The sequence below is a fragment of the Clostridium grantii DSM 8605 genome, assembly GCF_900129965.1.
Classification (GTDB): Bacteria; Bacillota; Clostridia; order Clostridiales; family Clostridiaceae; genus Clostridium_AF; species Clostridium_AF grantii.
Genome location: NZ_FQXM01000004.1, coordinates 230,685 through 288,355, shown reverse-complemented (window position 1 = coordinate 288,355; position 57,671 = coordinate 230,685). Strand labels below are relative to the sequence as shown.

Sequence of the window (57,671 nt, the reverse complement as noted above, 5' to 3'; positions counted from 1 at the left end):
ATAAATGCAGAAGGGTATTATTCTTATTTTTCCTTTGCAGAAAAAAAAGGATATAGTGGGGTTGGCGTTTATACAAAAATCAAACCCATTTCTGTATCACATGGTATAGGAATACAAGAATTTGATAGTGAAGGTAGAATTTTAGTTTTGGAGTTTGAAGAGTTTACTCTTTTAAATATTTATTTTCCAAATGGACAAATGAGCGATGAAAGATTGCAGTACAAATTAAACTTTTATAAAGCATTATTTGAGTATTGCGATGATTTAAAAAACCAAGGTATAAAACTTTTGATATTTGGTGACTACAATACTGCACATAACGAAATAGATTTAAAACATCCCAAACCCAATAGTAAAAGATCGGGATTTCTTTCTATTGAAAGAGAATGGATGGATGATATAATATCAAAAGGATATTTAGATACATTTAGATATTTACATCCTGAAACTGTGGAGTATTCATGGTGGAGTTATAGGTTTAAGGCAAGAGAAAATAATGCTGGATGGAGAATCGATTATCATTTTATCTCTGAAAATTTAAAAGAAAATCTTAAGGATGCTTATATTTTGGGAGATGTGTTAGGATCAGACCATTGCCCAGTGGTTGTGGATTTAGAAATATAATAGAACCACTGAATATAGACCAGAGTTTCAAAGAATGCTTGAACTTTGTAGGTCAGGAAATATAGATTTAAATACATTATCAGGGGACGGAGAGCTTATGCTTTCTGTCCTTTCTTCTTTTGCTCAAGAAGAGAGCAAGAATGTAAGTGACAATATTAAATGGAGAATTAAAAAGGAATTTGAAAGAGGAATCTATCATTTAAACACCAACAAATTTCTAGGATATGATAAAGATGAATTTGGCACTCTTGTGATTGTATGGCAATGCAGTAATTTTGTTTATAAAAAAACGCGTACTTGCACAGGAACTAAAATAGATGAAAGAGATCTTGAGAAAGTTAATATAAAAGGACCAACAATCATAAAGGAGGAATTGAGGGATGGCAAGAAGCATTACAGTTATACCAGCAAGAACTAATGGAACTAATTTAGCACATACTATAGAACCACAGAAAAAGAAGATGGCTGCATATTGCAGAGTTTCAACAGATCAATTAGAACAGTTATCAAGTTATGAGGCTCAAGTTAATTATTACACTAATTATATAAATAGTAGTGAAGAATATGAATTCGCTGGAATCTTTGCAGATGAAGGGATATCAGGTACTAACACTAAAAAGCGAGAACAGTTCAATAAAATGATTGAAGATTGTAATGCTGGAAAGATTGATATGATAATAACCAAGTCCATATCAAGATTTGCAAGGAATACATTAGATTGTTTGAATTTTGTGAGACAACTTAAGGAACTTGGAGTGGGAATAATTTTCGAAAAAGAAAATATCAATACTTTAGATGCAAAAGGAGAGGTTTTGCTTACCATATTAAGTTCTTTGGCCCAAGATGAATCCAGAAGTATCAGTGAAAATTCTACTTGGGGAATAAGAAGAAGATTTGAACAAGGTAAACTTCATATCAATCATAAAAAGTTTTTAGGCTATGATAAAGATGAAGAATGCAACTTAATAATAAATGAAAAACAAGCCAAGATAGTAAGAAGAATTTATAAAGAGTATCTTGATGGAAAAGGTACAAATAGAATAGCTAAAGAGTTTGAAGCAGAAGGAATTCCAAAATGGGACGGTAATACTAATTGGTATGAGGGCAGCATAAGAAAAATGCTATCCAATGAAAAATATAAAGGAGACGCTCTTCTTCAAAAGACTTATACGGTAGATTTCCTCACAAAGAAAAGAACTAAAAACAATGGAGAAGTTCCTAAGTATTATGTAGAAGAAAGCCATCCTGCAATTATTGATAAAGATATGTGGGAAGCAGTGCAGCTTGAAATGGAAAGAAGAAAAGCTTTCACTGAAAGGTACGGAATTAGTAAAATTGATTATGCTACAGTAACTAATCCTTTTGCTGGGAGAGTTATTTGCGGATGTTGTGGAAGTGTTTTAGGCAGAAAAGTTTGGAATTCTACAGATGAAAAATTTAGAAAAAAGGTGTGGGTATGCAGTAAAAAGTATGCTGTTAAAGGAAAAAAGGGCTGTGAGAGTAAACATACAGAAGATAAGGTTTTGTATCAAGCTTTTGTAAATACTTTTAATGCCATGGTTGAAAATAAGGAATTCTTTATGGAAAAGTGGAAGGCTGTACTCAATAGTGAGAATGTATTGGTTAAGTATAAAGCTAAACAGTTTATAAGAATTATGGAGAAGTCTAAAGAGATAAAAGGGTTTGATGTGGATTTGTTTTTTAAGATTATAGAGAAGATGACTGTGTTTGATGGGAAGAAGGTAATTGTAACTTTGCTTGATGGAACTGAGATTGAGTGTGAAATTGAATAGGAAATTATTAAAGCCAGTTAAAGAGATGCGTGAATTTCTTTAACTGGCTTTTTTGTTTTGTCGAAAAACAACTAGTTTTGTAGAAGGTATAGAAAAACAGATTTTAATTATGTACAATTATACTATTTAATAGATTTTATTGTTAAAGATAGTATAAAAAAGAATAATAATTTAAATATGGACATTATGTGTCTATCTAAATACTTATAATAAAGATAGATAGTGGTGATAAAGATGATTATTGATAAGGATACAAAAGTTAACCGTGTATTAACAATATACTCAAAATTAGTTAGAGGAGATGTTGTTAAGAAAAAAGAGATGAGTGAATTATTTAAGGTGAATAAGAAAACCATTCAGAGGGATTTAGAAGATATAAGAGCTTATTTTAGTGAGAACAGAGAACGCTTTGGGACTATGGAAGTTGTATATAGGCATGATAGGAAGGGTTATAGCCTCAATAATAGGGAAGATGTTCTTTCTAAAGAAAGTATTCTTGCTATAACAAAAATATTACTTGAGAGTAGAGCCTTTTGTAAGGAAGAAATAAATAGTCTAGCTAACTCCATATTAAGACAAGCCGGTACTAAGCAAAGAAAGTATGTTCAAGAGATAATCGGTAATGAACTATTAAATTATGTCCCTTTGGAGCATAATGAATTACTCTTATCAAAAATATGGGATTTAAGCGAATTAATAAGGAATAAAGAAGTAACGCAAATAATCTATAATAAAATTAGTGGTGTGGAAGTGAAAAGAATAGTTAAACCAGTAGCAATTATTTTTTCGGAATACTATTTTTATTTAATTGCCTATTTTAAAGATTTTGATTCACCAACTGTATTTAGAATTGATAGGATTAAAGAATATAAAGAATTAGGAGAAAAATTCTTTATACCAAGCGTAGGAAGATTTGAAGATGGGGAATTTAGAAAAAGAGTTCAATTTATGTATGCAGGTAAACTTATGAAAATAAAATTTGAGTATACGGGTGCTTCAATAGATGCAGTATTGGATAGGTTGCCTACAGCAAGGATTATAGAATCGGTAGAAGGGAAATTTACTATAGAAGCTGAGGTTTATGGTAAGGGAATAAAAATGTGGTTATTAAGTCAGGGGAAGAATATCAGAGTAATCTCACCAGTTGAACTATACGAGGAGATATTAAATGAAATTGATCAAATCAAAAGATTGTATGAGATAAATTATGGATTGTGAATGAAAGGGATTATCAATGAGTGATAAAGATAAGAAAAATGAACACAGTGGATTTATTGATTCTGTTATAGGGGCAACAACAACTGAAAATGTCGGGAGATATGGCAGAGCATCAGCTGAGTATATTAAGGGTTACAACGGAACTATTTCTAATGAAGGGGATATAATTAAGAAGGGTCTTAAACAAGTAGCAGAATCTAAAGTCAATCCTAATTTTGAATATCAAAATCTTAAACAACAAGCAGGATTTGCTGCAGAAATTAACTATGTTGATAAAATTAATGCAGATAATATAATAAACAGAACGAATATTCGAGTAAGTAGATCGAATGATGTTGGACTTGGAAATCACACTCAGTTTGACATTTTAGCGGTTGATATAGAAGGAAATCCTATATTGAATTCAGATCAACCTCTTTGGAGTGCACAAATGAAATTTTGTGGAGGTTATCAAACTCAAGAACAAATACAAAATAGTTCAGAAAAACTTGTTGGAAAGTTAGCAAGTGAAGAGTGGGATAGATATAGAGGTAATAAAGTACTTGTTCCTTCTGAACAATGTGAATTAGCAAAAAAATATGCACAAGAAGAATCAGAAAAATTACTTTCTAAAGCTAATGAATTTCATGCAAATGGAAATATAGAAAAAGCTAAAATACTTGAGGATAAAGCACAAAAATATAGTCAAGCAGCAAAAGACATTACAGATAGTGGGATAACTTCTCAAGAAGCAATGTTTTTAAGAGAAAACCCTAAATTGGCTACTGCTAAATATGTTGCTAAAACAGCACATCATTCTGGTGTAGAGCAAGCTAAAGCGGCTGCGGTTATGTCATCAGCAATTTCTACTTCAAGAAATATTGTTTGCATAATGAGAGGAGAAAAAGAAGTTAAGGATGCATTAAAAGATGTTGCTGTAGATACAGCAGCAGGAAGTTCAACAGCTTATATTATTGGTGCAAGTGATACAGCAATAAGGGGATTTATGGCTTCAAGTAAGAATAGTGTTTTTGTGAATTTATCAAAGACTAATTTGCCCGCAACAATTGCTACAGTAGGAGTTCAAGTAGGAAAATCTTTAATAAGATATGCAAATGGAGAGATAGATGGGGTTCAATTAGTTGAAGAGTTGGGTGAAAAAGGAACAGGAATGTTTGCAGCAAGTTGGGGGGCTGCAATAGGTACGGCTATATTTCCAGGAGTAGGAACAGCTATTGGAGGTATGATTGGATATATGACTAGTTCAGCAATATATGGGACATCTATGCGAGTCTTAAAGGAAGAACATTTATCAGCAGAACGTACAGAAAAAATACATGCGATTACATTAGCAGCTATTGAATCAATGAATGCTCAACGAAATGAACTTATAGTGAGTATTAATAAATTTTATACTAACAGAAAACGTGTATTTAAAGAAAGTTTTGATGCTATAGATTTAGCTATAGAATCTAATGACCTAGATAAATTTACAGAGGGATTAAATAATATTACATTAGAGATGGGAAAAATATTACAATTTAAAAACTTTGATGAGTTTAATAATTTTATGTTAGATAAAAATATGGTACTAGAATTTTAGAAAAATATGCAGAGGGAGAGATGATATTTATGCCAATACCATTTATTATAGGAGGAATTGCAGCAGCAGTTGCTGCAAAAGGAGTTAAAGATGGAGTTGAAGCAAAACAAAATATGAACGAAGCTAAAGAGATAAATGAAGCTGCAAATGCTATGGCTAAGGAAGCAGAAGAATTTATAGAAATGGCTAAAAATAAAACCAAAGGTGCTATAGAAACCTTAGGATATGAAAAAGTAAGAATACTAACCACATCTATAAGTGACTTTGTAACTAATTTTGAAAGGATAAAAAATATTAATCTTAAAAACAGTGAAGGAATTAATGAATTGAAAAATTTCAATCCATCAAGTGATAGCTTTAAGCAGTTGAAGGAGGCTGCTTTTGAAGCAAAAAAGATTGCTGTTAATGGACTTGCAGCAGTTGGATCGGGGGCATTACTTGCATATGGGACATATAGCGTTGTAATGAGTGGATTAGGAGGATTAATTGTAACTGCTACAACAGGAACTGCACTAGGAGCACTTTCAGGAGCAGCAGCTGTTAATGCTACACTTGCTTGGTTAGGTGGAGGTGCTTTGGCAGCTGGTGGGTATGGAATGATGGGAGGTATGATTGTTCTAGGTGGTCTAGTTGTAGGTCCGGCACTAGCAATTGGTGGCAGCATATTTGCGAGTCAATCGAGAAAAGCCTTGAATGATTCTTATGGCAATTATGATAAGGCAAAGGCATTCAAAGTTCAAGCAAAAAATATTGGAGTAGCATTAAAGTCAATTTTTACGCGCTCAAACCAACTAACGGAGGTTTTGCAAAAACTGGATTCATATTTTGTTGATTATGTATCTAAACTAATAATCATATTGAATCATAGTGGTATTAATTGGAACAATTACAGCTTAGCTGAGCAGCAAGACATATATAAATGTGTACAAATAGCTCAGACTATAAAAGCTATCCTAGACACCTCATTATTAAAAGAAAATGGAGAGTTGGATGAAGCAACAAATAGTATGTTAGACAATGGAAATAAATATTTACAAATGCTTAAGCAAATCTAGGCTTCATGTTTAAATGCATAAAGTGTGGTGCGTGTTGTAGAGTTGTAGGGAAAAATGAAATGTATAGACAATTAGACAGAGGTGATGGTTGTTGTAAATACATTAACTTAGATACGAATGAATGTAGTATATATAGTAAAAGACCTTTACTTTGCAGAGTTGATGAGGCTTATAAAGTAATATTTTCGACGGAGTTAAGTTTAGAAGAATATTATAGACTGAATTATGAAGCTTGTAAATTATTAAGAAATGGAGTTGAAAGCAATGGATGATAAAAAACAAAAAATGATACAAAAGGAAGAAGAAATAACAAATGGTTCTGGTATTTGGAGAGGATATTTGATTGGTAATGATCCAAGTAATGAATATTCAGTTAAATACCTAGGGAGAGCAGCTGAAAAAATATGTGATAATAGAGTAAAATGGAGAGACATAATAATTTTATATAGTGATAGTTCTTTTGGGGAAGGTAAATCAGGATTTGTTCTATCTACTGATGGTATATACGTAAAATCTTTATTAAACAAAAATTCTAAGTTCAGTATTCCATATTCTGATATTGATTTTGTATATCATGATACATCAGAGAGTAAGCCTATACTTAAAATATATCCTAAATATGATGATTGTAAAATTATTGACCATCCATGGTTTAATTTAGAGGTTCTATGTGAATTGATTGATGCAATTAAAGAAATAGCAGATGAACACGATGATATCAAATTAGAGTGGTAAAATTGAAAGGTGGATAAGTGTATGGCTAATATTACATACATTGGATTTGATGATTACTCGCAAAGATATAGTTATGAAATCACATTTAATAGTGAATTTGATAGAATTAAATTTCAAAATAAATTCAATATGAATTTTAGAGGAAGTGAAGTTCAAGCAGAAATAGATAAATTTCAAGTATGTACGGAGAAGGTTGTATTTACTGATGAGAGTTATAAAGATAAAATCAGGTCGATTATAGAAAGGATGTTAATATGAGGAGATGCTCAATCTAATTGGTATAATGTTAGCATTATTATTTAAGATAATTGCACTTCCTTTTAAATTGATTCGAATATTGTTTTCGAGTGCATTAAATGGATTTGGTAAAGTATTTATGGTAGCATTAACGCTAATTGTTTGTTTTAATATATCTCTAATAGGAATACCAGTAGCAATATCTTTATTTAATAGGGAATGAAATAAAAATATTAAAAAAGTAATATTAAAAATTGAAATAGTAAGTTGTAAATATTGCGTAAAAGTATAAACTTATACAATCCCACGACCCCCCTAAGCTAAGGAGGTCGTTTTTTTGCTCAAACCCAATTCTAACGCGTATTAGTATCATGATTTTATCAGAACACACGTGGAGTTTATTATGGGGATATAAATAAAACTGGATAGAAGAAACTGATTTAAATCTTTTGAGAGGCATTCATGATAATGTTATAAATTTTATATTATTGATTACTAACAGATATAAATTGTGTCTACAAAGATGGTTTATAATAAGAAAATAGGCTATAATTAAATATAAGTAGCATTATAAATAACACCACATTATATAGTTGAACTGGGATACCTATAATAAGATTTTAATTATGATTCTTTTCGAAGTTTTAATTTTGTATTTATTTCTTCCACATCTTTTTTCCATTGAAAATAACATATTAACCAAATGGTTGAATATATACTAATAAAAATAACCATGGTAGATATAATTACAGTTATATCACTTCTGAACCAACCAGCCCAATTTGCGCAGGGGATATAAACAAGTAACAATACAAGAAAGTGTATTATTGTAGCTTTAAATATTCCCAATTTTTCGTATTGAAATAAAATGTTTAATGCACCAAAAACAAATCCAATAATAGTAGCGGCAACATACTGAGATATAAGAAATTCTTTACTGAAAGAAACAACTTCCTTTGAAAAAAACATCATTATAACGCCCAAGGATTCTATAATAAAAACACCTATAACTGAGCCTTGAAAACCTCTTTTTATTATTTCTTTAATTAACATAATTAACACTCCTTTTTTATAGATTTAAAAATTCCTTTATCTTTTTAACATATCGCCTAGAGGAATATTGTATATCTCCATTAATAAATTTAATGCAAAATGTACCATTAAAAGACATTTCTAGATTATTTATTTTATCAATATTAGCAATAATTGAATTAGAGATTCTTATTAAATTTGTACCATCCATTTGTTCCTCAATTTCATATAACTTTAATTTGACTTGCAAAACCTGGTTCTTAGTTTTTACCATTACTCTTTGCCCTTCTGTATAGAAATAGAAAATATCATCTGGATTTAATAAGTAAATTTGTTGGTCTTTTGTACCTTTGTAGGTAACATGCTTATTTGAATTTATAAAATTGATTATTTTTTCCACTTCCCTAGTAATTCTATTTGTAATTATGATAAATTTAGATTCTGTTGAATTTTTATCTATTTGTAGCTCAACTTTCAACTTAATAACCTCCAAAAATAGATTTTTTAATGATTGAAGTACTTGTATATATTTAGTATAAAATAATTTATCTTTAAAGGCCAGTGGTTATACACAGATGGTAGTAATTCATATATAAGTGGATTTTTTTTATAGATATCTGATATAATAAAAGGAAAGAAGAAAATTTACGTAAGTGGAAAAGTTAATTTAAGGAGAAATATATGAAAAAAATCGAATTACTAGCGCCGGCAGGTAGCTTAGAGAGTTTATATGCCGCTGTTTCAAATGGTGCGGATGCTGTTTATTTGGGCGGAGACAAGTTTTCAGCTAGAGCATACGCAACAAATTTTAATGAAGAAAAACTAAAAGAAGCTGTTGAATATTGTCATTTATATAATGTGAAAATTTATGTAACTGTTAATACATTAATCAAAGATAAAGAAATTGAGGAGTCCCTTGAATTTATTCATTTCCTTCATAGCATTAATGTGGATGCAATAATAATACAAGATACAGGACTTGCTTTTTTGAGTAGAAATTTATTTCCTGATTTAGAAATTCATGCTTCTACTCAAATGACAATTCATAATGTAGAGGGTGCAAGATTACTGAAGGAAAAAGGTTTTTCAAGAGTTGTTCTTGCAAGAGAATTATCAGTAGAAGAAATTGAAGAAATTTCAACAAAAGCAGAAGTAGAGACGGAAGTATTTATCCATGGAGCCCTTTGCATAAGTTACTCTGGTCAATGCTTAATGAGTTCTTTAATAGGTGGAAGAAGTGGGAATCGTGGAACTTGTGCGCAACCTTGCAGGCTACCTTATGAATTGATTAATAAAGATAAAAATATATCTAAAAAAGGGTATTTGCTAAGTCCTAAAGATGTTTGTACTCTTTCAAATATTGATGAAATAATAAAAACTGGTACAGCTTCCTTGAAAATTGAAGGAAGAATGAAAAGACCAGAATATGTAGCAGGGGTAGTTTCAGCATATAGGAAAGCTATTGATAGTTACTATGATAATGAAACCTTTGATTTAAAGGATGAAAAAGAAAGATTAAATCAATTATTCAATAGAGAAGGTTTTTCACAGGCTTTTTTATTTGGCAACAAAGGTAAAGAAATGATGGCTTTAAATTATCCTAAAAATACAGGAGTTTTTATTGGAAAGACCAATGAGGATTATACATTGACTTTAACTGAAAATCTAAATAGATTAGATGGAGTTAGGACAAATAAAAAAGGATTTATCGTTGAGAAAATCTTCAAGAATGGAATAGAGGTAGAAGAAGCTAAAAAAGGGGAAACTGTTGTTATTAGACCTAGTAATTACTCGAAAAATGAAAATATATTTAAAACATTTGATACAATTTTAATGGCTGAATTACAACAATCTTTTAATGATAAATTTATAAGAAAAATTCCAGTAAAGTTAGAAGTGGAATTTAAAGTAGGAGAACCTATTAAAGTTAGCTGTGTTTATGAAGGAAAAACTATTTCTGTTTATGGAGAAAAGGTACAATGCCCTATTAACAAGCCTTTAGATAAAAGTAGAATAGAGAAAAGTTTATCTAAAGCGGGAAATACACCTTTTGTAATTAAAGAAATTTATTTTGCTCAATACGAAGAAGGGTTTTCACCAGTTTCTTTGATTAATGAGCTTAGAAGAAATTTATTAGATAAATTAATTGATAATACTAATAGTAGTGAAACTATATATGATATAAAAGAAAAATTAAAACAATTTAAAGAATTAGACCTGGAAGTGAAGAATAGTTCTTTAAACAATACAACTTTTATCACTGTGATTAACAAAGAACAGTTGAAAGCTGCTGAGAATAATGGATTTGATAATATTGTTGTTGACTATTTTATGAGGGACTGCGATTTGAACCTAACTGATTTAGGTGATATTAATTTCTATTTGAGAGTTCCATCAATAGTTAAACAAGAATTCAATCATATATGTAAGATTATTGATAATAATTTGAAACATCTTAAAGGTATAGTTACTAGTAATTTGGGTATTATCAAGAAATATGGTAAAGAAATTACTATATTAGGGGATTATAAGTTAAATTGTTTTAATGGCTATTCTCCTGCTTTTTATAAGGACTATTTAGAAACATCTTTTATAAGTTTGGAATTAAATAAAAGTGAAATTAGTGAGTTCACTAAAAAGAATCCTAATACTATGGGCATGATAGTTTATGGTAAAAGTGAAATGATGATAAAGGAATATTGTCCTGTAGGTAGCTTATTTGGACAGAAAAAGGATAACTATTGTACAAATGCTTGTAGTGAAGGAAAGTATGTTTTAAAAGATAGAAAAGATAATGAATTCCCTATTGTTATGGATAAGTTTTGTAGAAGTCATATTTTAAATGTAAGTGCCACAAATCTTATACCTAATTTAGAAGAAATCAAAAGAATTAATATTTCAATTCTAAGATTAGATTTTACAGATGAAAGCTTTGAAGAAACTAATAAAATTTTACAAGCGTATAAAGAGAAAAGTTTCCAAAGTGAATTTGGTAATTATACAAGGGGTCATTTCAAAAGAGGTGTAGAATAAAGAAAGTTAGAAGGTGAATAGATATGAATGAAAGAGCTTTAAGAGTTTTAGAATTTGACAAAATAAAAGAACATATGAAAAAATATGCAGTATCAAAAGCAGGTAAAGATTATATTGGGGAATTAAAACCCTATGAAAATTCATATTTGGTAAAAGAACATTTAGATGAAACAGAGGAAGCTTATAATATTTTATTTAAAAAAGGAGCACCTCCTTTTAGTGGGTTATATGATGTAAGAGAAACTTTGGTGAAAGCTTCCAAAGGAATGACTTTACTTCCAGGGGAATTATTAAGATCTGCCAATTTATTAAGATGTGCAAGAAATATAAAATCCTTTATCTTTTCTAAAGAAGAAGGGGAGAAATATAGAATATTAGAAAATCTTACAATGGGCATTGTTAGTTTAAAACATATAGAAGATGAAATTTATAATGCTATCATTGGGGAAGATGAGATTTCTGATAAAGCAAGTAAAGATTTATTTTTAATTAGAAGAAGTATAAAAGAAAAAAATGCCTCAATTAAAGGTAAGATTAATTCATTAATAAAATCCTATTCTCAATATCTTCAAGAAGATATATACACTGTAAGAGGTGATAGATATGTGCTTCCTGTCAAGATAGAGTATAAAGGTCAAGTACAAGGATTAGTACATGACCAAAGTTCTTCAGGAGCTACTTTGTTTATAGAGCCTATAAGTTTAGTTACATTAAATAATGAAATAAGAGAAATGAAATTAAAAGAAAAAGCTGAAATTGAAAAAATATTAAGTGTTTTATCTTTAAAAATTCAGGATAATATTGATTTGATAAAAGTTAATGCAAAAATAATATGGGAAGTGGACTTTATTTTTGCAAAAGGAAAATATGCATATGATTTAAATGCATTTAAACCACAAGTTAGAATGGATGGGCGATTTAATTTAATAAGTGCTAAACACCCACTTATAGATCCTAAGGAAGTTGTGGCAAATAACATTTATATTGAGGATGATATCAATGGTGTAATTATTACCGGTCCAAATACAGGAGGTAAAACTGTTACTTTAAAAACTGTTGGACTTCTTCATTTAATGGCTTTAAGTGGGCTTATGATACCAGTTTCTGATGAATCTTCAGTGTCTTTTTATAAAGAAATCTTTGCTGATATTGGTGACGAACAAAGTATAGAGCAAAGTTTATCAACCTTCTCTTCTCATATGACTAATATAGTTAAAATAATTGATGAAGCAGATAAAGATTCTTTGGTATTATTTGATGAGCTTGGAGCTGGAACAGACCCCACAGAGGGAGCTGCCTTAGCCGTATCAATTTTAGAAAATTTAAAGAAAAGAAATTGCAAAATATTTGCTACTACCCATTATAGTGAATTAAAAGCTTATGCAATAAAAATGGATGGTATTGTAAATGCATCTGTGGAATTTAATGTAGAAAGCTTGAGACCAACTTATAAGTTGCTTATAGGAATTCCAGGTAAATCAAATGCTTTTGAAATTTCTAAGAAATTAGGATTGCCAGATTATATTATTGAAGAAGCAAGAAAAGGTATTTCAGAAGAAACATTAAAATTTGAGGATTTAATTCAGGACCTTCAAAGCCAAAGTATTAAATCACAACGAGATGCCATATTTGCGGAGAAAGCAAAAAGAGAGGCTTTAGCTTTAAAAGATAAATATGAAGATAAGCTTAATAATCTTCAAAATGTAAGAGATAGAGAACAAATGAAAGCAAATGAAGAAGCTAAAGAAATAATATTAAAAGCTAAAGAAGAAGCGGACTCAATTCTAAAAGAAATTAGAAAACTTGAGAAAATGGGATATAGCAATGATGTTAGACAAAAGCTAGAAGAAGAAAGATTAAAGCTTAAAAATGAATTAAATAAAAAAGAAAAAGATTTATTAAAAGTAGATGAAGATGGTGAAATTTTAGAAAAGGTGAGAGAAGGAGAAGAAGCATTTCTTCCAAAATTCAATACTAATGTTGTAATTTTATCTAAGCCAGATAACAAAGGTGACTTACAAGTTCAAGCAGGAATAATGAAGATTTCTGTTAATATAAAAGATTTAAGAAAAAACAAATCTAACAAAAAACAAAAGAAAGCTAATGCAAAACGTGAAGCAAAATTAAATATAAGTTCAATTTCCTCTTCAATTGATTTAAGAGGAATGGACTCAGAAGAAGCTTTATACAATTTAGATAAATATTTAGATGATGCTTACTTAGGGGGGCTAGGAGAGGTAACTATAATTCATGGTAAAGGAACAGGTGTTTTGAAAAATGCTGTAACCTTAATGATGAGAAAACACCCTCATGTGAAGAAATCTAGATTAGGTGAATTTGGCGAAGGTGGAGATGGAGTTACGGTAGTGGAGTTTAAGTAATTACTGGTAAATAATAAAGTTAAAAGACGAAGAAACTATTTGTAGGGGCGGGTTTCCATGCCCGCCTTCTGTTTCCCAATAAAATTACAATTACAGTAAAATCGTAATGAAAATATTATACTACCTTCTGTATTTTGTATTTTTTATCAATATTAAATATGTAATTTATAGGCATAGCGGAGCGGCGTGGAAACCGCTCCCTACGAGTTAGTTCATCTTTTTTCTCAATGATGATCAAATATATTTTTAGGGAGTTGATTACTCTGTACTTAATAAGCGCATGTCTCTGCGGTATCGATTGCAAATACAGCGGCGGAAATAATTATAATGATGAAATTTTTCGTATTTTCTCTAGGGGAGAAGGGATTTTAGTTTGTCCAGAAGAATTAGGGGGACTTGCTACTCCAAGAATACCATGTGAAATTGTTGGGGGATCTGGGGAAGAGGTTTTACAAGGAAAGGCTAGGGTTTTGAATTCTGACGGAGTAGATTTAACAAAAGAATTCATTAAGGGAGCAGAAGAAACTTTAAAAATAGCAAAATCTATAGATTGCAAAAAAGTTATTTTAAAAGCTAACAGTCCTTCTTGTGGATTCGGAAGGATTTATTCTGGAAATTTTAATGGTGAGTTGGTTGAAGGTGAAGGAGTAACATCAGCTTTACTTAGAAAAAATGGAGTTATTATTGAGAGTGATAAAAATTATATATAAAAATTAAATAGCTTATAAAAAAAATAAGGGGGTATTAATAATGGATTATAAAGAAATTTTAAAAAATGCTAGAGAAAATTTAAACAACAGTTGTAAAGTATGTCCAGTTTGTAATGGGGTAGCTTGTGCAGGTCAGGTACCTGGTATGGGCGGTAAGGGGAATGCATCTTCTTTTAAAGAAAATATCAATGCTTTAAATGCATACAAATTAAATATGAAAACCATACATAGTGCAAAAGATCCTGATATTTCTGTTGAGTTATTTGGCAAGAAAATGAGTTTGCCGGTTTTTGCCGCACCGGTTTCTGGTACAACCCTTAATATGGGTGGAAAATTTACAGAAGAAGAATATATATCATGGGTTATTAATGGATGTTTAGATGCTGGTATTTACCCTATGGTAGGGGATACTGCTGTAGATTCCTTCTTGATTACTAACCTTGAACAATTAGAAAAATCCGGAGGAAATGGAATAGCTTTTATAAAACCTTGGAAAAATGAAAGTGTAATTGAAAAAATAAAATTATCTGAAAAAGCTGGAGCTTACGCAGTTGGTATGGATATAGATGCTTGTGGGTTAATTACTTTAGCACTTCATGGAAAACCGGTAATGCCTAAAACAGTAGAAGAAATAAAAGAAATTGTTCATAGCACCAACCTACCATTTATTCTTAAAGGAGTTATGACTGTTGAAGATGCAGAATTTGCTGTAGAAGCAGGGGTTTCAGCTATAGTTGTATCTAATCATGGGGGAAGGGTTTTAGAAGAAACGCCAGGAGTAGCACAAGTATTGCCAGAAATTGCTCAAAAAGTTAAAGGAAAAGTAACTATTTTAGCAGATGGTGGAGTTAGAACAGGAGTAGACGTTTTGAAAATGATAGCTCTTGGTGCTGATGGAGTTTTAATTGGAAGACCCTTTGTAACAGCTTCCTTCGGAGGAGAAAGAGAAGGAGTTAAAACTTATATAGAAAAACTTAAAGGGGAATTAAAATCAGCAATGGTTCTTACTGGATGTAATTCTATTGATGAAATAAACTCAAATATATTATATAAATTTTAAAAAGTGTATATTTTCTTTATTTTTGTTAATAATAACAAAAGTAAAGGAGGGTTTATATGGAAACTATTAAATGCGAACAAAGAACTAAAACTGCACATCATAGTGCAAAAAGAGAAAGAAATGATGGTAAGTTACCTGGTATTATATATGGACATGGAAATAAAGGCGTTTTAATTTCTATGGATAAGCAAGAAATTAGTAAAGAAATAGCAACTCAAGGACAGCATGCATTTCTTAAAGTTGATATAAGCGGTGATATTCATACTGCATTCATTAAAGAAATTCAGAAAGAACCTGTTACTCATCAGCTTATACATATAGATTTACAGGAAGTAAGTTCAAAAGATAAAATTCAAACTGAAGTACCTATAGTGATTTCGGGTGAAGGATCTGTAGTAAGTAAAGGTGGAATTCTTCAAAGGGAGCGAGATTCAGTTAAAATAAAATGTACTGCTGATAATATTCCTAAGTCATTTAATGTTGATGCCTCAACATTAAATGTTGGAGATGTTTTTAGGGTGGCTGATTTAGAAGTTGCTGAGGAAATTTCATTTAATTTAGATTTGGATTCTGTTCTTTTTTCTGTTAATTATATCAATAACAAAGTTGAAGAGGAAGTTAATGATACTTCAAAGGAAATAAAAAGTATTGTGAAAGATGAAGAAAAAGCAGTAAAAAAAGAAGAAATGGCTTAAAAATAGCCATTTTTTTCTTTGCTAGAAAATGAATTTTAGAAAAACATTGTATCGTATTACCAATTTATAGTATAATAACTCTATAAAATTTAGATAGGGGGAGAAAAAATGAATTACAAAATGAAATATGAAGAGTGGATTAATTCAAGTTTAATTGATGAGGGTACTAAAAATGAGCTTAAAGCTATTAAGGATGAAAAAGAATTAGAAGATAGATTCTACAAAGATCTTGATTTTGGAACTGGTGGATTAAGAGGGGTTATAGGGGCAGGATCTAATAGGTTGAATATTTATACTGTAAACAAAGCTACACAAGGATTAGCAAATTATTTGTTGGATACATATAAAGATGAAGAAATCTCAGTAAGCATTGCATGCGACTCTAGAAATATGTCAGATGAATTTGCTAAAAGTGCTGCTTTGACTTTATGTGCTAATGGAATAAAAGTAAATTTATTTGAGAGTTTGAGACCAACCCCAGTTTTATCTTATACAGTTAGAGAACTTAAATCTCATGCAGGAATTGTTGTAACAGCATCTCATAACCCTAAACAATATAATGGATATAAAGTTTATGGGAATGATGGCGGACAAGTTACAGATGAAGCGGCTGAAAAAATCATAGGATTTGTAAATGATATAAAAGATTTTTCGGAAATTAAAACAATAGAAGAAAGTGAAGCAAAAGAAAAATCTTTACTTAATATTATTGGAGAAGAAGTAGATAAATTATATATAGATAAAGTAAAAAAACTTTCCATAAGAAAAGATTTAATTGAAAAATCAGCAAAAGATTTAAAAATTATTTATACTCCAATTCATGGTTCAGGTAATGTTCCGGTTAGAAGAGTTTTAAGTGAATTAGGATACGAAAATGTTATAGTAGTAAAGGAACAAGAAATGCCAGATGGTAATTTCCCAACTGCGTCATATCCTAATCCAGAAGAACCACAGGTTTTTAGCATTGCAATGGAAATGGCAAAAGAAATAAAACCTGATATTATATTTGGAACAGATCCGGATTGTGATAGAATTGGTGCAGTTGTACTTGACAGTGCTGGTGAATATAGAGTTTTATCTGGTAACCAAATGGGAGCTTTGCTTACTAACTATATTTTATCTTCATTAACTGAACTTGAAATACTTCCTGAAAACCCAGCAGTTATAAAAACTATTGTAACAACTGAATTAGCTGCAAAGGTTGCTGAAAAGTTTAATGTTGAATTAATTAATGTTCTTACTGGATTTAAATATATAGGTGAGAAGATAAAAGAATTTGAAACTAATAAGGATAAAACTTTCTTATTTGGATTTGAAGAAAGTTATGGATACTTATCCGGAGATTTTGTTAGAGATAAAGATGCAGTTATAGCAGCTATGCTTATTTCTGAAATGACTTTATATTATAAATCTATTGGATTAAGTCTTTATGATGCTTTAATGGATATGTATAAAGAATATGGTTACTATAAAGAAAGCTTAGTTTCAATAAGCCTTGAAGGTAAAGAAGGTCAAGAAAAAATTGCAAATGCACTTCAAAGTTTAAGACACTCAATGAAAGCTAATGTAAACGGAGTAAAAATCACACAAAAAATGGATTATCAAATTTCAGTTGAAAAAGATTTAATTGCAATGACAGAGAATGTAATTAATCTTCCGAAATCTAACGTGTTAAAATTTATTTTAGAGGATGGATCTTGGTTTGTTGTTAGACCTTCTGGTACAGAACCTAAAATGAAAATTTATTTGTCAGTTGTTGGTAAAAGTGAGGAAGATGCTAAAATTAAGACAGAAGAATTCAAAACAAATGTTATGAAAATAATTGAGGAAGCGTTGAATTAATAATTAAATACTATAAATCATTATAGCCGCAAATTTTGCGGCTATAAACTTTTTGTAAAAACTTATTCAATAAACAGACTTTTTGAAGTGAATAAACTATAATGATAAAGAAAAATAAAAGATTTACATTTAGGAGGAAAAATGAGTTTAAAAGCTAAGTTGAAAGAAAAATTAAAAAATGTTTTATTTATTACTTTAGATAATGAAAGAGTAAAATCACTTTTTAATATAGATTTAAAAGAGAATATTTATATGCCCATAGGGACAGAATCCTTAGTAGAAGATATAAATAAAGGAAAGAATATAGATAGAATACCAGTTGGTATTTTCATAGAAGGAATGTTTAAAGTTATAGGTATTGATGAAGAATTTAAATATAATGAAGATTATATTCGATTAATAAGTGCTACACCTAAAAGTATTCCTTTCATTAAGGGTAAAATTGCAGAGTCAGTTAAATTAAACAATCTTGAAGAAGCCTATATATTATTAAATGGATTAATAAAGATTGAAGATTCTAAAGAAAATTATGAAAAGTTATTATCTTTATTAAATACATTAACCATGGAAGACAAAGATTATAAAGAAGAGTTACTAAAATCAATTGAATTGTCAAAACAACATGAAAATTTCTCTATTCCTTATTTATACGAAGCTCAAATAAAAAAAGAAGATAAAAAATACGAAGAAGCTTTATTTTCAATAAACCAATACTTATCTTTGGGTGGAGAAGAAACAAATGAAATATCAGATGTGAAGAATTCATTGAAAAGAATTGTAGAGTATGAAGAAGGAAAACAATTAATTTATGAAGCTCCTAGTGAAGCTTTAAATAAGTTATTAGCTTTAGTCAATGAAATGGCAGATAATGCAAGTATTTTTTATTATATAGCGGTTGCTTATAGAAATTTAGAAAATTATGAAAAAGCTATTTTTTATTTAAATGAAAGTGTGAATTTAGATAGTAATTTTCCAGAAGTATTTAATGAACTAGGTATAAATTATGCAGCAATTTTAGATTATGAAAAAGCTATATATTATTTAAGAAAAGCCTTTGAAGTAACTGGATCTATTGAAATATGTACCAATCTGATTATGTGCTACATAAATTCAGGAGATATGGAAAATGCAAATATTCATTTAAAAATGGCTAAAAAAATTGATTCTAAGGATGAGATTTTAGTTCAAATAGAAAATTATATGAAAAGTTTATAGTATTAAGTTTTAAGAAAGGGAAGATGATTAAAATTATGAAAGTGGATTTATTAGATTTAAAAGCTCAGTACCAAACAATAGAAGAGGAAGTTGATAAAGCAATAAAGGATGTATTAGTGTCTACTCATTTCGTTATGGGACCTAATGTTAAAAAACTAGAAGAAGAGATTGCAGAATTTACTGGAGTTAAATACGGAATAGGCGTAGCAAACGGCACAGATGCTCTTATGTTAACTTTAAAAGCTTATGGAATAAAAGAAAATGATGAAGTTATAACTACTCCATTTACTTTTTTCGCTTCAGCGGAAACAACTTCAGTTGTGGGTGCAACACCTGTTTTTGCAGATATAGATGAAAAAACATTATGTATAGATCCGGATAAAATAGAAGAGAAAATAACTTCAAGAACAAAAGCTATTATACCAGTACATATTTTTGGCCAAATGTGTGATATGGATAGAATAATGGAAATTGCGGAAAAACATAATTTGATTGTTATTGAAGATGCTTGTCAAGCCATAGGAGCAGAATATAAAGGTAAAAAAGCAGGGTCTATAGGTCATGTAGGATGCTATTCCTTTTTCCCAACAAAAAATTTGGGGGGATATGGCGATGGTGGTATGATTGTAACTAATGATTCTGAAATAAATGAAAAACTTAAGCTATTAAGAGTTCATGGAAGTGCTAAAAAGTATGTTCATAGCTTAATAGGACACAACAGCAGGCTTGATGAAATACAAGCGGCAGTATTGAGAGTTAAATTAAAATACATAACAAAATGGAATGACTTAAGAAATGAGAAAGCACAAATATATAATGATTTATTAAAAGAGCAACAGATTCAATTACCTTTTATGAATGAAGATTGTAAACATGTTTATCATATGTATTCAATTCAACATTATGATAGAGATAAAATTATAGAGGAATTAAAGCAAAAAGGTATTTCAACTGGGGTTTATTATCCTATACCAGTTCATTTTCAAGAAGTTTATGAACATTTAAATCATAAAGTGGGCGATTTTCCTGTTGCAGAGGATGCTTGCAAAAAAACTTTTGCTTTACCATTATATCCAGAAATATCCCTTGAACAACAAAAATATGTTGTAGAAGCAATTAAGGAATATTTTAATTAGAAAATAGAAGGGGTCTTTTAATGAAAGTATTAGTTATATCTCATATGTACCCATCTAATTTTAATGAAATAAATGGAATTTTTGTTCATAAATCTGTGCAGGAATTAAAAAAAAATGGATGTGAAATAGTGGTGGTGTCGCCAGTTCCTTTATCTATTTTTCCTTTAAATAAGCTGAGTAAAAAGTGGAATAAATATTCCCTTATCCCTAAAAAAATTATTATGGATGATATAGAAGTTTATTATCCCAGATATGTTACTTTTCCAAAAGGAATTTTATTTGATAAATCTGGTTATTTTATGTATAAAGGCATTCATGGACTTGTGAATAAATTAAATAATAAACATAAATTTGATTTAATTCACTCACATGTGGCGTTACCAGATGGATTTGCTTCTATGATTATTAATAAAAAACTTAAGTTACCTCATGTAGTTACCATTCATGGTCAAGACTTGCAGGTGACTTTAAATAGAGGAAAAAAATATAAAGATAATATTTTTAGAGTATTTAGAAATGTAGATAAAATATTATTAGTTAGTGAAAAACTTAGAAAAGTGATTATAAATGAAGATTTTATTTGCAAAGCTACAGTTATACATAATGGAATTGATATGAAGCAATGTGAATATAAAGGAGAATCCCTTATTCAAAAGCCTAAAAATTCAATTCTTATATTAAGTGTATGTAATTTATATAAATCAAAAGGGACTCATTTAAATATTGAATCTATAGCAAAATTAAAAGATAAGTTCCCGAATATAATATATTGGATTATTGGTGACGGACCAGAGAAAGAAAATTTGAAAAAATTAGTTGCTAGTTTAGGCGTTGATAATCAAGTTAGATTTTTAGGTAAATTAGAGAATAATCAGGTTATGGGTTATTTGGAGATTTGCGATATATTTTCTTTGCCAAGTTGGAAAGAAGGTTTTGGAATAGCTTATTTAGAAGCTATGTATCATGGAAAACCTTCCATTGGAGTTAAGGGGGAAGGCATAGAAGATGCAATTAAACATAAAGAGAATGGAATGCTAGTTTTACCTAGTGATGCTGAAGATTTAAGAGAACAAATAGAATTTTTAATTGAGAATAAAGATGAAGCAGTAAAGATAGGTAATAAAGGCAAAACAACTGTGGAAGAAAATTTCAGTTGGAAAAATAGTGCTGATAAAGTTAAGAATGTTTATGAGCAAATGATGAAAAAAACATCTTAGTAAAAAATGGAATTATATTAGATTAATTGGAGAAAATAATATTACAACAGTGTGAAATTAAATGAGGAGTTGTTTATAATGTTTGATAAAAATATATTATTAAAAAAGATTGAGGATAGAACTGCTGTATTGGGAGTTGTTGGATTAGGTTATGTGGGATTACCTTTATCAGTAGAAAAAGCTAAGGCAGGATATAATGTAATTGGATTTGATATACAAGAAGAAAAAGTTAATATGGTAAATGAAGGCCATAATTATATAGGGGATATTATTGATAAAGATTTAGAAGACTTAGTTAAACAAGGATTATTGAAAGCAACTACGGATTTTTCTTTTGTAAAAGATGTGGATGCAATAGCTATAGCAGTACCTACACCACTTGATAAATTTAAACAACCCGATGTTTCTTATGTAGTTGATTCTACTCGTGAGATTGCTAAATACCTTCATGAAGGCATGTTAGTAGTTTTAGAAAGCACAACTTATCCTGGAACAACTGAAGAGATAATTAAGCCTATATTAGAAGAAACAGGTTTAAAATGTGGAGTTGATTTTTATTTAGCATTTTCTCCAGAGAGAGTAGACCCAGGTAATAAGCAATTTAAAACAAAGAATACCCCTAAAGTAGTGGGTGGATGTACAGAAGAGTGTACTGAAATTGCAGCTGCTTTATATAGAAATGTTTTAGAAGGTGAGATTCATTGTGTATCATCACCAGCGGTAGCTGAAATGGAAAAAATTCTTGAAAATACTTTTAGACATATTAATATAGGTTTAGCTAATGAAATGGCTATTTTATGTAAAAAAATGGGTATAGATATTTGGGAAGTTATTGATGCAGCTAAAACTAAGCCTTATGGCTATATGGCCTTTTATCCAGGTCCTGGACTAGGTGGACATTGCATTCCTTTAGATCCATTTTACTTAACTTATAAAGCTAGAGAATATGATTATCATACAAGACTTATAGAAACAGCAGGCGAAATTAATGATTCAATGCCGCAATTTGTTGTTGATACTATGATGAAATTATTAAATGGGGATAAAAAGGCTTTAAATGGAGCAAAGGTTTTATTGGTTGGTATTGCCTATAAGAAAGATATAGATGATATGAGGGAATCGCCAGCTTTGAAAATTCTTGAGTTATTAGAAGACAGTGGAGCAAGTGTATCATATAATGATCCTTTTGTGCCTAAGTTTAATCATAAAGGAAAAGAATATATATCTGTAGAATGGGAAAATGAGATTGAATCATCAGATATAGTTGTAATAACAACAGATCACTCTCAATATGATTATGAGACAATAGTTGAAAAATCTAAGATTTTTTATGACACAAGAAATGCATCAAAAGATGTTAAAAATAATAGAAGTAAAATTGTTAAATTATAATGAGGTGCTAATATGAATAAATTGAATTTTGCTATTATTGGGTGTGGCAGAATATCTTATAAACACATCGAAGGAATTTTAAAAAACAATCATGACTGCAAGCTTGTTGCTGTATGTGATGTGGATTTGAATAAAGCTACAGATAAGAAAAAGGAATATTGTTCTAAATCTTTAGAAAATCATGAAGTTAATGTTTATGAAGATTACAAAGAAATGCTAGCTAATGAAGACATTCATATTGTAACTATTGCCACAGAAAGCGGATATCACACTGAAATAGCAATAAACTGTATGAATGAAGGAAAGCATGTAATAGTTGAGAAACCAATGGCATTATCTATAGAAGATGCAGATAAAATGATAGCTAAAGCAAAGAAAATGAATGTGAAGTTATGTGTATGCCATCAAAATAGATTTAATAAGCCAATACAAAAACTTAGAAAAGCTATTGAAGAAGAAAGATTTGGAAAATTGATTAATGGAACTGCACGAATTTTATGGAATAGAAATGAGAATTATTATATTCAAGCTCCTTGGAGAGGAACTTGGGAATTAGATGGCGGAACTTTAATGAACCAATGTATCCATGATATTGATTTACTTCAATGGATGATGGCTGGAGAAATTGAAACTGTATTTTCTATGAGTGATACTTATATGAGAAATATTGAAGCAGAAGATTTTGGAGCTATAATGGTAAAGTTTAAGAATGGATCTATTGGAATAATTGAGGGTTCAGCTTGTGTATATCCTAAAAATCTAGAAGAAACATTAAGTATTTTTGGTGAAAAAGGAACAGTAGTTATTGGTGGTTTAGCTGTAAATAGAATTGAAAACTGGAGATTTGCTGATAAATTAGATTCTGAAGAAGAAGTAACAAGTGATTTAGAAGCAGATCCAGACTCTGTTTACGGGGATGGACATAGTCCTTTATTTAAAGATATGATAGAAGCTATAAAAGATAACAGAAGTCCTCTTGTATCAGGTGAAGAAGGAAAGAAAGCAATGTCTATAATTCTTGCGGCTTATAAATCAAGGGTAACAGGAATGCCAGTACAATTTCCTTTTAATGAATTTTCAACCGAAGAAATGAAAAAAGCAATATCTATAGGGATCCCACTGTGAAACTTAGTTTAAATAAAATTATTAAGTATACTATTATGGAGGTTACAAATGAATTATATTTCTGAAAAAGCTGTTTTAGGTAGTAATGTCAGTGTAGGCAAATTTGCAGTAATAGAAGATAATGTGCAAATAGGAGAAAATTGTTTGATTGGAAACAATGTAGTGATTCATTCTGGAAGCAACATTGGCAATAATGTGCGTATAGATGATAATTCAGTAATAGGCAAAAAGCCTATGAGAGCTGTAACCTCAATTTTTAAAGATGATAAAGAGTATGAAGGAGCTTTAATTAAAGACCAGTGTCTTATAGGAGCAGGAGTAATTATTTATTGTGGATGTACTATAGGTAATAATACTTTGGTAGCGGATCAAGCAGTTATAAGAGAAGATGTTTCTATTAAAGAAAAAACTATTATAGGTAAGGGAGCAACCATAGAGAATTTTTGCACAGTTGGTATGAATTGCAAGATACAAACAAATGTATACCTAACAGCTTACTCTGTTGTGGAGGATTATGTATTTATAGGACCTTGTGTGGTTACATCAAATGATAATTATGCAGCAAGATCTAAAGAACGATTCAAGCATTTTAAAGGAGTAACAATAAAAAAAGGTGCAAGAATAGGCGCAGGAGCTGTTATTCTGCCAGGTGTTACTATAAATGAAGATGGTTTTGCAGCAGCTGGAAGTATAGTTACTAAAGATGTGGCAAAAGCTAAAATAGTTAAAGGATCACCGGCAAAATATTTTAGAGATGTACCTGTAGATCAATTATTAGAAAATCAATAGAAAATAGATTCTTATTGAGTTTATTAAAGGAGTAAAGATGAAAATATGTATTTTAACATCTGGACATGATGTTTTTGATAATAGAATTTATTTTAAAGAAATTTTATCTCTTAAAAAAATATATAGTGAGATATATATGGTGGCTCCAGGTGAAAAAGATTTTATCACAGAGCAAGGAATAATTGTTAAATGCTTTAAGAAAAGAAAAGCTTGGTATGATAGATTTAGACCCATGAAAGAAATGTTTGATTTAGCTTTTAATATCAATGCTGATGTATATCATGCACATGAACCAGATTCTTTTCAAGTTGCATTAAAGTTAAAGAAAAGATTAAATTCAAAAGCGATTTTTGATTCTCATGAATATCATCCAGAAGCTTTTGCAGAGCACTTTCCAGTTGGTAAAACATTTGTGACAAAAACAATTTATTTGTATGAAAAAATTATGTGCAAGAAAGCGGATTATATAATTTCGGTAAATGATATTTTGGTGGATAAATTTAAAAGATATAATAAAAATGTTGCTTTAATTCCTAACTATCCTAATATGGAGTCTGTATCAAAAGAATACAGTGAAAAGCCTACATTTATTTATGTGGGTGGTATAAGAGAAGATAGAGGAATTTTGAAAATATTAGAGGCCATAGAGTTGGTTGATAAAGATTATAAATTTGTTTTTGTGGGTGCTTTTGAAACAGAAGAAGTTAAAGTGAAAATAGAAAGTTATTTAAAGAAAAATTTAAATGACAAAGATATTGTTTTTACTGGTAAAGTTCCGCATTTAAAAGTTTTTAGTTACTTAAAAAAATCCGATGTAGGATTTGTGATTCTTCAACCTAACAATTGGAGATACATAAATTCTGAACCTATCAAGTTATTTGAATATATGATTTCGACAACGGCTATTATCGCTAGTGATTTTCCAATGATGAGAAAAATTGTAGAAGATGCACAATGTGGTGTCTTAGTTAATCCCATAGATGAAAAAAGTATTGCTGATGCAATAATATCCTTAGGTGAAAAAAGAGAAAAAACTAAGGAAATGGCTTTTAAAGGCAATGAAGTAGTTGTAAAAAAATATAGTTGGAGTATTGTTGAAAAAACTCTACTAGATGCTTATAGTGAACTGGAAAAAAATATTTAAAAACAAGTTTGGAGTTGTAGTTTCATGAAAAAAACTTATATAAAAAACCTGGTTTGGTTTTTTATAATTGCTGCTGTTTTAATGGCATCAGCTTTTTATAAAATTAAATTAAATAATGAAAAGGTATCTTCAGAAAAAGATTTTGAAGAGAGTGTATTAAATAATAAAAGTATCGTTAGAGTTTGGCTACCAGGTGACAATACTACGTCCACTAGAAGATATCAAATTCAAAAATTCAATCAAAATCATGATGATATATATATTATGTTTAATACCTATGGAAATGATTATAATAATTTATTGGAGTTATCATTAGCCGCCGATAAAGGCCCAGATATAATGGCTTATACATCTTTAGGATTAATAAATAAAGGTCAAATAATGAACTTGGAGAAATCCGGTATAAATCTTGACAATTTCGATCCAGAGAATTTTATATACTTTATAGACACACCTATTGGAGTAAGGATTTTTGAAAACAATGTAAAGTTTATTTGGAATAAAGAGATATTTAAAAAAGCTGGATTAAATCCAGAAAGAGGGCCTAGAACTTGGGATGAAGTAATGTCTTATAGTGAGAAAATAAAAGAATACGATGAAGATATTGTTCCTTTCGCCTTTCCATTTTCAAATTATGAAGACTTTAAGTTATCAGTAGGGGAACCTAGTGTAAGTGCAGGAAGTATATACACTTCCTTTTGGGATTATGAGGACCAAAAGTATGAATTTGAAAATTCAAATAGAATTCTTTCTTTATACAATGAAATGTATTCTTCTAATTTTATAGATGAAGAATTTTTTACTAAAGGAAGAAAAGATTTAAGAAAAGATTTTTATTTTGGTAACACAGCAATGATGATAAGTTCATTTGAAGATAAATGGTATTTCTCTAATGAGATTCCTTTAACTTTTGATTTGGGTATAAGTAATCTTCCGGTTTTTAATTATTATGATGAAGTTAAATATTATTATATGACGGGATCAAATTTTTTATGTATTAATAATGCTATGGTAAGTAAAACAGAAAAAGAACAAAATGCTATAAGAGAAGTATATAATTGGTTTATTTCAGAAGAGGTAAATAGAGAACTTTTATCGAAAAACTTAATTAATTCACCTCTTATCAGTGATACCAGTTTTAAAAATTATGAATATGAAGAATACAATGATAATTATAAATTTAAAGTAGAAACTAAAGATCCATCGATTTTTGTCACAAGTGTAAATAATTCTAAAACACTTGAATTGGCTTCAGAAGCAATTATTGGTGAAAAAACAATTGAAGAGGTCATAGGGATATTAAATGAAAACTTTAAAGAATATTATAATAATATAAGATATGATAAAAATATATTTTCAGAATCTGAGAAATAGAGGGAACAAGCAAGGAGAATTAAATTATAATGATCATTAAAATTAAGAATTTTGTGTTTAAAAATAAACCAATATTTATAATGAGTTTTATTTTTACAATAGCTTTACTTATTATAAATTATAAAAACCTAGGTTCAATGGATTTGGCAATGCTTTGTGGGTCAACTTTTTTACTTCTCATTGCTTTAGGTTTGATATACCATAACGAAAAAATTTCGCTACTTCTTTTTATTCTATCACTACCAGTCCTTGTGACAGCAAGAAAGTTTTGCTATGTAGATTTTGGAATTTTTAAAATAACTTTCGAAGCAATATATATTACAATTTTCTTTTTATTTAAATTTAAAAAAATATTATTAACTTTGAAAAAAGATTATTATAAGAAAGAAAATAAAATAGTTTACTTAGTTATATCTTTTGGAGTGGTAGCTTTTAGTAGCGTTATATTTTCTCCAGATGTTGAAGAAAGCATAAGACTGACTTTTTTAAGCGTAGCGGTTCCAATTATGTTTTTTTTAATATGCTTAACTGTCATTAATAGAGATGATATAAAGAAAATATACTATATTTTAATACTGAATTTAAACTTTAGTTGTATTTATGGTATGTTTCAAGTATTTAAAGGCGGAGTATCATTAGACAGTTTAAATAGAAATAGAGCACTACTTACCTTTGGTTATCATAATGTGAATATTTTTGCAGCAATATTAATAACAATTACTCCATTGTTGCTTGAATTGATTTTATATAAAAAAACTACTGTAAAAGAAAAAGTGTTCTTATATTCTTCTTTAATAATTCAAATCACAGGATTGCTAATTACTTTTACTAGGGGAGCTTGGCTAACTTTTATTTTAAGTGTTTTTATAATATTGATAAGTAAGAAATATAAAAAATATTTATTTGTATTATGTGGATTAGGGTTGGTTGTAATGAAGCCTGTTTTAGAATTTATAATTTCTAGAGGTACTGGCAGCGTAACTTTCTTGAAGAATCCATCAGCAGTATCAAGAATTCAAGCTATATTTACAGATGTTATCATAATGAAAAAATACCCTTTTGGAACAGGAATGGGTAATTTCCAAGAGCTTTATAAGGAATTTGCTGTTCAAGGCTATATGAGTATACCCACTGTCTTAAGGTGGAAAATGATTGTTGCTCCATATATGTTAGAACATCCACATAATTTATTTTTACAAATAGGGGTGGATTTAGGTGTTTTAACAATGCTATTATTTTTATCTATATTAATTATTACTATATTAAAAACAATTAAATACTATGATAATAATCGAGGTTTTTTAGTATCTATTGTAACTTTTAGTTTTATGGCAGTAATGACTGGTAGTGAACTTAACCACAAAGGAGTAATTTCGGGTACTTTGATATTATTTTTAATAATAGCATTAGTAGAAATTAATAACAGAGTACAAGAAAATATAGAATAAGGTGGAGAAAATGATTAAAAAAATATTAGATAAAACAGTTTCTGTAGTTATTCCATGTAAAAACGAAAAAAACTATATTCAAAAATGTTTAGATTCATTTATTAACCAAAGTTACCATAAGGAATTATATGAAATATTGGTTTGTGATGGTATGTCTACAGATGGTACAAGAGAGATTGTAAAAGAATATACTAAAAAACATAATAACATTAAACTATTAGACAATATTGGAATTACAGCTCCAAAGGCTATGAACATTGGAATAAAGAATTCAAATTCTGATATTGTGGTTATTTTTGGAGCACATGCAGAAGCACACTTTGATTTTATAAAAAATAATGTAGAAAAATTAATGAAAGATAATGTTCATTGTAGTGGAGGGCCTATTGAAACCGTAAGTGATTCTAATATAGGAAAAGCTATTTCATTATCAACTAGTTCGCCTTTTGGAGTTGGGAATGCATTATTTAGATACTCAAAAGAAGAAAAATTTGTAGATACGGTGGCCTTTGGTGCTTATAAAAGGGAGGTTTTTCATAAAATAGGTTATTTCAATGAAGAATTGACGCGAGCTCAAGATTTTGAATTTAATTTTAGATTGACACAAAACAAATTAAATATTTTGTTATCACCAGACATTAAATCTAAGTATTATAGTAGAAGTTCATTAAAAAATCTATGGAATCAATATTACCAATATGGATTTTGGAAACCTAAAATTATTAAAGAATATAAAAAAATAGCTTCAATTAGACATATAATACCTACTTTATTTGTTTTTTACAATATATTAAGTTTAATAGGAAGCATTTTTAGCGGTATTTTCTTTTATCAATGGCTTGCATTTATGTCCTTATATTTTATTTTAGATGCTATTGTTAGTTTTAAACTTTCTAAAAAGGAAATTAATTTATTTCCTTTATGTTGTATAGTATTTCCTATTTTACATGTAAGTTATGGTGTAGGCTTTATTGTGGGGTATATAGCATTTTCTTTGAATTTTGATGCATTAATAAAAAACAATACAAAAATTACAAGATAAATATTTTATACATTGAGAGTTATTTTTAAAAGCAAGGTTAAAATAAAGTTGTAGGCCAATATAGTTTATATTTTAACAAATAAATCCTAGTTTGAAAGGAGATTTATAGATGGAAATTAATAAAGAAATAAATAGTAATTTTGTTGTGTCAAAAGAAATTCAATTAATGATAAAAAGGTGTATTGATGTAGGTATTTCAATTGTAGGTATATTGATATTGTTACCATTTTTCATTGTAATTCCTATACTAATAAGAATGGACTCTAAGGGAAATGTAATATTTAAGCAAACTAGAGTAGGTAAAAATGGAGAGTACTTCACTATTCTAAAGTTTAGAACAATGGTTAATAATGCAGATAGCTTAAGAAAAATAGATATACCATCAAATATTGGGGACTATGTAATTCAAGATAGGAATGATTCAAGAGTAACAAAATTGGGGGCTTTTTTAAGAAAAACAAGTTTAGATGAAATTCCTCAATTGTTTAACGTTTTTATGGGAAGTATGAGTATTGTTGGACCAAGACCTGAGGTACCAGATATTGAAAAACATTTTCCACAAAAGTACAAACAAAGAGTATTAATGACTCCAGGCATAACTGGATGGGCTCAAATTAACGGTAGAGGAGAAATTCCTCTAGAGAAGAAGATTTCTTATGATTTAGAGTATATACAAAACTATAGTTTATTTTTAGATATTAAAATTATTTTGAAAACTTTTAGCTATGTATTTCAACAACAAGGCGCAATGTAAGAGCAGATTTAATCTGCTCTTTTTTTTGTTGTATAAAAAATAAGCAATTTGATAAAAATACTATAGTAAAGGAGAGTGAATTATGGATTTTTATAATGTGATTGATCAACGAAGAAGTGCAAAAAAATTTAATAGCATCAAAGTGGATTGCAATAGTTTAGATAGAATGATTGATGCTGCCTTAATGTCTCCATCTTGGAAGAATAAAAGTTCTTATAAAATGATTATTGTAGAAGATAATGAAAAAAGAAATCAAATATCTTTTGCCATAGAAAACAGAACGGATGAAGCGGCAAATGCTTTGCGTGAAGCCCCTATGGTGGTTGTTATGGTAGGAGAACCTAGTGTTTCAGGAAATTTAGATGGAAAAGAAATGTATTTAGTAGATGGAGCTATCGCAATGGAGCATTTTATATTGGCAGCTACTGAGGAAGGATATGGTACTTGTTGGGTAGCATCCTTTGATGAAAAGAAGGTAAAAGATATTTTATCAATACCAGAAGGATTTAAAATCATAGGCATGACTCCACTAGGAAAAGCGGCCGAATTAAAAGAGCATTACGAGAAAAAAGATAGAAAAGAATATGTTTATTATGATAAATGGGATATTTCTCATAGTAATAAAAAATCAAAAGAAAACAAAGTTCACTAAATCTTAAGGATAATCCTTAAGATTTTTTGGTAAATTTGTTGACATTAAAAATTAAGAATAATAAAATGAGTTTATATGAAATAAGGGGGATACAAAATGCAAAAAAACATGAGTATAGAAGAGTACATTGAGATATTAGCTTCAAAGGAAGCAATACCAGGTGGAGGAAGTGCTGCTGCTTTAGTAGCAGCTATAGGAAATGCTTTATGTGGAATGGTATTTAGTTTAACTACAAATAAAAAAAGTTTTGAATTAAATGAAGATAGTGTTAAAGAAATGGTGAAGGAAGCTGCAAAATTTTCAAAAGAAGCAAATCAGTTACTATTAAAATCTATGGATGAAGATGGAAAAGCATTCCAACAACTGTTAGAATGTTATAAAATGCCCAAAGAAACAACAAAAGATAAAGAAAGTAGAAATGAAAAACTTCAAAAATGCTATTTCGACTCTTTAAGTGTACCTCTTCAGCTAGCTGAGAAATCTTTAGAATTATATTCTAGTATAGAAATATCTTGTTTACATGGTAATAAAAATCTTATTTCTGATGCAGGGGTGGCTGCAATACTTATAAATGCTGCCATTGAAAGTGCTATACTAAATGTAAAAATAAATTTATCAGGAATCAACAATACTGAGCTAAAGGATAAACTTAACAATAGAATAAAAGAAATAGAAATTGAAAATAATTTGAAAAAGGTAAAAATTATGACTCTTGTAGAAAAAGAGATTTAATTATATAAATTTGTTTTTATACTGATATTCATGGTATACTAATTTGTAAAACTATTTGGTTTTAGACTATTATAGTAGACTATTATATTGGAGAGTATTAAATGGAACTTAACTTTAAAAAAGTAATTAACGAATTATATTGTATTATTAAAGAACCCATGGATATAAGTTTTAAATATATTGCTATAGATAATTATAAAAAAGCCCTGGATATAAAAGAAAGTAGCTTTTCACAATACTACATTAAAGTGTTAAAAGATAGAAAAAATAAAGGTGTGGTTTATACACCAAAACCAATTGCAGATTACATGATAAAAAATCTTGTAGATAAAAAAGAAATTATAAATAATCCTTTTTTAAAAATATTAGATCCTTCCTGTGGTTGTGGAAATATAATCATTCCTACCATTGAGTATTTGTTGGAGATTTACTTGGAAAACCTAGATTTGATTAATACTAAAAATGATTTGAAACTAACCAAGTATTCTATTATAGAACATATACTTACTAATAATGTTTATGGATATGATATTGATGAGTATTCAATTAAAATATTAATTATTGATATTTTTCAACTTTATGGGGTACTCAATTTAGGGAATTTTAAAGTCACTGATTTTTTAATTGATGATATTGATATTAGATTTGATTTTATTATTGGAAACCCTCCATATATAGGACATAAGACTATTGAAAGAGAATATTTTAACTTGCTTAAAAATAAGTATGGAAGTATTTATAGAGATAAAAGTGATATTTCTTATTGCTTTTTCCAAAAGGGATTAAAGGTAATTAATAAAATGGGTAAAATCACTTTTATAACTTCTAGATATTTTATGGAATCTTTAAGTGGTTCAGATTTAAGGAAAATTTTGAAAGAATATTGTTCTATTTATAGAATAATAGATTTTTATGGAATAAGACCCTTTAAAAATATAGGCATCGACCCAGTTATTATATTTTTTGTTAATAGTAGTGATGCAGTTGAATACATAAATGTAATAAAGCCGAAAATCAATGTTGGTTCAAAAAATATTAATTTTTATAATTCAGTATTCCTCAATGAAGGAAAAGAATATAATGAATTTACAATTAATAAAAACCTTTTAAATAACAAAGGGTGGATGTTAAAAGATGAAAAAGAAAGAGAAATTATTAGAAAAATAGAAGAAAAAAGCATAACTAATTTAGCAAATATTTGTTATAGCTATCAAGGAATTATTTCAGGATTAGATAAAGCATTTGTAGTAGATGAAGAAATAATTAAAGATAACAAATTAGAAAAAGATATAATTATGCCATGGATTAAGAGTACAAGCATTGAAAAAAATAAAGTTAACTCTACCGGAAAATATATAATCTATACTGACAAAATTGAAGATAAAAGCTTATATCCTAATTGTTTGAAATACATAGCACAACATAAGGAAAAACTAATGAATCGAAGAGAATGCAAGTTTGGAAAAAGAAAGTGGTATGAACTTCAATGGGGTAGAAAAGAATTTATTTTTCAAGAAGAAAAAATAGTATTTCCTTATAAGTCAAAGAACAATAGATTTTCCTTAGATAAAGGTAAATGTTTTAGCGCAGATGTATATGCATTGTCATTGAAGGAAGATGTGGCAATAAATTATGACTATCTATTATTTCTACTTAACAGTAAGGTTTACGAATTTTATTTTAAATGTTTTACAAAAAAACTAGGTGAGGATATGTATGAATATTATCCTAATAATTTAATGAAACTATGCATTCCTATAAATGAATTTAGTGATTTTAGTGACGAGAATGATTTAAATCAGTTTTTTGGCTTTGGAGATGAAGAAATAGAAATAATTAATAATTCAATTTAAGTAGCTATGCTACTTTTTTTTGTTTGAGAATAAATGTATATTTTTTTAGGAATAAAACAAACAAAATTGGACATAATAAAAATAATTAAAAAAATTTTTAGAAAATAAAGGAAATAAAACATATTTATAGAATTATATTAATACAGGAAGAGTGGAGGGATAAAATGTATATTAAATTCACTAATACTAAAAATACTTTAGTAGCTCATTTAAGCGGAGAATTAGACCATCATAGTGCCAGTGAAGTTAGAAGTAAACTTGATGATATGATTGAAAGAACTAATGCTTTGAATTTGGTAATGGATTTTTCAGAAGTCAGTTTTATGGATAGTTCAGGTATAGGGGTTGTAATAGGCAGATACAAGAAGTTATTGTCCAAGAAGGGTAAAGTGTCTATATCAAATGCAAATGGCTCTGTAAGAAGGGTTTTTGAGTTATCAGGGATGTTTAAAATAATACCAGTATATAATAATTCAGATGAAGCCATTAAAAGCGTTTAACGGGGGGGTAAATATGTTTGAAAATACTATGAAAGTTGAATTTTTGAGCAAATCACAAAATGAAAGTTTTGCTAGGGTAGCAGTGGCAGCATTTATTTCTCAGTTAGACCCAACAATAGAAGAATTAGCTGATGTCAAAACTGCAGTTTCTGAAGCAGTGACTAATTCTATAATTCATGGATATGGTGATAATATAGGATTTATTACTATTGAAGTGAAAATATTGGGTAATGAAATTGAGATTAAGATAAAAGATAAAGGGGTAGGAATAAAAGATATTGACAAAGCAATGGAACCTTTATTTACATCTCGACCAGATTTGGAAAGGTCAGGAATGGGCTTTACCGTTATGGAAACTTTTATGGATAAATTAGAAGTTTTATCAGATGAAGAAGATGGTACAACCATACTCATGAAGAAAAAATTCAAATCTTTGGAAGGATAAAAGGGGGATATATAATTGATAAATGGGCACTATGAATAATGAAGCAAGAAAAAATTATGATAACAACTTAGTATTATTAAAAAAAGCCCAAGCAGGTGATTCTTTAGCACTTGACCAATTAGTTGAAATAAATCTTCCTTTAGTAGCAGCATTAACAAAAAAATTTATGAATAGGGGCTACGAGTATGATGATATTTTTCAAATAGGTTCTATGGGCTTGATAAAAGCTATTCAAAATTTTGATTTGAGTTACGATGTTAAATTTTCTACATATGCTGTTCCTATGATTATGGGAGAAATTAGAAGATTTTTAAGAGATGATGGATTTATTAAAGTAAGCAGAAATGTAAAATATCTAGCAAAAAAAATTCATTATGGAAAAGAAAAGTTAACTCAGAGTTTAAAAAGAGAACCAACTATTCAAGAGCTAGCAGAATATATGGATATTTCTAAAGAAGAATTAGTTTTTTCAATGGATGCTACACTTGAACCACAATATTTATATGAAATTATTCATCAAGAAGATGGTGCGCCTATATACTTGATGGATAAACTTACTGAGGAAGAAGACTTATCAATTGCAGATAAAATGAATTTGAAAGATGTTTTAAGTACTTTAGATAAAAGATCAAGACAAATTATTATGCTAAGGTACTTCAAAGATGTAACTCAAATGAATGTAGCAAAGATGCTAGGAATAAGTCAGGTACAAGTGTCAAGAATAGAGAAAAAGGTATTAAGTCAAATGAAAGAAAAATTGAAAGAATAAAGAAAACTCACTTAAGGTGAGTTTTTTTATGTTTAAAAAAGTTTTTTTTGAGAAAAATAATTATATGATGCCTTTGGAGGTGTAGTTATGAAAGAAAAAGAAAATGATGTGAAATTAAAATTTAAACAAGTATCACAAAGAGATACTCCAAATACTAAACTTATCAGTAATTGTGTAAAGGCTTTTATTGTAGGGGGATTAATATGCGATGTGGGACAAATGTTTTTAAATTTTTATACAAGAATAGGATTGGATAAACAAAATGCAGGTACTTTAGTTTCTATATCAATGATATTTTTAGGAGCTTTGCTAACTGGGATTGGAATATATGATAAAATTGGTGATTTTGCAGGAGCGGGTTCAGTTGTTCCTATAACAGGATTTGCTAATTCGATAGTATCTCCAGCTATGGAGTTCAAAAAGGAAGGTTTCGTTTTTGGAGTTGGAGCAAAAATGTTTATTATTGCAGGTCCAGTATTGGTTTATGGTATAGGATCTTCTGTTATTGTGGGTATTATCTATTATTTAGTAACATTGTAAAAAAAAGTACTAAAATTATTAATTATAACATTAAATGAAAAATTATTAAATTTTGGAGTGAATGCAAATGAATAAAAGAGTTGGAAAACAAACAATTGAATTAAAAACGAAACCTAGAATAATTGCCACTACTAGTGTAGTTGGACCTAAAGAGGGAGAAGGTCCATTATCCATGTATTTTGATAAAATTTTAAAAGATGATATAAATGGTGAAAAAAGCTTTGAAAAAGCAGAGACAAGTATTTTAATTGATTCTATTAAAGAAACTATTTTTAAAGGAAATATTACAGAAGATAAAATTAACTATATCATTTCTGGAGATTTATTAAATCAGCTAACAGCTACAAACTTTGCTATGAGGGAATTTAAAATACCTTTTTTGGGAATTTATGGAGCATGTTCAACTATGGCACAAGCTATTGGAATAGCAGCCATGTTAATTGATGGAAACTTTGCCGAATATACAATTGCTGCTACATCATCACATTTTTCTTCAGCTGAAAGACAATTTAGAATGCCACTTGAAATGGGAAGTCAAAGAGCACCATCAGCACAATGGACAGTTACAGGGTCAGGGTCTATGTTGTTTGGAACAAAAGGAAACTTCCCTTTTGTAAAGTATGTAACCACTGGAATGGTCAAGGATTATGGAGTTAAGGATGCAAATAATATGGGAGCAGCTATGGCACCTGCTGCAGTAGACACGATTAAGCAACATTTTTTGGACACAGGTAGAAAACCAGATGATTATGATATTATAGCTACTGGTGATTTGGGGTCTATTGGTAGAAAAATAACTCAAGATTTGATTAGTGAGTATGGATTTAATTTAGGTAAAAATTATATTGATTGTGGTGAAGAAATTTTTGACCATGATAGACAAAAAACTCATTCAGGTGGAAGTGGATGTGGGTGTTCAGCAGTAGTAAGCACTGGATTCTTGTATAAGGGCTTAGTAGAAGGAAAATTTAAAAGAGTTCTATTAGTTTCCACAGGGGCTTTGATGAGTACAACGTCTTCTTTGCAAGGGGAAAGCATTCCAGGTATTGCTCATGCAGTGAGTTTAGAGGTAGGAGTGTGAATAAAGATGAATGATTATTTAATGACATTCCTTGTTGGAGGGATTATTTGTACTATAGGTCAAATTTTAATTGACAAAACAAAATTAACTCCTGCAAGAATTTTAGTTTTATTTGTTACTTTAGGGGTTATATTAGGAGCTTTAGGTATATATGATGTGGTGGTAGAATATGGAAATGCAGGGGCGACGGTTCCTTTACCAGGTTTTGGATACGCACTTTCTAAAGCGGTAATGGAGGAAGTTGATAAAGAAGGATTAATAGGAGCATTTACAGGTGGGATAAAAGGAACAGCGGGGGGAATAAGTGCTGCAATTTTGTTTGGATATATTATGGCTCTTATCTTTAATTCAAAATCCAAAAAATAAAAAAAAGTAAAGGGGTGACCTTTACTTTCTTTTGTTTTAATTTGTAGTTGTATTTGGTATAGTAGTTGTATTTGGTGTTGTATTTGTATTTGGTTTTGGAGTTTGAGCTGGTGTTTGCACTGGTGTTTGTGTTGTAGGGTTATTTCCAGGGTTATTAGCTCCTCCTTCTGTTTCAGATGGAACTGGTAACTCCTCAGGTATTTCTTCCTCAACAGGTGGTAATGTGTCATCTAATTGAATTGGTAATACATATTTTTGATCTTGTAAAGTAACAGATGGAAGATAGTCTCTTGTAATAAAGACTCTAGCTTCTCTTAGTTCCTCAGGAGTAAATTCAGTGGCAAGTAAACCATTGGATGAATTTATTTCTGCTTCTACGTGAACATTATCTGTTTCAGTTGGAACAGTTCCAGGTAAAAAGTAGAATCTTTGGACTCTGCTACCTCTTTGATCTTTATAAGATAATTCAGTAGGAAGTAATCCAGAATCAATATCAATCAATGCAGTGGTTAGACCACTAGGCATTTTTATTTCAGCATAATCTTTGCCTTCATTTGCTACCATCATTATTTTACCAAAAATATAAGCCGCGTCTGAACTGCCTAGTCCTTTTAATTTGATATGATTATCTATCCAAACTGCTCCAGAATAATATGGAGTTAAACCACAGAACCATAAATTCTTCATTTCGGTAGAAGTACCGGTTTTACCCATGATTGGCAGATTAGAAGTGAAACTACTTCTAATTCTACTTCCTGTTCCACCACTTGAAGTAGGCCCTTTAAGTAATTCTGACATTATGAAAGCAGTTTGAGGCGATAAAACCTCTCTGGTGCTTACTTCAGATTCAAGAATAATTTTTCCTTGTCTGTTAACAACTTTGGTATATAATCTTGGTTCAGTGTACTTACCATCATTACCGAAAACACCGTAGGCATTAGCCATTTCAAAGGTATTTGTTCCGTGTACTAATTCACCTAAGGCTAAAGCGGATGGGTAATTTTTTTCAGCATTTGTAAAAGATAACCCGAATTTTTCTCCATAGCTTACAGCAGTAGAGAAACCAATTTTATCAATAATTTTAGCAGCTACTACATTTATGGAGTTTTTCAAAGCTTGTTGAACAGTTACATATCCTTGGAAAATATCAGGACTATTGCTTGGGCTCCAATTATTAAATTTCTTAAAAGTTGCTTCATCTAATGGTGAATCTTCTATCACAGAGGCTGCAGTTAAAATTTTACTATCAATAGCCGCACTGTAGATTGTAAGTGGCTTAATGCTAGAACCAGATGGATAAGTTGCATCTACAGCAAGATTTAAACCAGCTGCGGTTTCTTCATACTTTGCACCAACAATTGTTTTTACTTCTCCAGTATGGTAATCAACAATAACTGCTGAGCCTTGAGGTTGAAGTAATCCACTACTATCTCTTGTAGGATTAACATTTACATTTTTAAAGTTTGAATCATCGTTTAAGATTTTTTGTGTTTCTTCTTGTAAATTTCTATCCATAGTGGTATAAATTTTTAAATTACCAGATGAAAGCATATTCTTAGCTTCATCAATGTCGTAATTATATTTTTCCATAAGATCAGTTAAAACTTGAGATATAACTGGTCTTGCGAACCATTCATATGCATATTTACCGGAATTTGATGAGTTGTTCAATATTATTTCATTTCCCAAAGCCGAGTTAACACTTAAATTTAATACTAATAGATTAAACTCGCCTTTAGTCTCATTTTCTAAGAAATCACCACCATTTAATTCTGCAATGTATGAATCTTCTTCTTTCAATTTCTCAATTGAATTTGTGATCCTTTTTATAGCTGCTTCGTCATTTTCAGTTTGTGCATCGATTAACAATTTATTCAAATATTCAATAGCTTCAGATTTATAAAGTTTTTTTGCATTAGTTAGGTAATATTCTTTTGAGATATATCCTAAGTCGTACAATGAAAGTAGATTTTCTGAAATACTTTCAGAAGTTAATCCATTTTCTTCAACACCTGTTGTATAGAATTCTTTTTCTATTATGCCTTGTTGATACATACTATATAAATTAGCTGTTATAGGGGATTTTTTTACTAAATCCACAGTCTCATTATACTCAGTTTCTGTAATATACTCATTTTTTTTCATAGACCCTAAAACAAGTAAAGTTCTAGTGATATATCGAGGTTGTGATTCTTCATCATTACTGATAGGATAGGATCCTTTTCTTGAAGTTAATGAGTAAGGATAGTAAACAGAGGGGCTTTGTGTTAAACCAGCTGTAAAAGAACTTTCTAATAAGTTCAAATCCTTAGCGGGTTTGTTGAAATACTGATTAGCGGCAGCTTCAACACCAATGGCTCTACCACCTAAATAAAAGGTATTCATATAAGCTTCTAAAATTTCATCCTTAGGTATTTCATTGTTTAGCTCAATTGCAAGATAAATTTCTTGAAATTTTCTTTGGATTTTATCGGCCATATTATCTCCACGTTCTAATATGGTGTTAACTAAAAGTTGTTGCGTTATGGTTGAAGCACCTTCAAGTCCTGAGGATCCAGTTAAATATGATTTTACATCATTATACAGAGCTCCAAGTATTCTTTTAGGATCTATTCCGCCATGATCATAGAATCTTTCATCTTCAATACTAACCACAGCATTTTGAACGTATTTAGACATTTCAGAAATATCTACCACGGTTCTATCTTTCTCAGTTATATATGTAACCATATATTGACCTTCATCATCATAAAGTTTAGAAGATTCGTCGTAGTTTATAATTTGAGCCATATCAAGTGGGGGAGCAGAACGTATCATTGCAATTGCAATTCCTGCAAAAACTACACATCCAAATAAAAATGATATGAAAATGGATAGTAATATTAGTTTAAAAGCCATAAAACGTTTCTTTTTTGGCTTTTTGTTTGTATCATCCTTTTGTTTAATCTCGTTTTTTTGAGACATAAAAAATCCTCCTTAAGTATGTTCATCTAATTTAGAGTTGTTTTTGTAAATATAGTTTTATACATAATAGATTATACACTATTTTAGATATTTTGATAATAGATGTGTAAAATTTATACAACTAATTAAGAATAGCACATAAAATAAAAACAAATTGCTTAAGCAATTTGTTTATTTTTCTTCCCAATTAAATACATAAGGTACATTTCTGTAGAAATCGCCATAGTTTAAACCATAGCCAACAACAAAAACATCTTCTATTTCAAAGCAAAAATAATCTGGTTTCAAATCCACTTTTCGTCTGGACGGTTTATCTAAAAACACACATGTTTTAACAGTAGATGCATTTAATTCTTTGCAACGATTTACAACAAATTCCATAGTGTATCCAGTGTCAACAATATCATCAACCACTAAAACATCCCATCCGGTAAGGTCATCAGGAATATCAGAAACTATTTTAACTTTTCCTGTAGATTGTTCATTGTGCCCATAACTAGAGGTTGTCATAAAACCAATTTTTGTAGGTAAATCTATGTTTCTCACTAAATCAGCAGTATAAATAAAACTACCTCTTAAAAGTGAAAGAACATATATTTGCTTTCCGGCATAATCTTTTGCAATTTCTTTGCCAAGTTCTGTGATTCTTTCAGAAATTTCTGTTTCATTAATTAGAATATTTTTCTTCTTGTGTTCCATGAATAGCCTCCAAGTAAAGATATTTACAATAATGATTTTATAGTATAGAATAAAATGAAAGTTGTCAAGGAAAAATCGCATTTTACCTATAATAAATATAGGGTATTTACGGTTTTATCCTCTGTTAATTATCAAAATACTATTGAGGTGATAATATGGTAGAAGGAAATATAACTGGTGTTAAAAATTCAATATTAAATAAATTAGATGATTTATATAATGTTAAAACAGAAAAAAATGTTCTGGCTAATATTGAAATTATAGAGGCTATAACAAGTGTAACAAATGATATAAATAGAGAAATAAGTGTAGCTATTGATAGGAAAGGTAAGGTGTTAAATGTATCTATTGGAGACAGTGGTTCTGTACATCTTCCACTACTTTCTTTAAAAGAAAAAAAATTATCAGGAGTTAAAATTATTCATACTCATCCTAATGGAAACCCTTTATTATCTGCTATAGATTTATCTGCATTAATACAACTAAAACTTGATGCAATTGCAGCTATTGGAATAGAAAATGGAAATGTAACTGGAGTATGTTTAGGATATTGTAATTTCTCTGATAATGTTTTAACAACTGTAGAAACAGCACCTTTAGATATTATAAGTGCTCTTAATATAAATATTGCTGAAAAAGTTGAAGACATTGAGAATTTTATGAAAAATCATAATATTATTGAGGATGACACTGAAAAAGCAATTTTGGTTGGTATTGAGAGTGAAGAAAGTTTAGATGAATTAAAAGAATTGGCTTCAGCTTGTAATGTTTATACAGTGCAAAAGGTATTACAAAAAAGAACTAAAGTAGACTCAGCGTTATTTGTAGGTAAAGGAAAGGTTACAGAACTTGCTATGTTAAGGCAAGCTGAAAAAGCGGATTTAATTATATTTGATGAAGAATTGTCTGCATCACAAATAAGAAATCTTGAAGAACTTACAGGATGTAAAGTTATTGATAGAACTATATTAATTCTAGAAATTTTCGCAAAACGTGCAAAGAGTAGAGAATCAAAAATTCAAATAGAATTAGCTCAATTAAAATATAGATTGCCAAGATTATCAGGACTAGGAACAATATTATCTAGAACAGGTGCAGGTATTGGAACTAGAGGACCTGGAGAGAAAAAACTTGAAATTGATAAAAGACGTATAAGAGAAAGAATATTTGAATTAACAAAAGAACTTCAAAAGGTAAAGAGTATACGTGAAGTTCAAAGAAATAAAAGAACTAAGGATAATATTCCAAAAGTATCTTTAGTGGGATATACAAATACAGGAAAATCTACATTGAGAAATACTTTGTGTTCAAAGTTTGCGCCTAATATATCTAATACTAAAGAAAAAGTTTTTGAGGCAGATATGCTTTTTGCTACATTAGATGTTACCACTAGAGCTATTAATTTACCGGATAACAGATTGGCTACATTAACAGATACAGTAGGGTTTGTAAAAAAATTACCTCATGATTTAATAGAAGCTTTTAAATCTACATTAGAAGAAGTTATTAATTCGGATTTATTAGTTCATGTAATAGATATTGCATCAAGTACGGTAAAAGAAGATATTGAAGCTGTTTGGAGTGTTTTAAAAGAGTTGGAAGCTTTTGAAAAGCCACTTTTATTAGCTTTTAATAAAATTGATAAAATTGAAGAAAAAGAATTATTAAAACTTAAAGAAGAGTTTAATGAATATATCATAGTTCCTATAAGTGCTTTAAAAGAAGAAAATCTTGATTTGTTAATGGAAACTATAACAGAATTATTGCCTGCATCCATTAAGGAGTATAGTTTCTTAATTCCTTATGACAAAGGTACTTTAGTTTCATATATTCATAATAATAGTAAAATACTTCAAGAAGATTATAAAGATAATGGAACATATATTAAAGCTATGGTAGACCCAGAAATGTTAAATAAACTTGAGGAATATTTATTCACAGAAGAAAATGAATAAATTTAGTATTTAAAAAATAAAATTTATAGTAGAAGAAGTCTACAAAATTATTGGATTCAAGTATAGGAGAAAACTATGAGTGAAAATTTTGAGGATACAAAAAAAACATTAGAAGACTTTAATATTGTTAAAGATGAAGTTGCAAAGCTTTGTTTAAATCCATCTAGAAGAGAGTTTTATGATACAGATATAGAACCTCTACTTAAAATGCTTTTAGAGCTTTCTTATGGATCTTCAAACCTTTCAAACGTAGCTAAGAATTTGAGTTCTATAAATTATAGTAAAACTTCAAAGATTGAAGATTCTTTAGATTTGATTTATGATATAAATAAAAGCATTGAAAAAGTATTTAATCAGCTTCAATGTGAAATAAAGGATTTTCTTAAAATCCCTTCTAGCGACATTTGTTGCAAGAAGGGTATTGAGGAAGAGTAAAATTTGTTGTTAAATCAGTGGGGGGTGTTTTTTTGAATAATATTATTTTGGAATATCAAGGCGCTTTTAATTCCATTATTGATAAATTAAAAGGTAGTGATGAAGTTATTGCTGTAATGGTTTTTGGAAGCATGGTCACAGGCGATTTATGGGAAGATTCAGATATAGATTTATTTGTTATTGTTAAAGGTAGTAAAAGTAAAATTGAAAATATTTATACTGAAGAAAAAGAAATTTCAATACATATGAAATTAATTAGTAAAGAAAGATTTATGCAATTTCATGATGAGGATTTTGTAGGAGGGTTTATTCATAGAATGCTTGTTTCTTCTAAATTGGTTTTTTCAAGAGATATGGAAGTTACAGAAAGATTTGATAATGGAAGATATTATCCGGATTTGGAAAGGCAAAAGTGGAGTTTGGTTTATTTGGGAGTACTGATAAAAAATATTGATACTTGTAAAAAATATTTATCAAATGATAGTATTTTCTCAGCCTTTTGTGAGAGTACGAATTGTTTGCAACAATATTCAAGACTTTATGTGAATCATTCAGGGTACATGGTTAGTAAAGATACTATGAGATTTTGTATGAATTTAAATGATGGATTTAAAGAAATAGCAGAAAATTTACTCAGTCTGGAAAATATGAAATTATCTATTGAAAAATTAATTATATATTTAGAAAAAGATATTGAGGAGAATATGAAAAATTATACATCTATCTTATTAAGTTTTATGGCTACCAAAGGAAAACATCTTTCTGCTCAAGAAATTCAATCAGACCAATTCTTTATAAATTTTAAAATTAGTGCGGAGCATATTTTAAATAAGCTTTACAATAAAAATTTAGTAAAAAAATCAAGTAGGGAATTTGCATTAGGGAAAAAGATTTTATTTGAGGAAAATACATATCATTTATAGTAGGAGAATAAAATGAAGAATTTTTATTTTAGTTTTGATGAAGATGATATTAAGTATAAAAAAGTAGCAATACATTTGAAGGCAATGATTAACAATCATGAACTGATTCATGGAGAAAAACTACCTACTATAAGAGAGTATTCGAAACTACTAGGGGTTAATACCAGTACTATTATTAATGCATATGAATTGCTACAGAATGAAGGATACGCTTATAAAAAAATGGGTAGCGGAACTTATGTAAAAAAAGAAGAACAAAAAAATTATATTCTTAAAGAATACTCAAATACATATAAAAAGCTGACTAGGGGTAATTTAGAAAATTTCATAGATTTTACTGGTGAAACCACAAGTTCTGAATTTTTCCCTGTAGATACATTTAAAAAAGTTTTAAATGAAGTTTTAGATAGAGATAAGGAGGATGCTTTTATATACCAAGATGCTTTAGGGTATAAAGGATTAAGGAAAAGCATTAATAAACATTTTTGGAATAATAAAATGGAAATAGATGATATTTTAGTAGTGTCAGGTGCACAGCAAGGTATTGACATTATTACAAAAGCAATCATAAATGTGAATGATAATGTTGTTATAGAAAAGCCGTCCTATAGTGGAGCTATGAATGTTTTTAAATGGAGAAAAGCAAATATAATTGAAATTGATATGAAAAAAGATGGAATACAAGTAGAAGAATTGGAAAAAATTTTACAAAAAAATAGAATAAAATGTTTTTACACCATGCCATATTTTCAAAATCCAACAGGGGTTACATATAGTTTCGAAAAGAAAAAAAGGATATTGGAATTGGCGGAAATTTACGATTTTTATATAATTGAAGATGATTATTTGTCAGATATAAGCTACGATAATAGAGTTGAATTTAAATCTTTAAAAAGTATGGATACCAAAGATCGGGTTATATATATTAAAAGTTTTTCGAAAATTTTTCTTCCGGGTATAAGAATTGGATACGTTATTCCACCACAAAAATATAGTGATAAAATTCAAACCTTTAAGATAAACACAGATATAACCACATCATCTTTGATGCAAAGAGCTTTAGATATTTATATAAGAAAAGGGCTTTGGAAACAACATATAAAAAATTTAAATTTAGAATACAAGAAAAGATATGAATTTTTGATTAAAGAATGTAATAATCTTTTGAAAGATAAAGTGCAAATATATGATACCTATGGAGGGTTAAGTTTATTCTTGAAAATCCAAAGAAAAGATGTGAATTGTATAAAATTATTTGAATATTGTAAAGATAATAATGTACTTATAACGCCTGGAATGCTTTATTATCTCAATAGTGATGATGGTATGCAATATTTTAAAATAGGATTTTCAAAGGTAGACACAAAAGCAATCCACCAAGGATTAATGGTTATAAATAATTTACTAAAGGAAAGTGAATAAAGTGCAAAAGGGATTATTAGATTTTAATTGGGATTATATTCAGGGTTATTCAGAAGAAGACATAACTTATTTTTTGTTTTTAGAAGGAAAAACCATGGAAGCAATCTCTAGGATAAGGAATATTGATAAAGCTTTAGTGCAGAAACATATTATAAATGGTAAAATAAACTATAGATATTTTATTAAAAATGAATCCATTGGAGAATTTCTTCAAGCTTTATCTTTAACAGATAAGCATGATAGAAATTCTATAATCCATAATTTGAATATAGTAATAGAAAAAAAGTTATTAAAGTATATAAATGATAATTATGCAAGTCTTTCTCCTTTAGAAAAAGAAAGAGCGGTTTGGATCATTGGAGAATTAAAGGATATAGATTCTCTTAATGTATTAGTTAAAGCTTCGGTTCATAAAAGCACAAATATCAGAAGAATGGCTATTTCAGCTATGAATAAAATTTCAGATATGAAGTGCGAAGATCATTTGATAAGAACTTTATATGATGATAATCCTCAAGTGGTTCTATACGCTTTAAAAGCTTTAGAAAACTTAAAAAGTAAAAAAGCATTTTCTCATATTGAAAAATTAGAAAAGCAATGGAAAAAAGAATATTTAATAAAGGAAAAAGAAATTTATATATCGAAAGTTTTTTCTGAGGGAGTTGAGCAATAATGGAATATTTAACCATAATGAAAAGTGCTTCTGAAACTTTGGAAATAAAAAAATCACTTTTTATATGTTATTCCAAAAGAGTAAATGATGAAGAAGAAGCAAAGGAATTTATTAAGGATATAAAAAACAAACATAAGGATGCTAGACACAATGTTTTTGCTTATACCATAGGAGAAAACATGGAGATACAAAGATATAGTGATGATGGTGAACCTCAAGGTACAGCAGGGATTCCTGTGCTAGAAGTTATTAAGAAAAAGAATATTAAAGATACAGCAATTGTAGTTACTAGATATTTTGGCGGGATACTTTTAGGGACAGGTGGATTAACCAGAGCTTATTCTAATGCAGCTTCCATGGGAATAGATGCAGCAGGAATTGTTGAAAAAGTAATGGGGATACCTGTTTATGTAGAAATCCCTTATGATTTACTAGGTAAAATTCAGTATTATTGCGAACAAAATGAAAAGTACATAGAAGAAATTCAGTATACAGATGTGGTGAAGATAAATTTATACATAGAAAAATCTCAGCTAGAAGATTTTAATAAAGCAATCATAGAAGTATGCGATGGAAAATCAAAGTTATCTTTTGGTGAAGAAAGTCATTTCTTTAAAATGAAAAATAGACTTTATTTAAATGTTATATAATCAAGAGGGAAACTTGAAATAAATCAACTTTTATATTAAAATGGTATGGTTATCATAAATATTAAAGTATATACATAAAAGAAGCGGGGGATAACAATGTCAGGACATTCAAAATTTAGTAATATTGCAGGTAAAAAAGGTAAGAACGATGCAAAAAGAGGTAAGATATTTACAAAAATAGGAAGAGAACTTGCTTTAGCTGCAAGACAAGGTGGTTCTAATCCGGATATAAATAGCAAATTAAGAGATGCAATAGCAAAAGCAAAAGTAAATAACATGCCTAACGATACTGTTGAAAGGGCTATAAAAAAAGGTGCTGGAGAATTAGAGGGAACAGAATATATGGAGTTTAGTTATGAAGGCTATGCACCATGTGGAGTAGCTGTAACTGTAGATGTTTTAACGGATAACAAAAATAGAAGTGCTGCAAATGTAAGATATTATTTTGATAAATATGGTGGAAATTTAGGATCTACTGGCTGCGTGTCTTATATGTTCCAAAGAAAAGGTCAAATAATAATAGAAAAAAATGAAGAAATTAATGAAGATGAATTAATGATGATGGCATTAGAAGCTGGAGCAGAAGATTTTAATGTAGAAGATGAATTTTATGAAATCATCACTGAAATGCAGGATTATTCTAGCGTTAGAGAAGAATTAGAAAAAAGTGGCTTAGAGTTTTTATCAGCAGAATTAACAATGATTCCTGATACAACAGTAGCATTATCAATGGAAGAAGCAGAAAAAGTTCAAATTCTTATAGATAAAATGGAAGATGATGATGATATTCAAAACGTTTATCATAATGCGGAGTTCCCAGAGGGTTTTGAGGGGTAAATTATAGAATTATAAATATAAATTTAAAGCACACAAAAACAATTAATCTATTGTTTTTGTGTGCTTTTTTGCCCATTGCTGAATATGGTTTAAAGCAGGAAATAAATCCTTGCCAATTTCAGTGAGCTCATATTCTACTTTTGGGGGCACTTCATCGTAAACTTTTTTGTTTATTAGTCCATCATCTTGAAGTTGTTTTAATTTTTCATTCAGTACCTTTTGACTTACACCACAGGTTATTCTTTGTAGTTCTAAAAATCTTTTAGGGCCTTCATTTAGATGGCAAAGGATAACAGCTTTCCATTTGCCTCTAATAAGCTCCATACCTAAATCCAAATCACAAACAAAATTTTTGTTATTATATTTAATCATGTAAACACCTTCTACAATAAAATTATTTATTATAAAAATATCATATATAAAACTATTTAGTCAAATCACAGAATTTAAATTAAGAAGTGTGTCTAGTTACGAAAAAGTGCGTACTTGTTATAAAAGTAAGCAATTGTTATAATGAATTGAAAAAATACAAGAAAGTATAAGAGGTGTTTGTATGAAAGTTGTAGCATTTAATGGAAGTCCTAAAAAAGAAGGAAATACTTATCAAGCTTTAAAGATTGTTGGAGAAGAATTGGAAAAGCAAAATATTGAGTTTGAAATTTTACATGTGGGAAATAAAAATATTAGAGGTTGCGCTGCTTGTAATATGTGTGCAAAAAATAAAAATGAAAAATGCATAATAAATGATGAAGTGAATGATATGATCCAAAAAATGAAAGAAGCAGATGGTATAATTCTTGGTTCTCCAGTTTATTATGCTGGTATAGCTGGAACAATGAAAGCTTTTCTTGATAGAGCATTTTATGTTACTTCGGTAAATGGAATGATGCTAAAATATAAGGTGGGAGCATCCCTTGCAGCAGTTAGAAGGTCAGGTGGAATACCAACTTTTGATTCTTTAAATCATTATATTACTTATTCAGAAATGTTTATGCCGGCATCAAATTACTGGAATGTAGTTCATGGTACTAAACCAGGGGATGTAAATGAAGATGAAGAGGGAAAACAAATTGCTAGAATATTAGGAACTAATATGGCTTGGTTAATGAAAGTTGTGAATGACGGTAAAAGTAATTATGGCATGCCAGAGAAAGAAAAGAAAGTATGGACTAGTTTTATTAGATAATAAGTAGAAAATATAACAAATAAAACTTGGTATAAAAATTGATAAAATGGAAAATATAACAATTAAAGGGGTGATTGTATGAGGAATAAAAAATTTATTATTTTCTCTCTAGTTCTTTTGGTTGGTATATTTTCAATAGGATATGTTATTGCTAACTACTTTTTTTATTCTAAGGATAGAATTATAAATTCAAAAAATAACTCAAATGATAATGTAAGTGTTAGTAGTGAAAAAGATGTGCTATTATCTCAAATTATTGAAGAGAACGTAGAAGTTGTTTTTAAAGTTCAATGTGGAGATAGTAGTACCTTTAGGATTGAGAGAAGTAGTAGTGCATCTAAATTAGAAGTAAGCCAAAAATCTCTTAAGGAACTTTATGAAAAATTCAGAGTTTATGGGTACAAAATCAAAGATGTAGATAATGACAAAATTGAACTATGTAGAAAATCTAATATATATGACCCCAATAAATATATAATTTTATTAGAAAATTGTAACTTGATTATTTGTAAAAGTGACAATGAAGGAAATATTTATAATAAAAAAGGCGAGTATATCTACAAAGAAGAATTAGGAGATACTGGGATAAATATAACCATAAATAGTTTACAAGAGGGAGATATAAAAAAAATCATCACAGGTGATAAAGATATGCAATTGGATACACTAGAAGATGCTTTTACAAGATTGGCAGATTATATTTAAACCATAAAAGACATATGAGAATATGTCTTTTATTATTATCATTAAACAACATTATCATTTTTGGTAATTTATGGTTAGTACATTAAATTCATTGAAAATTGAAAAACCCTATGGTAATATTGAAATATATTAAAGATTTTACTTAAATATTTAATGTGATTAAAATATACATAATAACAAAAGAAAAATTATAGGGGGAAAAAGTATGTTCAGGAACAAGATTGGTAAAAATATTATTATATGTGGAGTGGTGATTTTTGGTTTGATAAGCCCTAAAATTGTTTCTGCTTTAAATGTTAGCTCAATTAGAATGGCAGGGCCTGATAGGTATGATACAGCAGTTGCAATATCAAAAGCTGGGTGGACTAAATCTGATTCAGTAATAATAGCTACAGGAATGGATTTTAAAGATGCTTTAGTGGCGGCACCTTATGCAAAAAGTAAAGATGCTCCAGTTATATTAACTTCAAAAAATCAATTATCAATTAATTCAATAAATGAAATAAAAAGACTTCAAGCAAAAAATGTTTATATTATTGGTAATACTTCTGCTGTATCAGATAATGTGAAAAATCAATTAATTTCTTTAGGAATATCAGTTAATAGGATTTCAGGAGATAATAAATATGCAACAGCGGTAGAAGTTGCTAAGGAAATGGGAACTAGCAATGGAATAGTAATTACTACCTCAGCTACATTTGCAGATGCACTTTCTATTGTACCAATTGCAGCTAGTTATAATATGCCTATTTTATTAACAGATTCAAATACATTGCCAAGTGAAGTGAAGAATTACATAAGTGGAAAAGAAATTCCTAAAACTTATATAATAGGGGGAACGGGAGCGGTAAGTGATACAGTGAAAAATGCTTTCAGTAACACTGTTAGAATTGGTGGAAAAAACAGATATGAAACAAATCTTTTTGTAATGAAGTATTTCCAAGACGATATTGATTTTAGCAATGTTTTTGCTGCTACAGGATTGAATTTCCCGGATGCTTTATCAGGGGCAGCTTTAGCAGCTAAGTATAATTCTCCTTTAATACTTACAAATGCAAATATGCCTTCTGCCACTGATTTCTATTTAAAAACAAAAGCATTAACTGGATTCACTCTTTTGGGTGGAACGGCAGTAATAAGTACTTCTTTAGAAAAAACTATACAAGCTTATAAAGTGGAATCATTTAGTATTGTATCAATAGAGTAAATTTGAATTAAAAAGAGCGAAGGCTCTTTTTTTGTAGCTTGATAATTTACTATTAAAGTGTTAAAGTATTATAGAATGGTTATGCTTAAGCAATATATGATTTTTGTTTTTGGAGGATTTTTAATGTACGAATACATTATAGGTAAATATGTAGGCTTGAAAAAAGAATTTGCAATAATCGAAAATAATAGTTTAGCATATAAAATATTTATTTCAGGAAATACAATGGCTCAGTTGCCTCATATAAATGAAGAAGTTAAGCTTTATTTGCAACAAATAGTAAGGGAAGATTTTATTGGATTATATGGATTTATTAATGATGAAGAAAAAGATATGTTTAATATGTTATTACAAATTAATGGAGTGGGAGCAAAAGCTGCTTTATCACTACTTTCTATAAGTAATGTCCAAAATTTAAAGTTATCTATTATAACCAGCGATTATAAAACTTTGACTAAAGCACCTGGAATTGGGGCGAAAACTGCTCAAAGGATTGTTTTAGAATTAAAAGATAAAATAGATTTTGTTGATGATGAAAACAATGTTAATCTTGAAATGAATATTGGAAATAATGGAATCAATAAGAAAAAATCTAGTGAAGCTTTAGAAGCTTTGGTTTCTTTAGGTTTTACAGCTAAAGAAGCAGAAAAAGCTTTGGCAGAAGTTGATTTGAATTTGAACTTGGACGAAATTATCAAGATTTCATTAAAAAGCTTAATTCAGATGTAAGGAGCGTAATAAATGGAAGATAGAATAGTATCACAATCTTTATTAAATGAAGATAATGATGTGGAGTATTCTTTAAGACCTAATAATTTAAAAGAATATATAGGGCAGGATAAAGTTAAGGAAAAACTTGATATATTTATAAAAGCTGCTAAATTAAGAAATGAAGCTTTGGACCATGTTCTATTATACGGACCCCCAGGACTTGGGAAAACTACTATGGCTAATATTATTGCTAATGAAATGGGTGGAAATCTTAAAGTCACTTCAGGTCCAGCAATAGAAAGAGCAGGGGACTTGGCTGCAATTTTAACATCATTAAATGATTATGATGTTCTTTTTATCGACGAAATTCACAGATTAAATAGAAATATAGAAGAAATTTTATATCCGGCTATGGAAGATTATGCCATAGATATTGTTATTGGAAAAGGAGCTGCTGCTAAATCTATTAGACTAGATTTGCCTAAATTTACTTTGATCGGAGCTACTACTAGAGTTGGACTTTTGAGTGCACCTTTAAGAGATCGATTTGGTGTGCTAAATGCTATGGAGTATTATAATCATGATGAACTTCAATACATTGTTTCTAGATCATCAAGTATTCTTAATGCAAAGATGACAGAGTCAGCTGCTTATGAAATCGCTAGACGTTCAAGAGGAACACCCAGAATAGCTAATAGAATTTTAAAAAGAGTTAGAGATTATTGTGATATAAAGTGCAATGGATTAATTGATAAAGACTCAGCAAAGGCTGCATTGGATTTATTAGAAATAGATAAAGAAGGTTTAGATATTATTGACTTAAAAATATTGAATGCAGTAATAGATAATTTCTCAGGGGGACCTGTTGGAATTGAAACTCTTTCGTATTTTATTGGAGAAGAGTTAGATACTATACAAGATGTTTACGAACCTTATTTATTGCAAAAGGGTTATATTGTTAGACTACCAAGAGGAAGAAAAGCTACGAAAAAGGCTTATGAACATTTAGGAAGAAATTTTTGTGAGGAATCATAATAAGGAGTGGAGATTTTGAAAGTAAAAGATTTTGATTTTTATTTGCCGGAGGAATTGATTGCACAACATCCTATGAAAAAAAGGGATGAATCAAGACTTATGGTTTTGGATAAAGTTACAGGGAAAGTTCAACATAAGGTTTTCAAAGATATAATTGATTATCTAGAAGAAGGGGACTGCCTTGTATTAAATGATACAAGAGTAATGCCAGCTAGATTATTTGGAGTTAAAAAGGATACTCAAAGTAAAATAGAATTTTTATTGCTAAAAAGATTGAACGACAATAAATGGGAAACTTTAGTTAAGCCGGGAAAAAAGGCTAAAATTGGTGCGGAAATAATTTTTGGAGAAGGAATATTAACTGGGACTATAGTTGATATTTGCGAAGATGGAAGTAGAATAATTCAATTTAATTATAAAGGCATTTTTGAAGAAATCCTAGATGAATTAGGACAAATGCCACTACCACCATATATTACTGAAAGATTGGAAGATAAAGAAAGATATCAAACAGTTTATTCAAAAGAAGTGGGGTCAGCAGCAGCACCTACAGCTGGCTTGCATTTTACAAAAGATTTAATGGAAAAGATAAAAGATAAAGGAATTAAAATTGCTTTTCTTACACTTCATGTAGGACTTGGAACTTTTAGACCAGTTAAAGTTGAGAATATTGATGACCATCATATGCATTCAGAGTTTTACGTGATGACAAAGGAAACAGCAGAAATTATTAATGAAACCAAAAAAAACAAAGGTAGAATAATAGCTGTTGGAACTACGTCTTGCAGAACCTTAGAAACTGTTGCAGATGAAAATGGATGGATTAGTGAGAAAACAGGATGGACTGATATTTTTATTTACCCAGGATATAAATTTAAAGTAGTGGATAAAATGATTACTAATTTTCACTTGCCTCAATCTACATTATTAATGCTTATTAGTGCTTTATCTTCTCAAAAAATAATAATGGATGCATATGAAGAAGCTATTGAACAAAGATATAGATTTTTTAGTTTTGGCGACAGCATGTTCATAAAGTAACTGAAAGGATGAAAAAAATTGTTTAAATTAAAAAATACAGATAATAGAGCTAGAAGAGGAGAATTTATAACTCCTCATGGTACAATACAAACACCGGTTTTTATGAATGTTGGAACTTTAGCGGCTATAAAAGGCGCAGTTTCTTCTATGGATTTAAAGGATATTGGATGTCAAGTGGAGCTATCAAATACTTATCATCTTCATTTGAGACCGGGTGATGAAGTTATAAAGAAACTTGGTGGATTACATAAATTTATGAATTGGGATCAGCCAATTCTTACTGACTCAGGCGGATTTCAGGTGTTTTCTTTATCAAAAATGAGGAAAATAAAAGAAGAAGGAGTTTATTTTAACTCTCATATCGATGGAAGAAAAATTTTTATGGGACCGGAAGAAAGTATGCAAATTCAAAGTAATCTAGCATCTACTATTGCTATGGCTTTTGATGAGTGTATTGAAAATCCTTCTCCGCGTAATTATGTGTTAAATTCTGTTGATAGAACAACTCGTTGGCTTGAAAGATGTAAAAATGAAATGGATAAATTGAACTCTCAGGAAGATACCATTAATAAAAAGCAAATGCTTTTTGGAATTAACCAAGGTGGAGTTTATGAAGATATAAGAATACAGCATGCAAAAACCATATCACAATTTGATTTAGATGGATATGCAATTGGAGGATTGGCTGTTGGAGAAACTCATGAAGAAATGTATAGAGTTATTGAAGCGGTAGAACCATTTTTGCCTAAAGATAAACCAAGGTATTTGATGGGGGTAGGAATGCCATCTAATATATTAGAAGCGGTTTCGAGGGGAGTAGATTTCTTTGACTGCGTTTTACCAGCAAGAAACGGTCGTCATGGCCATGTTTTCACTAGTGAGGGTAAGATCAACTTGTTTAATGCAAAGTTTGAATTAGATGATAGACCTATTGATGAAGGATGTCAATGTCCAGCTTGCCAAAATTATACTAGAGCTTATATTAGACATTTATTTAAAGCAAAAGAAATGTTAGCTATGAGATTATGTGTTTTACACAATCTATATTTTTACAACAAATTGATGGAAGATATTAGAATAGCCATTGATGAAAACAGATTTGAAGAATTTAAAAATGAAAAACTATTCCAATGGAATGGAAAAGCATAAGGAGGTGAAATAATGGAACAATTATTTGGATTATTACCTTTTATAGTTATGATGGTTGTTTTTTATTTGGTACTTTTTTTACCAGAGAGAAAAAGAAAAAAACAATATCAATCAATGTTAGACTCTCTTTCAGTTAATGACGAGGTTATGACAAGAGGCGGTATTATTGGTAGAATAATCAATCTTCAAGATGAGTTTATTATTCTTGAAACTGGTCCTGAAAGAGTAAGAATTAAAGTGCAAAGAAAAGGCATTTCTTCAGTATCAAAAAGCAGTCAAATAGCTGAATAGTAAGTAATAAATCACCTTCTATCATCATATTTATTAATGATAGGAGGTGTGTTTATGAAAAAAAGAGATTTTGTTTATATTGTAGAAGGTGTACTGAGAGGATTTTTTTTAACGTTATTGTTGATTCTTATTTATTCCCTAATTGGGGCTTATGTGGACATAGATGAAAAGGTCACATCAGCCTACATAGTAATTGTAACTGCACTTAGTGTAATGTATGGGTCAATCTATGGGGGAAGAAAAATAGAGTCAAAGGGATGGTTAACAGGAATTTGTGTAGCAATAATGTATATGCTTGCAATTTATTTGGTTTCAATTATCAATGGAAGAGGATTTGAAATTTCTTCTTATGGTTTATTGAGATTATCTTTAGCTTTAGCTGTAGGAATGTTTTCAGGTATGCTTAGTGTTAATATGGAATAGAAAAAAGCTTTATATTCTTTATTATATATGATATAATTTTAGGGACAAATTATGAAATGGAGGAATTATAATGAAACATATTAAAACAGTTAATAAACAAAATATAAAAGAAAGTTTAAAAAAACCAGGCTGTAAGGAATGTGCAAACTCTTGCCAATCAGCTTGTAAAACATCTTGTACAGTTGCAAACTTAGAATGTGAAAAGTAATTTTGTTTAGCAGTAACTTAGGTTACTGCTATAAATTCGTTAAGGGGGAAATAAATAATGGCATTGATACATAAATTTTCACAATGTGGAGATTATTTTTTATTAGATGTAAATACAGGAGCATTACACATTGTTGATGAGCTTGTATATGATCTTCTAGATGATGAAGGAATGAAACCTTTACAAGAATTGCTAGAATTATATAGTGATAAATATGGTGAAGAAGTAATAAAAGAAGCATATGGTGAAATAAATGAATTAGTGGAAGAAGGGTCTTTATATTCTAAAGAATTATATGAAGAAATTGCTAAAACTTTTGAAAAATCACCTAACTTCGTTAAAGCTTTATGTTTAAATATAACACATGATTGTAATTTGAGATGTAAATATTGCTTTGCAGATGAAGGAAAATATCACGGAGCAAGAAAAGTTATGTCTGCAGAAGTTGGTAAAAAAGCCATCGATTTTGTAATAAAAAATTCAGGACCACGTACAAATATTGAAGTTGATTTGTTTGGTGGGGAACCATTGATGGCAATGAAGGAAATAAAAGAAATTGTTGATTATGCAAGAAGTAAAGAAAAAGAGAGCAACAAAAATATTAGATTTACTATGACAACTAATGCTACTTTACTAAATGAAGAAATCATGGATTATCTTAATGAGGAAATGGTTAATATAATTCTTAGTATTGATGGAAGAAAAGAAGTAAATGATAATGTTAGAATAAAACATGATGGAAGTGGTAGTTTTGAAGCAATACTACCTAAGATAAAAGAAATGGTAAAAAGAAGAGATAAAAGTAAAACTCATTATGTTAGGGGAACTTTTACTCATGAAAATTTAGATTTCTATAATGATATTATGTATTTAGTAAATGAAGGATTTAAAGAAATATCAGTTGAACCTGTTGTACTACCTGATGAGCATAAGTTGGCATTAAGAGAAGAAGACCTAGAAGAAATATTTAATAATTACGATAAGCTTTATTTAGAAATGTTAAATAGAAAGAAAGATGATATTTTTAATTTCTATCACTTTAATATAGATCTTCAAGGGGGACCTTGTGCTTATAAAAGAATCTCAGGCTGTGGAGCAGGACACGAATATGTATCTGTAACACCAGAAGGAGACATTTATCCTTGTCATCAATTCGTAGGAAATAAAGAATTTTATATGGGAAGTATTTTTGATGAAGATGAAAGCATGGATACTAATATTGCAGAAGAATTTAAAAAAGCTCATTTATATAGCAAACCAATTTGTAGACACTGTTGGGCTAGATTCTATTGTAGTGGGGGGTGCCAAGCAAATAACTTTAACTTTAATGGAGATATGAAAATACCATATGAAATTGGATGTGAAATGCAAAAGAAAAGAATCGAATGTGCCATTGCTTTAAAAGCTAAAGCTATGGAGGAAAATTAAGTATTGGAAGTTGTTGACTGTATTATATAAAAAGAATATAATTAGTAATGACTATGGCTATACAATTGACGAAGGAGGATGAAAATGGGTAACTCAAAATCAAAAAAGAACAGTAAAGTTTCAAGTATTGTTAAATTTATTATTGTTGTTTCATTAAT

Annotated in this window: 59 protein-coding genes (2 of these 59 cut by a window edge); 54 read left to right on the top strand and 5 right to left on the bottom strand. The window is 29.3% G+C overall.

Annotation, left to right across the window (positions count from 1 at the left end):
• The 9 genes from BUB83_RS05060 to BUB83_RS05020 all read left to right on the top strand — a co-directional run.
• Positions 1-624, top strand: partial view of an exodeoxyribonuclease III gene (locus tag BUB83_RS05060; protein ID WP_073337359.1) — the 3' portion only. Its footprint begins 141 nt before the window's first position; 624 of the gene's 765 nt are visible here — the last part of the coding sequence; its start codon lies off the left edge, out of view; the stop codon is at positions 622-624.
• Positions 625-658: 34 nt separating this feature from the next.
• A complete protein-coding gene (locus BUB83_RS22850) occupies positions 659-1,042 on the top strand; it encodes a hypothetical protein (RefSeq protein ID WP_073337358.1) in 384 nt (127 codons plus the stop codon).
• On the top strand, positions 1,005-2,417 hold the full coding sequence (locus BUB83_RS05050; protein WP_084133410.1) for a recombinase family protein: 1,413 nt from the start codon (positions 1,005-1,007) through the stop codon (positions 2,415-2,417). Before BUB83_RS22850 ends, BUB83_RS05050 begins: the two co-directional genes overlap by 38 nt.
• A 234-nt stretch (positions 2,418-2,651) precedes the next feature.
• On the top strand, positions 2,652-3,635 hold the full coding sequence (locus BUB83_RS05045; RefSeq protein WP_073337357.1) for a helix-turn-helix transcriptional regulator: 984 nt from the start codon (positions 2,652-2,654) through the stop codon (positions 3,633-3,635).
• A 16-nt stretch (positions 3,636-3,651) separates the two neighbouring features.
• Positions 3,652-5,217, top strand: a complete 1,566-nt coding sequence (locus tag BUB83_RS05040; protein ID WP_073337356.1) for a hypothetical protein — start codon at positions 3,652-3,654, stop codon at positions 5,215-5,217.
• A gap of 29 nt (positions 5,218-5,246) precedes the next feature.
• Positions 5,247-6,272: a hypothetical protein gene (locus BUB83_RS05035; RefSeq protein ID WP_073337355.1), complete on the top strand. Its 1,026-nt coding sequence runs from the start codon at positions 5,247-5,249 to the stop codon at positions 6,270-6,272.
• Between the two features lie 59 nt (positions 6,273-6,331).
• Positions 6,332-6,544 carry a YkgJ family cysteine cluster protein gene (locus BUB83_RS05030; protein WP_242950628.1) on the top strand — a complete coding sequence of 71 codons (213 nt, stop codon included), beginning with the start codon at positions 6,332-6,334 and terminating at the stop codon, positions 6,542-6,544.
• Positions 6,537-7,007, top strand: a complete 471-nt coding sequence (locus tag BUB83_RS05025; RefSeq protein ID WP_073337353.1) for a hypothetical protein — start codon at positions 6,537-6,539, stop codon at positions 7,005-7,007. Before BUB83_RS05030 ends, BUB83_RS05025 begins: the two co-directional genes overlap by 8 nt.
• Positions 7,008-7,028: 21 nt before the next feature.
• The gene (locus tag BUB83_RS05020; RefSeq protein ID WP_073337352.1) at positions 7,029-7,265 is read left to right on the top strand and encodes a hypothetical protein; all 237 of its coding nucleotides are present in this window, start codon (positions 7,029-7,031) and stop codon (positions 7,263-7,265) included.
• A gap of 603 nt (positions 7,266-7,868) precedes the next feature.
• Here the strand turns inward: BUB83_RS05020 and BUB83_RS05010 are convergent.
• On the bottom strand, positions 7,869-8,297 hold the full coding sequence (locus BUB83_RS05010) for a DUF3021 domain-containing protein (protein ID WP_073337350.1): 429 nt from the start codon (positions 8,295-8,297) through the stop codon (positions 7,869-7,871).
• Positions 8,298-8,313: 16 nt separating this feature from the next.
• Positions 8,314-8,754, bottom strand: a complete 441-nt coding sequence (locus BUB83_RS05005; RefSeq protein ID WP_073337349.1) for a LytTR family DNA-binding domain-containing protein — start codon at positions 8,752-8,754, stop codon at positions 8,314-8,316.
• A gap of 203 nt (positions 8,755-8,957) precedes the next feature.
• On the opposite strand from BUB83_RS05005, the gene BUB83_RS05000 reads away from it, so the two are divergent.
• The 26 genes from BUB83_RS05000 (at position 8,958) to spoVAE (ending at position 37,571) form a co-directional block, all read left to right on the top strand.
• Entirely contained in the window at positions 8,958-11,309 is a 2,352-nt protein-coding gene (locus tag BUB83_RS05000) for a U32 family peptidase (RefSeq protein WP_073337348.1), read from the top strand.
• Positions 11,310-11,332: 23 nt separating this feature from the next.
• Positions 11,333-13,690, top strand: a complete 2,358-nt coding sequence (locus BUB83_RS04995; protein ID WP_073337347.1) for an endonuclease MutS2 — start codon at positions 11,333-11,335, stop codon at positions 13,688-13,690.
• A 263-nt stretch (positions 13,691-13,953) separates the two neighbouring features.
• The gene (locus tag BUB83_RS04990) at positions 13,954-14,400 is read left to right on the top strand and encodes a 2-thiouracil desulfurase family protein (RefSeq protein WP_073337375.1); all 447 of its coding nucleotides are present in this window, start codon (positions 13,954-13,956) and stop codon (positions 14,398-14,400) included.
• A gap of 40 nt (positions 14,401-14,440) precedes the next feature.
• Positions 14,441-15,460 (top strand): alpha-hydroxy-acid oxidizing protein, encoded by a 1,020-nt coding sequence (locus tag BUB83_RS04985; RefSeq protein ID WP_073337346.1) that lies wholly within the window; start codon positions 14,441-14,443, stop codon positions 15,458-15,460.
• 56 nt (positions 15,461-15,516) lie between these two features.
• The gene (locus BUB83_RS04980; RefSeq protein ID WP_073337345.1) at positions 15,517-16,155 is read left to right on the top strand and encodes a 50S ribosomal protein L25; all 639 of its coding nucleotides are present in this window, start codon (positions 15,517-15,519) and stop codon (positions 16,153-16,155) included.
• 108 nt (positions 16,156-16,263) lie between these two features.
• Positions 16,264-17,997 (top strand): phospho-sugar mutase, encoded by a 1,734-nt coding sequence (locus tag BUB83_RS04975; RefSeq protein ID WP_073337344.1) that lies wholly within the window; start codon positions 16,264-16,266, stop codon positions 17,995-17,997.
• A 141-nt stretch (positions 17,998-18,138) separates the two neighbouring features.
• Complete coding sequence (locus tag BUB83_RS04970) at positions 18,139-19,212, top strand: tetratricopeptide repeat protein (protein ID WP_073337343.1); 1,074 nt, start codon at positions 18,139-18,141, stop codon at positions 19,210-19,212.
• A gap of 35 nt (positions 19,213-19,247) precedes the next feature.
• Positions 19,248-20,348: a DegT/DnrJ/EryC1/StrS family aminotransferase gene (locus BUB83_RS04965; protein WP_073337342.1), complete on the top strand. Its 1,101-nt coding sequence runs from the start codon at positions 19,248-19,250 to the stop codon at positions 20,346-20,348.
• A 20-nt stretch (positions 20,349-20,368) separates the two neighbouring features.
• Positions 20,369-21,565 (top strand): glycosyltransferase, encoded by a 1,197-nt coding sequence (locus BUB83_RS04960; protein ID WP_073337341.1) that lies wholly within the window; start codon positions 20,369-20,371, stop codon positions 21,563-21,565.
• Between the two features lie 78 nt (positions 21,566-21,643).
• Positions 21,644-22,957, top strand: a complete 1,314-nt coding sequence (locus tag BUB83_RS04955; protein ID WP_073337340.1) for a nucleotide sugar dehydrogenase — start codon at positions 21,644-21,646, stop codon at positions 22,955-22,957.
• Between the two features lie 12 nt (positions 22,958-22,969).
• Positions 22,970-24,082 carry a Gfo/Idh/MocA family protein gene (locus tag BUB83_RS04950; RefSeq protein ID WP_073337339.1) on the top strand — a complete coding sequence of 371 codons (1,113 nt, stop codon included), beginning with the start codon at positions 22,970-22,972 and terminating at the stop codon, positions 24,080-24,082.
• A gap of 48 nt (positions 24,083-24,130) precedes the next feature.
• On the top strand, positions 24,131-24,871 hold the full coding sequence (locus BUB83_RS04945) for an N-acetyltransferase (protein WP_073337338.1): 741 nt from the start codon (positions 24,131-24,133) through the stop codon (positions 24,869-24,871).
• Between the two features lie 37 nt (positions 24,872-24,908).
• Positions 24,909-26,015, top strand: a complete 1,107-nt coding sequence (locus BUB83_RS04940; RefSeq protein WP_073337337.1) for a glycosyltransferase family 4 protein — start codon at positions 24,909-24,911, stop codon at positions 26,013-26,015.
• Between the two features lie 24 nt (positions 26,016-26,039).
• Entirely contained in the window at positions 26,040-27,389 is a 1,350-nt protein-coding gene (locus tag BUB83_RS04935) for an ABC transporter substrate-binding protein (protein ID WP_073337336.1), read from the top strand.
• A 29-nt stretch (positions 27,390-27,418) separates the two neighbouring features.
• Complete coding sequence (locus BUB83_RS04930) at positions 27,419-28,837, top strand: O-antigen ligase family protein (protein ID WP_073337335.1); 1,419 nt, start codon at positions 27,419-27,421, stop codon at positions 28,835-28,837.
• Between the two features lie 10 nt (positions 28,838-28,847).
• Entirely contained in the window at positions 28,848-29,879 is a 1,032-nt protein-coding gene (locus BUB83_RS04925; protein ID WP_073337334.1) for a glycosyltransferase family 2 protein, read from the top strand.
• A gap of 109 nt (positions 29,880-29,988) precedes the next feature.
• Positions 29,989-30,633 (top strand): sugar transferase, encoded by a 645-nt coding sequence (locus BUB83_RS04920; protein ID WP_073337333.1) that lies wholly within the window; start codon positions 29,989-29,991, stop codon positions 30,631-30,633.
• A gap of 82 nt (positions 30,634-30,715) precedes the next feature.
• A complete protein-coding gene (locus BUB83_RS04915) occupies positions 30,716-31,285 on the top strand; it encodes a nitroreductase family protein (protein WP_073337332.1) in 570 nt (189 codons plus the stop codon).
• Between the two features lie 96 nt (positions 31,286-31,381).
• Entirely contained in the window at positions 31,382-32,017 is a 636-nt protein-coding gene (locus BUB83_RS04910) for a cyclodeaminase/cyclohydrolase family protein (RefSeq protein WP_073337331.1), read from the top strand.
• Between the two features lie 101 nt (positions 32,018-32,118).
• On the top strand, positions 32,119-33,870 hold the full coding sequence (locus tag BUB83_RS04905) for an Eco57I restriction-modification methylase domain-containing protein (protein WP_073337330.1): 1,752 nt from the start codon (positions 32,119-32,121) through the stop codon (positions 33,868-33,870).
• A gap of 164 nt (positions 33,871-34,034) precedes the next feature.
• Entirely contained in the window at positions 34,035-34,370 is a 336-nt protein-coding gene (gene spoIIAA, locus BUB83_RS04900) for an anti-sigma F factor antagonist (RefSeq protein WP_073337329.1), read from the top strand.
• Positions 34,371-34,383: 13 nt separating this feature from the next.
• Entirely contained in the window at positions 34,384-34,815 is a 432-nt protein-coding gene (spoIIAB, locus tag BUB83_RS04895; RefSeq protein ID WP_073337328.1) for an anti-sigma F factor, read from the top strand.
• 22 nt (positions 34,816-34,837) lie between these two features.
• The gene (sigF, locus tag BUB83_RS04890) at positions 34,838-35,584 is read left to right on the top strand and encodes an RNA polymerase sporulation sigma factor SigF (RefSeq protein WP_073337327.1); all 747 of its coding nucleotides are present in this window, start codon (positions 34,838-34,840) and stop codon (positions 35,582-35,584) included.
• 87 nt (positions 35,585-35,671) lie between these two features.
• Entirely contained in the window at positions 35,672-36,124 is a 453-nt protein-coding gene (spoVAC, locus tag BUB83_RS04885; protein ID WP_073337326.1) for a stage V sporulation protein AC, read from the top strand.
• A gap of 67 nt (positions 36,125-36,191) precedes the next feature.
• Positions 36,192-37,205, top strand: coding sequence for a stage V sporulation protein AD (gene spoVAD / locus BUB83_RS04880; RefSeq protein WP_073337325.1), 1,014 nt, complete (start codon positions 36,192-36,194; stop codon positions 37,203-37,205).
• Between the two features lie 6 nt (positions 37,206-37,211).
• Entirely contained in the window at positions 37,212-37,571 is a 360-nt protein-coding gene (gene spoVAE, locus BUB83_RS04875) for a stage V sporulation protein AE (RefSeq protein WP_073337324.1), read from the top strand.
• Between the two features lie 36 nt (positions 37,572-37,607).
• Here spoVAE and BUB83_RS04870 read toward each other — a convergent pair whose 3' ends face one another.
• Complete coding sequence (locus BUB83_RS04870; protein ID WP_073337323.1) at positions 37,608-40,535, bottom strand: transglycosylase domain-containing protein; 2,928 nt, start codon at positions 40,533-40,535, stop codon at positions 37,608-37,610.
• A 171-nt stretch (positions 40,536-40,706) separates the two neighbouring features.
• Positions 40,707-41,234, bottom strand: coding sequence for a hypoxanthine phosphoribosyltransferase (hpt, locus tag BUB83_RS04865; RefSeq protein ID WP_073337322.1), 528 nt, complete (start codon positions 41,232-41,234; stop codon positions 40,707-40,709).
• Positions 41,235-41,389: 155 nt separating this feature from the next.
• Here hpt and hflX point away from each other — a divergent pair, with 155 nt between their 5' ends.
• The 7 genes from hflX (at position 41,390) to BUB83_RS04830 (ending at position 48,129) form a co-directional block, all read left to right on the top strand.
• Positions 41,390-43,189, top strand: coding sequence for a GTPase HflX (hflX, locus tag BUB83_RS04860; protein ID WP_073337321.1), 1,800 nt, complete (start codon positions 41,390-41,392; stop codon positions 43,187-43,189).
• Positions 43,190-43,264: 75 nt separating this feature from the next.
• Positions 43,265-43,624, top strand: coding sequence for a hypothetical protein (locus BUB83_RS04855; protein ID WP_073337320.1), 360 nt, complete (start codon positions 43,265-43,267; stop codon positions 43,622-43,624).
• 32 nt (positions 43,625-43,656) lie between these two features.
• Entirely contained in the window at positions 43,657-44,547 is an 891-nt protein-coding gene (locus BUB83_RS04850) for a nucleotidyltransferase domain-containing protein (protein WP_073337319.1), read from the top strand.
• A gap of 12 nt (positions 44,548-44,559) precedes the next feature.
• The gene (gene pdxR / locus BUB83_RS04845) at positions 44,560-45,969 is read left to right on the top strand and encodes a MocR-like pyridoxine biosynthesis transcription factor PdxR (protein ID WP_073337318.1); all 1,410 of its coding nucleotides are present in this window, start codon (positions 44,560-44,562) and stop codon (positions 45,967-45,969) included.
• A 1-nt stretch (position 45,970) separates the two neighbouring features.
• Positions 45,971-46,642, top strand: coding sequence for a HEAT repeat domain-containing protein (locus BUB83_RS04840; protein ID WP_073337317.1), 672 nt, complete (start codon positions 45,971-45,973; stop codon positions 46,640-46,642).
• On the top strand, positions 46,642-47,292 hold the full coding sequence (locus BUB83_RS04835; RefSeq protein WP_073337316.1) for a YigZ family protein: 651 nt from the start codon (positions 46,642-46,644) through the stop codon (positions 47,290-47,292). Before BUB83_RS04840 ends, BUB83_RS04835 begins: the two co-directional genes overlap by 1 nt.
• 96 nt (positions 47,293-47,388) lie before the next feature.
• Positions 47,389-48,129, top strand: coding sequence for a YebC/PmpR family DNA-binding transcriptional regulator (locus BUB83_RS04830; RefSeq protein WP_073337315.1), 741 nt, complete (start codon positions 47,389-47,391; stop codon positions 48,127-48,129).
• A 42-nt stretch (positions 48,130-48,171) separates the two neighbouring features.
• Here BUB83_RS04830 and BUB83_RS04825 read toward each other — a convergent pair whose 3' ends face one another.
• Positions 48,172-48,501, bottom strand: a complete 330-nt coding sequence (locus BUB83_RS04825; protein WP_073337314.1) for a winged helix-turn-helix transcriptional regulator — start codon at positions 48,499-48,501, stop codon at positions 48,172-48,174.
• A 181-nt stretch (positions 48,502-48,682) separates the two neighbouring features.
• On the opposite strand from BUB83_RS04825, the gene BUB83_RS04820 reads away from it, so the two are divergent.
• The 12 genes from BUB83_RS04820 to secD form a co-directional block, all read left to right on the top strand.
• Entirely contained in the window at positions 48,683-49,315 is a 633-nt protein-coding gene (locus tag BUB83_RS04820) for a flavodoxin family protein (protein ID WP_073337313.1), read from the top strand.
• A 78-nt stretch (positions 49,316-49,393) separates the two neighbouring features.
• Positions 49,394-50,020 (top strand): hypothetical protein, encoded by a 627-nt coding sequence (locus tag BUB83_RS04815; protein WP_073337312.1) that lies wholly within the window; start codon positions 49,394-49,396, stop codon positions 50,018-50,020.
• A 205-nt stretch (positions 50,021-50,225) separates the two neighbouring features.
• Entirely contained in the window at positions 50,226-51,227 is a 1,002-nt protein-coding gene (locus BUB83_RS04810) for a cell wall-binding repeat-containing protein (protein ID WP_073337311.1), read from the top strand.
• Positions 51,228-51,350: 123 nt separating this feature from the next.
• Complete coding sequence (gene ruvA, locus BUB83_RS04805; RefSeq protein ID WP_073337310.1) at positions 51,351-51,956, top strand: Holliday junction branch migration protein RuvA; 606 nt, start codon at positions 51,351-51,353, stop codon at positions 51,954-51,956.
• A 12-nt stretch (positions 51,957-51,968) separates the two neighbouring features.
• Positions 51,969-52,973 carry a Holliday junction branch migration DNA helicase RuvB gene (ruvB, locus tag BUB83_RS04800; RefSeq protein ID WP_073337309.1) on the top strand — a complete coding sequence of 335 codons (1,005 nt, stop codon included), beginning with the start codon at positions 51,969-51,971 and terminating at the stop codon, positions 52,971-52,973.
• Between the two features lie 15 nt (positions 52,974-52,988).
• Positions 52,989-54,014, top strand: coding sequence for a tRNA preQ1(34) S-adenosylmethionine ribosyltransferase-isomerase QueA (gene queA / locus BUB83_RS04795; RefSeq protein ID WP_073337308.1), 1,026 nt, complete (start codon positions 52,989-52,991; stop codon positions 54,012-54,014).
• A gap of 18 nt (positions 54,015-54,032) precedes the next feature.
• A complete protein-coding gene (gene tgt, locus BUB83_RS04790) occupies positions 54,033-55,163 on the top strand; it encodes a tRNA guanosine(34) transglycosylase Tgt (protein ID WP_073337307.1) in 1,131 nt (376 codons plus the stop codon).
• 12 nt (positions 55,164-55,175) lie between these two features.
• Positions 55,176-55,454, top strand: a complete 279-nt coding sequence (yajC, locus tag BUB83_RS04785; RefSeq protein WP_073337306.1) for a preprotein translocase subunit YajC — start codon at positions 55,176-55,178, stop codon at positions 55,452-55,454.
• A gap of 54 nt (positions 55,455-55,508) precedes the next feature.
• The gene (locus tag BUB83_RS04780; protein WP_073337305.1) at positions 55,509-55,877 is read left to right on the top strand and encodes a TIGR04086 family membrane protein; all 369 of its coding nucleotides are present in this window, start codon (positions 55,509-55,511) and stop codon (positions 55,875-55,877) included.
• 70 nt (positions 55,878-55,947) lie between these two features.
• A complete protein-coding gene (scfA, locus tag BUB83_RS04775) occupies positions 55,948-56,085 on the top strand; it encodes a six-cysteine ranthipeptide SCIFF (RefSeq protein WP_073337304.1) in 138 nt (45 codons plus the stop codon).
• Between the two features lie 57 nt (positions 56,086-56,142).
• A complete protein-coding gene (scfB, locus tag BUB83_RS04770; protein WP_073337303.1) occupies positions 56,143-57,513 on the top strand; it encodes a thioether cross-link-forming SCIFF peptide maturase in 1,371 nt (456 codons plus the stop codon).
• An 84-nt stretch (positions 57,514-57,597) separates the two neighbouring features.
• Positions 57,598-57,671: the 5' end (the start) of a protein translocase subunit SecD gene (gene secD / locus BUB83_RS04765; protein WP_073337302.1), read on the top strand. Its footprint extends 1,192 nt past the window's final position; only the first 74 of its 1,266 coding nucleotides appear in the window; the start codon lies at positions 57,598-57,600; its stop codon lies off the right edge, out of view.

What these genes read in the sequence shown, in the direction of transcription:
- BUB83_RS22850 (WP_073337358.1), top strand. Translation starts at nt 659, where the DNA reads ATGCTTGAACTTTGTAGGTCAGGAAATATAGATTTAAATACATTATCA.
- BUB83_RS05050 (WP_084133410.1), top strand. Translation starts at nt 1,005, where the DNA reads ATGGCAAGAAGCATTACAGTTATACCAGCAAGAACTAATGGAACTAAT.
- BUB83_RS05045 (WP_073337357.1), top strand. Translation starts at nt 2,652, where the DNA reads ATGATTATTGATAAGGATACAAAAGTTAACCGTGTATTAACAATATAC.
- BUB83_RS05040 (WP_073337356.1), top strand. Translation starts at nt 3,652, where the DNA reads ATGAGTGATAAAGATAAGAAAAATGAACACAGTGGATTTATTGATTCT.
- BUB83_RS05035 (WP_073337355.1), top strand. Translation starts at nt 5,247, where the DNA reads ATGCCAATACCATTTATTATAGGAGGAATTGCAGCAGCAGTTGCTGCA.
- BUB83_RS05030 (WP_242950628.1), top strand. Translation starts at nt 6,332, where the DNA reads ATGTATAGACAATTAGACAGAGGTGATGGTTGTTGTAAATACATTAAC.
- BUB83_RS05025 (WP_073337353.1), top strand. Translation starts at nt 6,537, where the DNA reads ATGGATGATAAAAAACAAAAAATGATACAAAAGGAAGAAGAAATAACA.
- BUB83_RS05020 (WP_073337352.1), top strand. Translation starts at nt 7,029, where the DNA reads ATGGCTAATATTACATACATTGGATTTGATGATTACTCGCAAAGATAT.
- BUB83_RS05010 (WP_073337350.1), bottom strand. Translation starts at nt 8,297, where the DNA reads ATGTTAATTAAAGAAATAATAAAAAGAGGTTTTCAAGGCTCAGTTATA.
- BUB83_RS05000 (WP_073337348.1), top strand. Translation starts at nt 8,958, where the DNA reads ATGAAAAAAATCGAATTACTAGCGCCGGCAGGTAGCTTAGAGAGTTTA.
- BUB83_RS04995 (WP_073337347.1), top strand. Translation starts at nt 11,333, where the DNA reads ATGAATGAAAGAGCTTTAAGAGTTTTAGAATTTGACAAAATAAAAGAA.
- BUB83_RS04985 (WP_073337346.1), top strand. Translation starts at nt 14,441, where the DNA reads ATGGATTATAAAGAAATTTTAAAAAATGCTAGAGAAAATTTAAACAAC.
- BUB83_RS04980 (WP_073337345.1), top strand. Translation starts at nt 15,517, where the DNA reads ATGGAAACTATTAAATGCGAACAAAGAACTAAAACTGCACATCATAGT.
- BUB83_RS04975 (WP_073337344.1), top strand. Translation starts at nt 16,264, where the DNA reads ATGAATTACAAAATGAAATATGAAGAGTGGATTAATTCAAGTTTAATT.
- BUB83_RS04970 (WP_073337343.1), top strand. Translation starts at nt 18,139, where the DNA reads ATGAGTTTAAAAGCTAAGTTGAAAGAAAAATTAAAAAATGTTTTATTT.
- BUB83_RS04965 (WP_073337342.1), top strand. Translation starts at nt 19,248, where the DNA reads ATGAAAGTGGATTTATTAGATTTAAAAGCTCAGTACCAAACAATAGAA.
- BUB83_RS04960 (WP_073337341.1), top strand. Translation starts at nt 20,369, where the DNA reads ATGAAAGTATTAGTTATATCTCATATGTACCCATCTAATTTTAATGAA.
- BUB83_RS04955 (WP_073337340.1), top strand. Translation starts at nt 21,644, where the DNA reads ATGTTTGATAAAAATATATTATTAAAAAAGATTGAGGATAGAACTGCT.
- BUB83_RS04950 (WP_073337339.1), top strand. Translation starts at nt 22,970, where the DNA reads ATGAATAAATTGAATTTTGCTATTATTGGGTGTGGCAGAATATCTTAT.
- BUB83_RS04945 (WP_073337338.1), top strand. Translation starts at nt 24,131, where the DNA reads ATGAATTATATTTCTGAAAAAGCTGTTTTAGGTAGTAATGTCAGTGTA.
- BUB83_RS04940 (WP_073337337.1), top strand. Translation starts at nt 24,909, where the DNA reads ATGAAAATATGTATTTTAACATCTGGACATGATGTTTTTGATAATAGA.
- BUB83_RS04935 (WP_073337336.1), top strand. Translation starts at nt 26,040, where the DNA reads ATGAAAAAAACTTATATAAAAAACCTGGTTTGGTTTTTTATAATTGCT.
- BUB83_RS04930 (WP_073337335.1), top strand. Translation starts at nt 27,419, where the DNA reads ATGATCATTAAAATTAAGAATTTTGTGTTTAAAAATAAACCAATATTT.
- BUB83_RS04925 (WP_073337334.1), top strand. Translation starts at nt 28,848, where the DNA reads ATGATTAAAAAAATATTAGATAAAACAGTTTCTGTAGTTATTCCATGT.
- BUB83_RS04920 (WP_073337333.1), top strand. Translation starts at nt 29,989, where the DNA reads ATGGAAATTAATAAAGAAATAAATAGTAATTTTGTTGTGTCAAAAGAA.
- BUB83_RS04915 (WP_073337332.1), top strand. Translation starts at nt 30,716, where the DNA reads ATGGATTTTTATAATGTGATTGATCAACGAAGAAGTGCAAAAAAATTT.
- BUB83_RS04910 (WP_073337331.1), top strand. Translation starts at nt 31,382, where the DNA reads ATGCAAAAAAACATGAGTATAGAAGAGTACATTGAGATATTAGCTTCA.
- BUB83_RS04905 (WP_073337330.1), top strand. Translation starts at nt 32,119, where the DNA reads ATGGAACTTAACTTTAAAAAAGTAATTAACGAATTATATTGTATTATT.
- spoIIAA (WP_073337329.1), top strand. Translation starts at nt 34,035, where the DNA reads ATGTATATTAAATTCACTAATACTAAAAATACTTTAGTAGCTCATTTA.
- spoIIAB (WP_073337328.1), top strand. Translation starts at nt 34,384, where the DNA reads ATGTTTGAAAATACTATGAAAGTTGAATTTTTGAGCAAATCACAAAAT.
- sigF (WP_073337327.1), top strand. Translation starts at nt 34,838, where the DNA reads ATGGGCACTATGAATAATGAAGCAAGAAAAAATTATGATAACAACTTA.
- spoVAC (WP_073337326.1), top strand. Translation starts at nt 35,672, where the DNA reads ATGAAAGAAAAAGAAAATGATGTGAAATTAAAATTTAAACAAGTATCA.
- spoVAD (WP_073337325.1), top strand. Translation starts at nt 36,192, where the DNA reads ATGAATAAAAGAGTTGGAAAACAAACAATTGAATTAAAAACGAAACCT.
- spoVAE (WP_073337324.1), top strand. Translation starts at nt 37,212, where the DNA reads ATGAATGATTATTTAATGACATTCCTTGTTGGAGGGATTATTTGTACT.
- BUB83_RS04870 (WP_073337323.1), bottom strand. Translation starts at nt 40,535, where the DNA reads ATGTCTCAAAAAAACGAGATTAAACAAAAGGATGATACAAACAAAAAG.
- hpt (WP_073337322.1), bottom strand. Translation starts at nt 41,234, where the DNA reads ATGGAACACAAGAAGAAAAATATTCTAATTAATGAAACAGAAATTTCT.
- hflX (WP_073337321.1), top strand. Translation starts at nt 41,390, where the DNA reads ATGGTAGAAGGAAATATAACTGGTGTTAAAAATTCAATATTAAATAAA.
- BUB83_RS04855 (WP_073337320.1), top strand. Translation starts at nt 43,265, where the DNA reads ATGAGTGAAAATTTTGAGGATACAAAAAAAACATTAGAAGACTTTAAT.
- pdxR (WP_073337318.1), top strand. Translation starts at nt 44,560, where the DNA reads ATGAAGAATTTTTATTTTAGTTTTGATGAAGATGATATTAAGTATAAA.
- BUB83_RS04835 (WP_073337316.1), top strand. Translation starts at nt 46,642, where the DNA reads ATGGAATATTTAACCATAATGAAAAGTGCTTCTGAAACTTTGGAAATA.
- BUB83_RS04830 (WP_073337315.1), top strand. Translation starts at nt 47,389, where the DNA reads ATGTCAGGACATTCAAAATTTAGTAATATTGCAGGTAAAAAAGGTAAG.
- BUB83_RS04825 (WP_073337314.1), bottom strand. Translation starts at nt 48,501, where the DNA reads ATGATTAAATATAATAACAAAAATTTTGTTTGTGATTTGGATTTAGGT.
- BUB83_RS04820 (WP_073337313.1), top strand. Translation starts at nt 48,683, where the DNA reads ATGAAAGTTGTAGCATTTAATGGAAGTCCTAAAAAAGAAGGAAATACT.
- BUB83_RS04815 (WP_073337312.1), top strand. Translation starts at nt 49,394, where the DNA reads ATGAGGAATAAAAAATTTATTATTTTCTCTCTAGTTCTTTTGGTTGGT.
- BUB83_RS04810 (WP_073337311.1), top strand. Translation starts at nt 50,226, where the DNA reads ATGTTCAGGAACAAGATTGGTAAAAATATTATTATATGTGGAGTGGTG.
- ruvA (WP_073337310.1), top strand. Translation starts at nt 51,351, where the DNA reads ATGTACGAATACATTATAGGTAAATATGTAGGCTTGAAAAAAGAATTT.
- ruvB (WP_073337309.1), top strand. Translation starts at nt 51,969, where the DNA reads ATGGAAGATAGAATAGTATCACAATCTTTATTAAATGAAGATAATGAT.
- yajC (WP_073337306.1), top strand. Translation starts at nt 55,176, where the DNA reads ATGGAACAATTATTTGGATTATTACCTTTTATAGTTATGATGGTTGTT.
- BUB83_RS04780 (WP_073337305.1), top strand. Translation starts at nt 55,509, where the DNA reads ATGAAAAAAAGAGATTTTGTTTATATTGTAGAAGGTGTACTGAGAGGA.
- scfA (WP_073337304.1), top strand. Translation starts at nt 55,948, where the DNA reads ATGAAACATATTAAAACAGTTAATAAACAAAATATAAAAGAAAGTTTA.
- scfB (WP_073337303.1), top strand. Translation starts at nt 56,143, where the DNA reads ATGGCATTGATACATAAATTTTCACAATGTGGAGATTATTTTTTATTA.